51 protein-coding genes and 1 riboswitch (1 of these 52 only partly in view) are annotated in these 57,671 nt (G+C 43.3%); of the genes, 25 read left to right on the top strand and 26 right to left on the bottom strand.

Annotated elements, in window-relative coordinates:
- The 3 genes from AB4180_RS20670 to AB4180_RS20660 all read right to left on the bottom strand — a co-directional run.
- Positions 1–946 carry the 5' portion of a glycosyltransferase gene (locus AB4180_RS20670; RefSeq protein ID WP_167855742.1) on the bottom strand. The gene continues 371 nt to the left of window position 1, outside the view, so 946 of the gene's 1,317 nt are visible here — the first part of the coding sequence; the start codon lies at positions 944–946; its stop codon lies beyond the left edge, outside the window.
- The gene (locus AB4180_RS20665; protein WP_102250154.1) at positions 933–2,288 is read right to left on the bottom strand and encodes a diguanylate cyclase; all 1,356 of its coding nucleotides are present in this window, start codon (positions 2,286–2,288) and stop codon (positions 933–935) included. Before AB4180_RS20665 ends, AB4180_RS20670 begins: the two co-directional genes overlap by 14 nt.
- A 411-nt stretch (positions 2,289–2,699) precedes the next feature.
- The gene (locus tag AB4180_RS20660; protein ID WP_102250155.1) at positions 2,700–3,800 is read right to left on the bottom strand and encodes a permease; all 1,101 of its coding nucleotides are present in this window, start codon (positions 3,798–3,800) and stop codon (positions 2,700–2,702) included.
- A gap of 232 nt (positions 3,801–4,032) precedes the next feature.
- Between AB4180_RS20660 and AB4180_RS20655 the strand changes: the two genes are divergently transcribed.
- A complete protein-coding gene (locus tag AB4180_RS20655) occupies positions 4,033–4,329 on the top strand; it encodes a helix-turn-helix transcriptional regulator (protein WP_004733042.1) in 297 nt (98 codons plus the stop codon).
- The gene (gene sigZ / locus AB4180_RS20650) at positions 4,313–4,927 is read left to right on the top strand and encodes an RNA polymerase sigma factor SigZ (protein ID WP_041473163.1); all 615 of its coding nucleotides are present in this window, start codon (positions 4,313–4,315) and stop codon (positions 4,925–4,927) included. The genes AB4180_RS20655 and sigZ overlap by 17 nt, the downstream gene beginning before the upstream one ends.
- 108 nt (positions 4,928–5,035) lie before the next feature.
- On the opposite strand, the gene AB4180_RS20645 is transcribed toward sigZ, so the two are convergent.
- Positions 5,036–5,650 carry a YitT family protein gene (locus AB4180_RS20645; protein WP_017065874.1) on the bottom strand — a complete coding sequence of 205 codons (615 nt, stop codon included), beginning with the start codon at positions 5,648–5,650 and terminating at the stop codon, positions 5,036–5,038.
- 396 nt (positions 5,651–6,046) lie between these two features.
- Here AB4180_RS20645 and AB4180_RS20640 point away from each other — a divergent pair, with 396 nt between their 5' ends.
- From AB4180_RS20640 to AB4180_RS20625, 4 genes are all read left to right on the top strand, one after another.
- Positions 6,047–6,274: a hypothetical protein gene (locus AB4180_RS20640; protein WP_080518039.1), complete on the top strand. Its 228-nt coding sequence runs from the start codon at positions 6,047–6,049 to the stop codon at positions 6,272–6,274.
- Between the two features lie 15 nt (positions 6,275–6,289).
- Entirely contained in the window at positions 6,290–7,495 is a 1,206-nt protein-coding gene (locus AB4180_RS20635; RefSeq protein ID WP_102250156.1) for an MFS transporter, read from the top strand.
- Between the two features lie 223 nt (positions 7,496–7,718).
- On the top strand, positions 7,719–8,444 hold the full coding sequence (locus AB4180_RS20630) for a sulfite exporter TauE/SafE family protein (RefSeq protein ID WP_009846277.1): 726 nt from the start codon (positions 7,719–7,721) through the stop codon (positions 8,442–8,444).
- Positions 8,445–8,833: 389 nt separating this feature from the next.
- Positions 8,834–10,738, top strand: a complete 1,905-nt coding sequence (locus AB4180_RS20625) for a methyl-accepting chemotaxis protein (RefSeq protein WP_102250157.1) — start codon at positions 8,834–8,836, stop codon at positions 10,736–10,738.
- Positions 10,739–10,916: 178 nt separating this feature from the next.
- Here AB4180_RS20625 and AB4180_RS20620 read toward each other — a convergent pair whose 3' ends face one another.
- Complete coding sequence (locus tag AB4180_RS20620; RefSeq protein ID WP_102250158.1) at positions 10,917–11,663, bottom strand: phosphatase PAP2 family protein; 747 nt, start codon at positions 11,661–11,663, stop codon at positions 10,917–10,919.
- A 383-nt stretch (positions 11,664–12,046) separates the two neighbouring features.
- Positions 12,047–12,197: riboswitch (FMN riboswitch) on the top strand.
- Between the two features lie 348 nt (positions 12,198–12,545).
- Between AB4180_RS20620 and ribB the strand changes: the two genes are divergently transcribed.
- From ribB to AB4180_RS20590, 6 genes are all read left to right on the top strand, one after another.
- Positions 12,546–13,202, top strand: coding sequence for a 3,4-dihydroxy-2-butanone-4-phosphate synthase (gene ribB, locus AB4180_RS20615; protein ID WP_017097981.1), 657 nt, complete (start codon positions 12,546–12,548; stop codon positions 13,200–13,202).
- 354 nt (positions 13,203–13,556) lie between these two features.
- Complete coding sequence (locus tag AB4180_RS20610; RefSeq protein ID WP_102250159.1) at positions 13,557–15,092, top strand: ABC transporter substrate-binding protein; 1,536 nt, start codon at positions 13,557–13,559, stop codon at positions 15,090–15,092.
- Positions 15,085–16,098, top strand: coding sequence for an ABC transporter permease (locus tag AB4180_RS20605; protein WP_009846272.1), 1,014 nt, complete (start codon positions 15,085–15,087; stop codon positions 16,096–16,098). Before AB4180_RS20610 ends, AB4180_RS20605 begins: the two co-directional genes overlap by 8 nt.
- Entirely contained in the window at positions 16,095–16,970 is an 876-nt protein-coding gene (locus tag AB4180_RS20600; RefSeq protein ID WP_102250160.1) for an ABC transporter permease, read from the top strand. The genes AB4180_RS20605 and AB4180_RS20600 overlap by 4 nt, the downstream gene beginning before the upstream one ends.
- Positions 16,967–18,427 (top strand): ABC transporter ATP-binding protein, encoded by a 1,461-nt coding sequence (locus AB4180_RS20595; RefSeq protein WP_017101660.1) that lies wholly within the window; start codon positions 16,967–16,969, stop codon positions 18,425–18,427. The genes AB4180_RS20600 and AB4180_RS20595 overlap by 4 nt, the downstream gene beginning before the upstream one ends.
- A gap of 402 nt (positions 18,428–18,829) precedes the next feature.
- Positions 18,830–19,693: a hypothetical protein gene (locus AB4180_RS20590; protein WP_017101661.1), complete on the top strand. Its 864-nt coding sequence runs from the start codon at positions 18,830–18,832 to the stop codon at positions 19,691–19,693.
- A gap of 146 nt (positions 19,694–19,839) precedes the next feature.
- On the opposite strand, the gene AB4180_RS20585 is transcribed toward AB4180_RS20590, so the two are convergent.
- A complete protein-coding gene (locus tag AB4180_RS20585) occupies positions 19,840–20,736 on the bottom strand; it encodes a LysR family transcriptional regulator (protein WP_029225576.1) in 897 nt (298 codons plus the stop codon).
- 154 nt (positions 20,737–20,890) lie between these two features.
- Between AB4180_RS20585 and AB4180_RS20580 the strand changes: the two genes are divergently transcribed.
- Positions 20,891–21,529 (top strand): NAD(P)-dependent oxidoreductase, encoded by a 639-nt coding sequence (locus tag AB4180_RS20580; protein WP_017101663.1) that lies wholly within the window; start codon positions 20,891–20,893, stop codon positions 21,527–21,529.
- Positions 21,530–21,606: 77 nt separating this feature from the next.
- Here the strand turns inward: AB4180_RS20580 and AB4180_RS20575 are convergent, their stop codons facing one another.
- Together AB4180_RS20575 and AB4180_RS20570 are read right to left on the bottom strand one after the other, a co-directional pair.
- Positions 21,607–22,260 (bottom strand): cupin domain-containing protein, encoded by a 654-nt coding sequence (locus tag AB4180_RS20575; RefSeq protein ID WP_017101664.1) that lies wholly within the window; start codon positions 22,258–22,260, stop codon positions 21,607–21,609.
- A 132-nt stretch (positions 22,261–22,392) separates the two neighbouring features.
- Positions 22,393–23,160: an SDR family NAD(P)-dependent oxidoreductase gene (locus AB4180_RS20570; protein ID WP_102250161.1), complete on the bottom strand. Its 768-nt coding sequence runs from the start codon at positions 23,158–23,160 to the stop codon at positions 22,393–22,395.
- A 105-nt stretch (positions 23,161–23,265) separates the two neighbouring features.
- On the opposite strand from AB4180_RS20570, the gene AB4180_RS20565 reads away from it, so the two are divergent.
- Positions 23,266–23,604 carry a helix-turn-helix domain-containing protein gene (locus AB4180_RS20565; protein WP_017100832.1) on the top strand — a complete coding sequence of 113 codons (339 nt, stop codon included), beginning with the start codon at positions 23,266–23,268 and terminating at the stop codon, positions 23,602–23,604.
- Between the two features lie 47 nt (positions 23,605–23,651).
- On the opposite strand, the gene AB4180_RS20560 is transcribed toward AB4180_RS20565, so the two are convergent.
- Positions 23,652–24,557, bottom strand: a complete 906-nt coding sequence (locus AB4180_RS20560) for a LysR family transcriptional regulator (RefSeq protein ID WP_029225470.1) — start codon at positions 24,555–24,557, stop codon at positions 23,652–23,654.
- A gap of 210 nt (positions 24,558–24,767) precedes the next feature.
- Between AB4180_RS20560 and AB4180_RS20555 the strand changes: the two genes are divergently transcribed.
- Complete coding sequence (locus tag AB4180_RS20555; protein WP_017100834.1) at positions 24,768–25,487, top strand: SDR family oxidoreductase; 720 nt, start codon at positions 24,768–24,770, stop codon at positions 25,485–25,487.
- Between the two features lie 111 nt (positions 25,488–25,598).
- On the opposite strand, the gene AB4180_RS20550 is transcribed toward AB4180_RS20555, so the two are convergent.
- The 3 genes from AB4180_RS20550 to ompW form a co-directional block, all read right to left on the bottom strand.
- Positions 25,599–27,512, bottom strand: coding sequence for a TRAP transporter fused permease subunit (locus AB4180_RS20550; protein ID WP_102250162.1), 1,914 nt, complete (start codon positions 27,510–27,512; stop codon positions 25,599–25,601).
- Positions 27,513–27,585: 73 nt separating this feature from the next.
- The gene (locus AB4180_RS20545; RefSeq protein ID WP_017102057.1) at positions 27,586–28,518 is read right to left on the bottom strand and encodes a TAXI family TRAP transporter solute-binding subunit; all 933 of its coding nucleotides are present in this window, start codon (positions 28,516–28,518) and stop codon (positions 27,586–27,588) included.
- Between the two features lie 212 nt (positions 28,519–28,730).
- Complete coding sequence (gene ompW / locus AB4180_RS20540; RefSeq protein WP_009846262.1) at positions 28,731–29,378, bottom strand: outer membrane protein OmpW; 648 nt, start codon at positions 29,376–29,378, stop codon at positions 28,731–28,733.
- A 400-nt stretch (positions 29,379–29,778) separates the two neighbouring features.
- Between ompW and glgC the strand changes: the two genes are divergently transcribed.
- From glgC to AB4180_RS20520, 4 genes are all read left to right on the top strand, one after another.
- A complete protein-coding gene (gene glgC, locus AB4180_RS20535) occupies positions 29,779–30,999 on the top strand; it encodes a glucose-1-phosphate adenylyltransferase (RefSeq protein WP_102250185.1) in 1,221 nt (406 codons plus the stop codon).
- A 442-nt stretch (positions 31,000–31,441) separates the two neighbouring features.
- Positions 31,442–31,798 (top strand): ribosome hibernation-promoting factor, HPF/YfiA family, encoded by a 357-nt coding sequence (hpf, locus tag AB4180_RS20530; RefSeq protein ID WP_009846260.1) that lies wholly within the window; start codon positions 31,442–31,444, stop codon positions 31,796–31,798.
- A 283-nt stretch (positions 31,799–32,081) separates the two neighbouring features.
- Entirely contained in the window at positions 32,082–32,237 is a 156-nt protein-coding gene (locus AB4180_RS20525; RefSeq protein WP_102250163.1) for a DUF3012 domain-containing protein, read from the top strand.
- A gap of 96 nt (positions 32,238–32,333) precedes the next feature.
- Entirely contained in the window at positions 32,334–33,128 is a 795-nt protein-coding gene (locus tag AB4180_RS20520) for an HAD-IIB family hydrolase (protein WP_102250164.1), read from the top strand.
- Positions 33,129–33,284: 156 nt separating this feature from the next.
- Here the strand turns inward: AB4180_RS20520 and phnE (AB4180_RS20515) are convergent, their stop codons facing one another.
- The 7 genes from phnE (AB4180_RS20515) to AB4180_RS20485 form a co-directional block, all read right to left on the bottom strand.
- Entirely contained in the window at positions 33,285–34,088 is an 804-nt protein-coding gene (gene phnE / locus AB4180_RS20515) for a phosphonate ABC transporter, permease protein PhnE (RefSeq protein ID WP_076675284.1), read from the bottom strand.
- A complete protein-coding gene (phnE, locus tag AB4180_RS20510; protein WP_017102055.1) occupies positions 34,088–34,912 on the bottom strand; it encodes a phosphonate ABC transporter, permease protein PhnE in 825 nt (274 codons plus the stop codon). The genes phnE (AB4180_RS20515) and phnE (AB4180_RS20510) overlap by 1 nt, the downstream gene beginning before the upstream one ends.
- Positions 34,900–35,670 (bottom strand): phosphonate ABC transporter ATP-binding protein, encoded by a 771-nt coding sequence (phnC, locus tag AB4180_RS20505; protein WP_004732991.1) that lies wholly within the window; start codon positions 35,668–35,670, stop codon positions 34,900–34,902. The genes phnE (AB4180_RS20510) and phnC overlap by 13 nt, the downstream gene beginning before the upstream one ends.
- Before the next feature lie 127 nt (positions 35,671–35,797).
- The gene (phnD, locus tag AB4180_RS20500) at positions 35,798–36,838 is read right to left on the bottom strand and encodes a phosphate/phosphite/phosphonate ABC transporter substrate-binding protein (RefSeq protein ID WP_029225622.1); all 1,041 of its coding nucleotides are present in this window, start codon (positions 36,836–36,838) and stop codon (positions 35,798–35,800) included.
- Positions 36,839–37,138: 300 nt separating this feature from the next.
- Positions 37,139–38,359 carry a glycerophosphodiester phosphodiesterase family protein gene (locus AB4180_RS20495; protein WP_029225621.1) on the bottom strand — a complete coding sequence of 407 codons (1,221 nt, stop codon included), beginning with the start codon at positions 38,357–38,359 and terminating at the stop codon, positions 37,139–37,141.
- 275 nt (positions 38,360–38,634) lie between these two features.
- Positions 38,635–39,987 carry a sigma-54 dependent transcriptional regulator gene (locus tag AB4180_RS20490; RefSeq protein WP_102250165.1) on the bottom strand — a complete coding sequence of 451 codons (1,353 nt, stop codon included), beginning with the start codon at positions 39,985–39,987 and terminating at the stop codon, positions 38,635–38,637.
- Complete coding sequence (locus tag AB4180_RS20485; RefSeq protein WP_102250166.1) at positions 39,984–41,957, bottom strand: ATP-binding protein; 1,974 nt, start codon at positions 41,955–41,957, stop codon at positions 39,984–39,986. The genes AB4180_RS20490 and AB4180_RS20485 overlap by 4 nt, the downstream gene beginning before the upstream one ends.
- Positions 41,958–42,377: 420 nt before the next feature.
- On the opposite strand from AB4180_RS20485, the gene AB4180_RS20480 reads away from it, so the two are divergent.
- The 4 genes from AB4180_RS20480 to AB4180_RS20465 all read left to right on the top strand — a co-directional run bounded on the left by AB4180_RS20480 (position 42,378) and on the right by AB4180_RS20465 (position 45,728).
- A complete protein-coding gene (locus AB4180_RS20480) occupies positions 42,378–43,007 on the top strand; it encodes a GyrI-like domain-containing protein (protein WP_102250167.1) in 630 nt (209 codons plus the stop codon).
- 436 nt (positions 43,008–43,443) lie between these two features.
- Complete coding sequence (locus AB4180_RS20475) at positions 43,444–43,953, top strand: hypothetical protein (RefSeq protein WP_133151490.1); 510 nt, start codon at positions 43,444–43,446, stop codon at positions 43,951–43,953.
- Between the two features lie 146 nt (positions 43,954–44,099).
- Positions 44,100–44,543, top strand: a complete 444-nt coding sequence (locus AB4180_RS20470) for a hypothetical protein (RefSeq protein WP_102250169.1) — start codon at positions 44,100–44,102, stop codon at positions 44,541–44,543.
- A gap of 657 nt (positions 44,544–45,200) precedes the next feature.
- Entirely contained in the window at positions 45,201–45,728 is a 528-nt protein-coding gene (locus tag AB4180_RS20465) for a hypothetical protein (RefSeq protein ID WP_102250171.1), read from the top strand.
- A gap of 417 nt (positions 45,729–46,145) precedes the next feature.
- On the opposite strand, the gene AB4180_RS20460 is transcribed toward AB4180_RS20465, so the two are convergent.
- From AB4180_RS20460 to AB4180_RS20435, 6 genes are all read right to left on the bottom strand, one after another.
- A complete protein-coding gene (locus tag AB4180_RS20460; RefSeq protein WP_102250172.1) occupies positions 46,146–46,436 on the bottom strand; it encodes a hypothetical protein in 291 nt (96 codons plus the stop codon).
- Positions 46,417–48,447 (bottom strand): PHP domain-containing protein, encoded by a 2,031-nt coding sequence (locus AB4180_RS20455; protein ID WP_102250173.1) that lies wholly within the window; start codon positions 48,445–48,447, stop codon positions 46,417–46,419. Before AB4180_RS20455 ends, AB4180_RS20460 begins: the two co-directional genes overlap by 20 nt.
- A gap of 290 nt (positions 48,448–48,737) precedes the next feature.
- Entirely contained in the window at positions 48,738–49,724 is a 987-nt protein-coding gene (gene dgcA / locus AB4180_RS20450; protein WP_102250174.1) for an N-acetyl-D-Glu racemase DgcA, read from the bottom strand.
- A gap of 57 nt (positions 49,725–49,781) precedes the next feature.
- Positions 49,782–50,789: an N-acetyltransferase DgcN gene (dgcN, locus tag AB4180_RS20445; protein WP_102250175.1), complete on the bottom strand. Its 1,008-nt coding sequence runs from the start codon at positions 50,787–50,789 to the stop codon at positions 49,782–49,784.
- A gap of 91 nt (positions 50,790–50,880) precedes the next feature.
- The gene (locus AB4180_RS20440) at positions 50,881–51,786 is read right to left on the bottom strand and encodes a LysR family transcriptional regulator (RefSeq protein WP_102250176.1); all 906 of its coding nucleotides are present in this window, start codon (positions 51,784–51,786) and stop codon (positions 50,881–50,883) included.
- 135 nt (positions 51,787–51,921) lie between these two features.
- The gene (locus AB4180_RS20435) at positions 51,922–52,758 is read right to left on the bottom strand and encodes an SGNH/GDSL hydrolase family protein (protein ID WP_102250177.1); all 837 of its coding nucleotides are present in this window, start codon (positions 52,756–52,758) and stop codon (positions 51,922–51,924) included.
- 278 nt (positions 52,759–53,036) lie between these two features.
- On the opposite strand from AB4180_RS20435, the gene AB4180_RS20430 reads away from it, so the two are divergent.
- Entirely contained in the window at positions 53,037–55,097 is a 2,061-nt protein-coding gene (locus tag AB4180_RS20430) for an alpha-amylase family glycosyl hydrolase (protein WP_102250178.1), read from the top strand.
- Positions 55,098–55,208: 111 nt separating this feature from the next.
- Here AB4180_RS20430 and AB4180_RS20425 read toward each other — a convergent pair whose 3' ends face one another.
- Positions 55,209–55,721 (bottom strand): RNA methyltransferase, encoded by a 513-nt coding sequence (locus AB4180_RS20425; protein WP_009846247.1) that lies wholly within the window; start codon positions 55,719–55,721, stop codon positions 55,209–55,211.
- 273 nt (positions 55,722–55,994) lie between these two features.
- Between AB4180_RS20425 and AB4180_RS20420 the strand changes: the two genes are divergently transcribed.
- A complete protein-coding gene (locus AB4180_RS20420) occupies positions 55,995–57,656 on the top strand; it encodes a methyl-accepting chemotaxis protein (protein WP_102250179.1) in 1,662 nt (553 codons plus the stop codon).
- The last annotated feature ends 15 nt before the right edge of the window (positions 57,657–57,671 follow it).

Below are 57,671 nucleotides of genomic sequence, written 5' to 3'. Positions count from 1 at the left end.
CGAGTAATCTAGGGGTTAGACCTTCATTGTGTTTCCTTAAAAACAGAAACAATAAGTCTCCATCCCATCTTAGCCTTTGTTGTACCAACCCTTTCAGTGTATTGGGTACATCAGTATGGCCCACAGCTTTAGGTGTAAAAGCGAGTTTATTGTTTGGATGTCTTTTCTTGTACTGTTTGAGCCTCATCGTTAAGTCGAGATCTTCAGCAGTATGGGTATCCCACCCTCCAACTTGCTTCAGAGTGTTCTTTCGAAAAGCACCAAATGCTCCTGATATATTATTTAGAACCCCCCAGTTGGATAGCCCCGTCTTACCCGCTTGCATTGATAACATATATTCAAGAGACTGCATTCGCGTAAGCAAATTTTCTTGCCAGTTTCTAACGCGTAAAGCACCTCCAGAAGCAATCACATTCTTATCAGTAAATTGCTTCATCATTTGTAACGCCATGTCGTTATCAAAAGAAGTATCACCATCAACATTAATAACAAAATCACCAGTAGCGTTATCTAAACCAGCATTCAACGTTGATACGCGACCTCCTCTTTGCCACTTAGGAATGACACGAACATCTCTGTTTCTTACCGTTTTATGTCTTTGCTCCCCTCGCATTGCAGCTAAGTAGGTATCTTCATTTTGAGTTGCTCCATCGACTACGGCTAAAATCTCAATCTTTCCGGGATAAAGCTGTTCAACAAGCGTGTCGATCGTTATCTCAATTGCATCTCCTTCTCCATAACAAGTAATTACAAACGAGATGCTTGGGTATTCTTTTATCTCTATGTCACTGGCCGAATAAGACCAGCGAAAGATTCCACTTAACACAAGCAGAAAGAGTGGGAGCTCCACCATAATCATCATGGGGAAAAGCATCAGCCAAAGCTCAGAGTTCTCTAAAAGCATCCCCCAGAAGTACTGTTGGAGATCAAGGCTAACTGACAGCATAGATTTCACTGACTTTACTTTCTAACCAATAACCAACATCTTCTTTCATTGTTGGATCGGGTATACCCCATGCAAAGACATTCAGCGTGAAATCGTCATCTTCGATTAAAGAACAAAGTGCTTCTATTTTCCCGCGTAATACTTCTATATGTTCCATCTTAGCTTTAGGCATAAATACAAGAAGAACATCGCTTTTAAACTGACAACAAATATCAGAATCTCTAAACAATCCGTTTAAACGCTCTGTAATTTGCTCGATCAAAGCAAACATTTTTGCGTCTCCATTTTTAGACACATACTGCGCTAAATCAGGCAGGTGTAACCCCAATAATAAGTGCTCTTCTTCGTGGCGAAGTGCAATCCTATTAACCCAGCTAAGAAGATTAGAAAAATACCCGCCGTCTACTTTCCCGCTTAAGGTCAGTTCAGGCGCCGATAGCTTCACTCCATGACGGAATATATACTCTCCCTGAACTCCAAGTTTCAGCGAATAAATCTTCCTAACAACCAACTTTGAAATATCGTTTTTTGTACCACACTCGAAACAAGAAGCTAATGTCTCCGCCTCAGAAAAAGAGTGAGAGCATGAGTTACATGTATGAGTTTCTAAAGGGCGATCATAATCCACTCCAATATGTCGAAGCTGAGTCAAACATTTCGGGCATTCTAATTTTTGATTGCGTTTGAAAAGCCCTTGTTCAGCAACATGGCCACACGTGAAACAATGGAGAGAGGTACGCTCAGTAATATCAATGTCTTTGCAAGAAGGACACGCTTCGATGTAGTTTAAGTGGGCACTGGCACATTCATGACACACTCTTACTCGGTCGATTAAATCCTCAATTTCAAAAGTGTCTCGCTTAGTCTCTGATAATACAAAACGATAAGTTGAACTTAACTCCGGATAGTAAAGCTCCACTAACGGATAGGAATATATCGATTTATGAGACAAATATTTGTGAGGTGATAATCGACGTCTTTGATACAAGCCTAACCACCCAACAAGAGGGTCTAATGTATCCGATGTGTCGATAATACTTTCTAACGTTCTGCGGTGTTGAATCACCTCTTCTTCAACACTTTCTGGATTTAAAGTGCCGTCTGATAAACACTCGGATAATGCACTATCTTCTAAAATATAAATCTTCCAAGACCAAAATTTCCTGCTACGGTGGAGTTGGCTCATCACGTCGTCTTGCGAACTAAGATCGCCATTTAGAACTATGACGCCGCCCAATAATTCAGGGAGTTGATTAATGTCACTGACTGGCACGAGCTCAAATGATTCTCTGGTTTCAAGTGTAGGGGTTCCAAGGCAGTAAATTTTCAACTTATCTTTCATTCATTAACTCCAAGTCTTTTGACGTTGTCATCGTTGAATTAAAGCTAAACAAACGTTAATTTTGAACGATGCTATTTCATTATTCACCCTTACATAAATACTAGATATCGATATGAAAACCGTCCAATAATCAGCCAAAAAGATTAAATATGCTCACCAATTAATTGACACCTACGAAACATGAATATTGTTAATACTTGGCATCAAAGCGGTTACATTCACGTCTAAAAGTAGGGGTTGATGAGTGTTATTTTCGATAGCAGCACTTCCGGAATAATAGCGTTCTCAAAAAAATTAAGCCTAATGCCCATGATTTTTTGACCTCCTAAACACAAAAAGAGCTCAACTAAGTGAGCTCTTTTTTATTATCTTATCTTGCTATCAATGGAGTTATCTAGGAATCAGACCCGATTAACCAAAGATGAAGCTGTATAGGAAGCCTGCCCCCATCGCCATGCTTAGGATAACGAATAGGAATGCTGCAATCATTTGGTTCTTGAAGATTGATTTAAGCAGGATAACTTCCGTTAAACTTGCACCTGCACTACCAATAATCAATGCCATTACCGAACCCAACGCCATGCCTTTCTGAACTAGAGCAGCACTTAATGGGATTACCGCTTCAGCACGAATGTACAGTGGAATACCAATCACGGCTGCTACTGGAATTGCATACCACATACCTTCACCAGCGTACTGTGCAATTAGGTCTGTAGGAATGAAGCCGTAGATGAATGAACCAATCGCGATACCCATCATTAGGTAAGGGAAAACTTGTTTAAAGTCTTTCCAAGTTGAGAACCAAATTCTCATCCAACGGCTAGGTTCTTTCTTCTCTACGATTTCAGCTGTTGCACTTCCATCCGCTGAACAGCATGAAACGGTCACTTGTGGCTCTTCTTTTTTAGAATCGCAGCAAGATGTTTCTTTTGCCATTACTGGTGCAGGTTCGCCACATGCACTTGTAACACATGAAGATTCCGCTTTAGCCGGTGCTGCTTTCTTAGGAGCAGAGTCACCACAGCTAGCGCCACAGCTTGAAGCTGAACCTGTTGATTCATACGCTTCAGGTTTTACGTAACGCTCAAAGCCAAGCTTCTCAAGTGCGTAACCAGCCACTACAGACACCGTCATTGCTACAAGGAAGTAGAACACCGCGACTTGCCAACCGAATGTAATCACAAACAAACCAATGATCACCGGGTTCAATAGTGGGCTACCGAATAGGAACACCATCATTGGACCGAAACCCGCTCTTGCACGCAGCAGTCCTTTTAGGAAAGGAATGGTCGAACATGAACAGAAAGGTGTAATTGCACCCAATAGCGCAGCAACCACATAGCCCTTACCATTACGTGAGCTCAGGATAGATTGAATCTTTTCTGGTGTAAGGAACTCTTGAAGAATTCCAACAATGTAGCTGATCGCTAAGAAAAGGATAATTAGCTCTACTGCTAAGAAAGCGAACATATCAAGTGCGTCTTTTAGCATTGTTAACATTTCATTGCTCATAATTAACTCCAAACTGGATTGAAGGTCGGGCTCTATGAGAAAAGTAACCAACCCTTAATTTCGAATATTCTCGAATTATAGAAATAAACAGCTCCAGATCAAGCTTTATTTCGATAAAAATCGAAATGATTTTCTAAAACACATTTTTCAATGACTTACACAGCCACCGTTTTTAAATTTGAATTCGACATACATTTCGACTAACATCGAAATTAAATCTTGAGGAGTTAATATGAACTTAGAAGTCGTTGCGAAAGCACTTAAAGAGTTGGGGCACCCTATTCGCCTAACCATTTATAAGAGTGTCGTTAAAGCTGGCTATCAAGGCATTGCAGTTGGCGGCCTACAAGAAGAACTAGGCATTCCCGGTTCTACCTTGTCTCACCACATATCAAGCTTGGCGTCTGCGGGCCTAATCAGCCAAAGACGAGAAGGAAGAACCCTATTCTGCGTGGCGGAGTATGAGTGCCTAGAAGGTGTGATTGATTTCTTACAAGACGAATGTTGCGTAAATGAACAGTGCAACTAATGCACCTTTGAACAAGGCAACTTTGAATAAGGCACCTTTGAAGCTCGAGCAAGTCTGGGCCGAGTATCAGCAAGCATTAAAGTCATTCCTGCATTCAAAGGTCAACAATTCTGCGGATGTAGACGACTTGCTCCAAGATATCTTGATTAAGACTTATCAGAACTTAGATAAGGTACAAGATGCGAGCAGCGTAAAGTCGTGGCTATTCCAATTAGCCAATCACACGATCATCGACTTTTACCGTAAGCACGCTCGACAACAACGTGATAGCCAAATTGATGCTGAAGATCTTTGGTTTACCGATTTAGACCACAATTCTGAGTTCAAGCAGAAGCTTTCATTATGTATTGAACCCTTTATTCAGGCGTTACCAGAACAAAGTTCATCATTACTGCTTGCTGTCGACATCAAAGGCCAAAGCCAGAAAGAGATCGCAGAGGCTCAAAACATCAGCTACTCAACCGTTAAGTCTCGTGTTCAGAAAAGCCGTGGGGATCTTAAGAACTTGTTTGAAGAGTGCTGTAACCTGTCACTTGATCAGCAAGGCAATGTGATTGACTGCGAGCTCAAACCAGACAACGATTGCAGTAAGTGCTAATAGCCATCCCTAAAATAGAACAAAGCCAGCAATTGATGCTGGCTTTGTTGTTTTCATAATCTGTAAATTACTTTGATTAAGTGAACCTAACTACTCTGCTTCCACTTACTACGCCGCTTCCGCTTTAACAACTGGTTGATAGCGCCCCGGTTTATGGTTCATCGCCAAAATCAAGTTGGTGACGATTGCGCCCAGTACAGACAACAGAACCAGCGACACATCAACGATAAACAGTGAAAGCACAACAATCGTACAATCTAGTGCCATCTGAACCTTACCCGCTCGAATACCAAAACGTTCTTGTAAGAACAGCGCCAGAATGTTGAAGCCACCTAAGCTCATTTTATGACGGAAGATCACCAACATGCCGGTACCAATCAAGCCACCACCAAGTAAAGCTGCATACAATGCATGAATTTCGGCAATTTGAATCACGTGATACAAGTGATCCACGGCGAACGAAACAATCGAAACCGCGATAAACGTATTGATGGTGAAGCGCCAGCCCATACGAGCAACCGACAAAATATAGAAAGGTAAGTTAAGTGCGAAGAACACTTGGCCAAAGCTCAAATCTGTCACTTTGGTAATGAAGATCGCTAGACCAGCCGTGCCTCCGGTGAGCAAACCGACTTGATTGAAAAAGATAACGCCGAGTGACACTAGCGCGCTACCTAAGATCAGTGCCAGTAAGTTTTCGCGAAGGTTATGATCTTTATCCATGTGAATGACTCTCCCTGAATCTTTTAACATCGCGTTTCAGTCCCGTTGAAACGATTGAAGTACAAATTTACGATGTTTAACAGATAAGTCGAGTAATTGCGCAGTGTTACTGAGTGATTAATTTGTATACTCGTTTTTACAGGCTTTAAAATACTTCACTAAAGCAAGCAGTTATATCTAAAAAATCAAATATCCATCCTAAATTCTCCGCTTCTACCACATAATCAGCCAGCTTCGTGTTTTCCTATTTATTAGCTACGTTTCATTCCAATTCCAGCGATGCTTAAATCTATGCATAAAACGCATAGACTAAATCACAAAAGGTCATTTGATACATACCCTACTCGTCATTATGATGCGCGACTTCTTACAACATTGAGCGCATGTAAGCACCTTATGTTTTCACAATCTCTTTTTGCCCAACTCGCCAGAATGACGCTATTCCTTGTTATTAGTTTGGTCATTGTGCATCACAGTCAGCCATTGATTGATCTCTTGGCTCAGCATGCCGTTAGCAGTGGATGCCACCAGCAGTCAGCGCATGAGCATTCCGGGCACGAACACCATAATAAGATGACTGACCAACACATGTCAGCGCAAGACCACTCACATCACCACCATTAATTTAAGAGTATTAGAATGAGCATTTTCCGTTTTCCTTTACTGGTATGGCTTGGGATCGGCACACTTATTATCAGTCTAGGGATCAGACAATCATTCGGCATTTTCATGATGCCAATTTCAGAGCATTTCGGCACCGGCCGCGAGTTTTTCAGCTTCGCCATTGCTCTACAAAACCTGCTGTTCGGTGTGTTCCAGCCTTTTGTGGGCATGGCCGCTGACAAATGGGGAGCAAGACGCATCATTATTGCTGGCGCATGTGCTTACGGTTTGGGTTTACTTCTTACCTCAATGTCTACCGAATCAAGCATGCTTTACGTTTCACTAGGCGCATTAGTTGGCCTTGGATTGAGTGCGACGAGCTATGTGATCGTGTTGGGCGCGGTAGCAAAAGTAGTACCTGCAGAGCACGCAGCGAAGGCATTTGGTTTAACCACAGCAGCAGGTTCATTTGGTATGTTCGCGGTAATTCCGGGCGCGCAATACATGTTGAACGAATTTGATTGGCAAAGTGCGATGCAAGTCTTTGGCGTGCTTTGTTGTTTGATGATCTCATTTGCACTGTTTATGCGAGCACCGAAGTCAGCAACCAATAAACAAGTAGAAGACACCCAGACACTGAAAGAAGCACTGTCTGAAGCATTTTCGAACAAAAGTTATTGGTTGATTCATGCGGGCTTCTTCGTGTGTGGTTTCCACGTGATGTTCATTGCGACGCACTTACCAAGTTACTTAGCCGACAAAAACCTACCAGCAAGCAGCGCAGCAATGGCACTGGCTTATGTAGGTATCTTCAACATCTTCGGGTCTTACTTCTGGGGTGTGATGGGCGATAAGTTCAGCAAACGTCATGTAATGTCGGCACTGTACTTAGTGCGTACTGTAGTTATTGGTGCGTTTGTGACTTTGCCAGTGACTGAGTCAACCGCGGCTATCTTCGGTGCGGCGATTGGTTTCTGTTGGTTGGGTACGGTTCCGCTAACGTCTGGTTTAGTTCGTCAGATCTTCGGTGCTCGTTACCTGTCGACGTTGTACGGCTTGGTATTCTTTACTCACCAAGTGGGTAGCTTCTTAGGCGCTTGGGTTGGTGGTCGTATTTACGATTACTACGGTTCTTACGAGCCAATCTGGTGGTCAACGGTGGTACTGGCATTTGCAGCAGCACTGATCCATTTGCCTATCAATGACAAGCCGATTGAGCGACTGAAATTGGCAATGGCTTAGCGTTTAACGTTGACTCCCCCAACAGCAAAATCGATAAGCAATCCAATAAGAGAGTGGATATTGAAAGGAGCACATCCTGAGATATTCGCTCTCTTTTTTATTAGCCGTTGTAATCGAAATTATAACTAGCGAAACTTGCATAAACCTCACTGAATAATAAGACTATTCTTTTCGTTTTAATTTATAGTATTCACTTGCTCCTTTAAAACTAATCCGCAGGCTTATGGAATACCTAGATCAGACCGCCCTTATCGCAATGGCACTCATTTTTGCAGGCTCATTTGTGCAAACCGCAATCGGCTTTGGTTTGGCCATTGTGGCTGCCCCACTGCTGTTTTTGGTTTCACCAGACTATGTACCTGCGCCTATCTGTTTAGTTGGCCTGTTCATCTCGTTATTCAACGCCTTTAAACACCGTGCAAACATTTCTATTGGCGGATTAAAAATCGCATTACTAGGACGCATTCCAGGCTCACTAGCAGGCGGTGCCTTGTTGGTGATGGTTTCAACGAGCGTGTTGTCACTTTGGTTAGGTTTATTAGTGGTATTTGCAGTGATTGTCAGCTTGCTTCCGTTTAGGTTAGAGCCGACGCCTGCCAAAATGGGCATCGCGGGATTCTTCTCAGGATTCTTTGGCACCAGTTCAGGTATTGGTGGCCCGCCGATGGCACTGCTACTCCAACACCAAGATGCCAATCAGCTGCGTGGCAACTTGTCTGCCTTTTTTGTCTTTAGTTCAATCATTTCGTTGATTGTTCAGATCCCAATTGGCTTCTTCACTATGCACCATTTGATCATCACCATACCTTTGCTGCCTGCTGCTTGGTTGGGTTACAAAGTGGCGTTAATGACCACGCAAAGCATTCCTAAAGAGAAGATACGTATTGGTTCTTTACTGTTATGTTCTATCAGTGGCTTTACTGCCATTTGGCAAGGCTTAGCTGGTTAGTATAGAGATAACGTAAGTGCTGAAGGTTGCTTACGTTTTGTAACTATTTTAATGACAGCTCACTCATCTCGATAAGCAAGCTCATATGACTGACTAGTGACGTTATCCATTATGCTCAAATACTCTAATGCGGCGCCTTATTTAAGCTTTAAAGTCAGTACCACACTGTCGTAAACATCTCTATCTGGCGGTCACGATTCCCTCTCATTCACCATCAATAAACCATTACTGCATAAACCATTTTTTCATAAGCTTTTTGTATACAGAGCTGAGACTGTTCAAATCAGGCTGAATGTTCAATTGGTAGCGTAGTCCTATTCATAATACGTCTATATACTGCATATTCATTAAGCAGGAAAATGAACACATTCAGTATTAAGGACTTTCAAATGAAACAACTTGGGTTTAAGCAAGTTCTTTTAGTCGCCGTATCAGCAATAATTGCAATAAGTGTAGGCTCAGCCAACTATTTTTCATATCAGAGCAATAAGGAAGCACTGACTGAGAATATTTACCAGAGCACACAAGACCGTATTCGCATTGAAGGGAACAAGGTTGAGACTTACCTGGATGCTAAAACACAAGCAGTAGCAAAAGTAGCTGCTGATTATCGTCAACATAATTATCAAGATAGACACGCCGAGCGAATGCGCGTGGGCTCATTGGGTGCTGATGTCGCGAACTTAATGATAGGTTTTGACAATGGTGATGCTTATGCCTCATTCGATTACCCGGGCTGGGATAATCACAAAAGTCCACCAAGCTACGACCCTCGCAGTAAAGCTTGGTACAAAGAAGGTAAGCGTTCAGGAAGCCTTGTATATACAGACCCATATACAGACTCCACAACAGGTACCTTAATGGTGAGCATTGGTAAAGATGTTGGTAACGGTGTGGTATTGGCAGACATTCCACTCGATGTTCTAAGTGACACTGTCTCTGAAATCGACCTCAACGGTGCTATTTCGATGATGATGACCAATGACATGACGGTGCTGGCTAGCACATCCAGTGTGGTTAAAGTGGGCACTAAATTAACGGATTACGCTTCTTTGAAAGACGTTGCAAAAAAAGCACAAAATTCAGAAAGCACAATCGTTAATTATAGTATCAACAGCGTTGAGAAAGTGATGTTCAGCCATGCGGTTAGCTATGGTGACAAAGAGTGGTACCTACTTGTTGGATTAGACAAAAGTGTCGTATTCGCAGCGCTAGAAGTCGCTCAGCAGCAAGCAATTATGATCACGATTGTCTACCTATTGATCAGCGTAGTTGCCACGTTATTCATTCTCAATATTCTTTACAAACCCATCCTAGCGTTGAAAGAAACCATTACAGGGCTATCAAATGGTGATGGTGATTTAACTCAGAGACTCGAAGTAAAGAAACACGATGATTTAGGGCAAATCGCATCTGGTGTAAACCAATTCATCGAGCATATACAAGACTTGATGCTAAAAATTGACGCAGCATCGTCTGAACTGAAAGAAAATGTGCAGCAACTTGAACATAAATCAGATGAAAATAACCACATTTTGAATCAGCACGTGCAAGAAACTGAACAAATTGTCACTGCCATTGAAGAAATGAGTTCAACAGCTGACGCCGTTGCCCAAAATGCAGGTGAAACGGCGCAATCAACTAAAGTCGCGTCCGATATCGGGGAGCAATCACTCAATGCTGTCGGTGATGCACAAATGAAGGTTAATGCACTAGTTTCTGAGATAGAGAACACATCATCGAACCTAGAAAGCATGAGCCAAGAAACTAAAGGAATCAGTGATATTTTGACAGTGATTGGTGAAATCGCTGAACAGACCAATCTTCTTGCGTTAAATGCAGCGATTGAAGCAGCACGAGCGGGCGAGCAAGGTCGTGGGTTTGCAGTCGTAGCGGATGAAGTGAGAGCCTTAGCGAGTCGAACACAAGCGAGTACACAACAGATTGAACAAGCGCTGACTCGATTGCTTTCAGTGAACAAGAATGTTGAAGAGTCTATGAATAAGACGAAAGGGACTTGTGACGAAACATTTAATAACACCGAGAAAGTGGGCAGCAGCTTAAATGAGCTAACGTCACAAGTAACGGGGATCAATGACCTAAGTATTCAAATTGCAACGGCCGCAGAAGAGCAAAGCAGCGTCACTCAGGAAATTAGTCGTAACATGGTGGCTCTGAGTGACATTGTAAATGAACTCAACAAAAATGGAGATCAAGCTTTGGTGCAAACCAACAATATCTCCCAAGTAAACGAACGACTGGCATCAATGGTTGGTATGTTTAAACTACGTTAATTTCTACTAAAACAGTTAGTTAGAATGAAACCCGTAGTGTATGGAGGTTATAGTTTCAAATAGCATCTATAGTTTTTCAATAGCAGTCATCGTTTAAAATAGCCGCCTTCTCCGAAGGCGGTTTTTTATTCCTCTCTTTCAAAAGCCCCACTATTGCTCTTCTAGGCAAGTTTATTACTCATTTGCTATCTCTTAGAAACATCGGTAACAAAGGTTCTATTTTTTGCGTCGGAATCAGTGGCACCAATAGATAGATAAGACCAGCAAAGGCGATAGACGCCGCCAAGTCTTCAGGTCGATGCATGCCAAGCCAAACTCGGCTATAAGCAACGCCACCAGCCCAAACTAGCAAACCGCCGACTAAGTAAAAACGTTTCGCTTCTAGGAACAAGCCGCCAAAGAACGCCAGACACACGCCAACGAAAATCATGTGCCCAGATGGGAAAGAATAGTCAGTCTCACCTAGCCAATGACGTGTTCTCCACTCACTCACCTTATCTTTCACAGATGTAATCGCTGCATTCTTTTCTACCAATGGCAGTTCGTAAAACAGCTCTGGCATGTCAACGACTTCTTGGGTCACCAAATACTCAGAATAAGGACGCGGGCTTTCTGTAGAGTGCTTTAAGAAAGTTTTTGCTGCAAAGCTGAGAACCAACAACAAGCCGAGCTGCAGACAAAGGCTGACGAGCTTAACTTTGGAAAATTTCATCGTGAGCAATACCAAAGACAAAACAGCTAGCGTTACCAAGAACCCTTGATTACCCGCCGAGTAAGTCACAAACGTTATGAAGGCGCCTTGGAAAGGCGAAACCCCAGCCCCAAGGTCAAAATAAGATCCAAAGATCAAAAACGGTACGAGAGAAGACAAACTTAAAACGAGCAGTAATAAGCCTTTGGATTTGTTAGAGAACGGAGATGTCATGACTAAGATCTTTTGGATAAAGTGGATGGATGCTAGCGCAGCTTAGCACTGCCAATATCAATTTTATGTCAAAACGGTCATTAAGCCGTCATGGTCTAACAATGTTCGATTGATGAACCTCTTGAGTATTGATTCAGTGAACGGCCACGCCAGCACCAATAATGTTCGACATACACTGATGTTCATAGAGCAACAAAGACCACTCAAACCAGCTGAGACAAAGGCATTATCCCACTAAAGACTGCCGGACACGTTCTGCTGATAAAGTGAACACTTACCCGATTATAAGGCTGGAATCTGAAAAACTTTGCTGTCAGTCCTTTAAATCCACTATTGAAAGGATTACCATCTGGTCTGCTTTCAAAGCAAAACAGATTATTAATTTTTATTCTCAGGGCGGGGCGAAATTCCCCACCGGCGGTATGTTTTTAGCAAAATCTAAAGATAAGCCCGCGAGCGCTCGATTCGTCGAGGTCAGCAGATCTGGTGAGATGCCAGAGCCGACGGTCATAGTCCGGATGAGAGAGAATGAAAACACACTCGTTTAAGTTGGAAAGGTGTACCTATTTATTAGGTTCATGCCTCCAACTTAGACGGGTGCATTTCGTTTTGGATAAAACCATAATGAGCTAATACCAATCACAGTAAATAAATGATCAGAGATAGCGCAGGAAAAACGCTTGAGAACAAGGCAAAATTTTTCGATAAGTAGTTATTCTACAGTCAAAAATTTTAACGCCGTTATCAAGGGTTTTAACCAGCTAGAATGACCAGTTGTTTACTACGATTGGTACAAGTCGACTTGTAATGAGTCTGCTTTGTTGTGCTCGGTTGAGATCCCTCATACAGCCCTGATTCTGGTGATATTTTAGGAGTTTAACCATGAATCAGTCTTCACTACTTGCCGAATTTGGCGAACCAATCACTCGCGTTGAAAACGCACTGCAAGCTCTACGCGAAGGTCGTGGCGTACTTTTACTTGACGATGAAGATCGCGAGAACGAAGGCGACATCATCTACTCAGTAGAACACCTAACTAATGCGCAAATGGCGCTTATGATCCGAGAATGCAGTGGTATTGTGTGCTTATGCTTAACAGACGAGCAAGCGAACCAACTTGAACTTCCACCTATGGTTGTTGATAACAACAGCGCAAACCAAACTGCGTTTACCGTCACTATCGAAGCAAAAGTCGGCGTAACAACAGGTGTTTCTGCCGCTGACCGTGTAACAACGATCAAGACAGCTGCAAACCCAACGGCTAAGCCTAGTGACCTAGCTCGCCCTGGCCACGTATTCCCACTGCGTGCGCGTAAAGGTGGTGTACTAGCTCGCCGCGGTCACACAGAAGGTACTGTGGATCTAATGCAAATGGCAGGTCTTCAATCGGCAGGTGTACTGTGTGAAGTTACCAACCCAGACGGCACGATGGCAAAAGCGCCAGAGATCGTTGCTTTCGGTAAAATGCACAACATGCCTGTACTGACCATTGAAGATATGGTGATGTACCGCACTGAGTTCGACCTAAAACTGGCTTAATGTTTAATATTTAATGCTTAATGCTTAATGCTTAATGCTTAGTGCTTAGTATCCCGATATTAACTCAAGCGCATTCACCTAAACAGATCTAGGCTCACCAATGGAGCCAAGCTTATTTTAAACAGGGCATAGTGACTGTCACTCAAACAGCTTTTACAGCTGACTGATACCGTCCAATAAAGCCTGTTAGAATCAGAACCGCATACAAAAATTAGAGCCTCACTGATTTAAGTGGGGCTTTTTTCATACTCACGTCCGATAAAAAACCGAGCCAATTAGCAACTATTATCATTAACAATACATAATTGTTATGTTATAACATCGCAAATAATTACTCATAACTAGGACAAAAGCATGAAAAAGCTTGCCGCACTGGCGTTACTTTCCATCAGTGCACTACTCATATGGATATTTTTACCATCAAAAGAAACACAACCAACAACGCTAAACATTTCTGGCCCCTTTGAATTTACCGACCAAGATTTATCTAAAAACGGCTATTTATTTACACGGTTACAAGTCGTTGAAGCGCTTACTGCTATCGATAAGTCAGGCAACGTCACCCCTTTATTAGCGAAAGAATGGACAACTAACGCAAACAATTTACGCTGGGAATTCACATTGCGCCCAGACGTTGTGTTCCACGATGGCTCCCCGCTTACCGCGCAAGCTGTTCAAACTTCTCTTTCTCACGCTTTAAAAAAACCTGGCGTATTAAAGCGTGTACCTATCAAAGAGGTATCAGCTTCAGACAACCTTCTAGTGATAGAACTATCTCAACCTTATCGACCATTGCTGGCAGTGTTAGCTCATTACACAGCAGCGATTGCAGCACCAAGTTCGTTTGATCAACAAGGAAATGTTGCACAACTGAGTGGTACAGGTCCTTATAAAATCCAAGAGTTACAGGCTCCTCATAAAGCGCATGTTGTCAAAAATGCTGACTACTGGGGCACAAAAGCCTCGATTGAACATGTTCACTACCTTGCAGGTCATCGCTCTGAAAGCCGTGCTTTGTTAGCACAAACCGGTCAAGCCGATCTGGTTTACACACTCGACCCAGCCAGTATCGACCTGCTTGAGTCAGCAAAGAATGTTGAATTGGTGATGGAGTCCATCCCAAGAACGATCCTAATTAAGTTGAATAATGAACACCCACTTTTGAATCATTCAGATGTGCGTCAAGCTATCAGTCTAGCTTTGGACCGAACGGGTATTTCAAAACAAATTGTCCGCGTTCCAGGCTCTGAAGCCTATCAACTGTTTGCCCCTTCTCTTGGCGCATGGCACATCAATAACCTTGAGCAAACTCAGCGCAATATCGACCAAGCGAAAACATTACTTGCAGGGCAAGGTTGGCAGGAAAATGAGGAAGGTCTCCTTTCGCGAGAAGGCAAAACATTCGATATTACTTTAACTACCTACTCAGACAGACCAGAGCTGCCTATCGTAGCTACCGCGATTCAAGCTCAGCTTAAAGAAGTCGGCATTCAAGTGAATGTTTCTATCGATAACTCAAGTGCAATTCCATCAAAGCACAAAGACGGCACATTAGAAATGGCGCTCGTGGCGCGTAATTTTGGCACTACGGCGGATCCCCTAGCCTTACTGATGCGAGATTTTTCTAGCCATAAAGGCAGTGACTGGGGACCAATGAACTGGTCTTCTGATGAGTTCAGCAGCTTACTTCAACGTCTATCGGTTGAACCAAACCAAGAGCAATATAATCTAATGACTCAAGAGGCTTCATCCATATTAGCGGAAGAAATGCCGCTGATTCCTGTGACTTTCTACACTCAATTAGTCGCGGTGAATGAACGTGTTAACCACTTCTCATTTGACCCATTTGAAATCAACTATCGCATCTCAGAGATGACGATTAATGATTAATATCTTAATCCGAAGAGTACTCCAAGCCGGCTTTGTGGCTTGGAGTATCGGAACACTCACTTTCATTTTAATGCGCTTGTTACCCGGCGACTTTGCTTTTCGAATTGCAGCGGGTCGCTATGGGTATGATTATGTGGATGCGGATGCGGCACAAGCGGTTTATCAAGAGCTAGGGCTTGATCGTTCGGGCTTGCAGCTATACCTCGAATGGCTATGGGATCTTCTCCATTTTGATTTGGGAACATCATTGATTAGTGGCACCCCCGTCATTGATGAAATCAGCCACCAGCTCGGGCATTCCATTTTATTGGCAGTCGTCGCGACCGTCATTTCTCTTCTCATTGCCATCCCAATCGGTATTTATTGTGGAAAACGGACCGACTCTTTTGCAGACCATTTCTCGCTATTAGGTTCCATCATCTTAAGAGCTCAGCCTGTATTTTTAATAGGTTTGGCCTTGGTGATTATATTTGCGTTACAGCTGAATTGGCTTCCTGTGGCAGGCTTTGGTCGAGTCGAGTTTATCATTTTGCCCGCCCTCGCCTTGGCACTATCGCTGGCTGCAATGTCTAGTCGTCTTATAAGAAACGCCACTCACGATGCCATCACAGCACCGCACTTTTTATTCGCTCGTTTAAAAGGACTCAGTGAGGCGCAAGCTTTTCAGCATCACGCTCATAAACACATCGCTTTACCTGTTATTACTTTTGTTGGTGTTCAAGCAACCGGGTTAATTGAAGGGATCATTATGATCGAGTCATTATTCTCTTGGCCGGGTATTGGTCACGCGTTAGCGCATGCGATTTTCCGTAGAGATATACCAATGATTCAAGGTTCTGCTCTGCTGATGGGGCTTCTATTTGTGGTCATCAATACCTTAGTCGATCTTGTTAACTACCAATTGGATCCAAGGCAACGCGCGAATAAACCCTCTGCTTTATTTTCAAAATTTGCACCTAATAAACAACAAGCAGAACCCGAAAAAAAGAAGGTTAAGATCGTATGAATTTAACAAAGCCGCAATGGTTAGGTCTGATTATCTTAGCCGCCTTATTATGCCTAGTCATGCTAGAACGGACTGTCTATCAAGGTGATATTGCCAAGCAAAATTTAGACCTTGCATTCACAACGCCTTCTGTCGAAGAACCTTTAGGCAGAGACCATTTTGGACGCAGTAATTTGGCAAGATTAAGCCACGCCATCAGCACCTCACTTTCCATGGCATTAATAAGTATTACTACCGCTGCGTTGTTAGGGACGTCAATGGGAGTAATCGCTGGTTGGAAACAAGGATGGTGGGATAAAATCTTTTCATTCAACGTGAACATGATACTCGCCATGCCCGGCTTAATTCTTGTTTTACTTTTTGCGGCAATGGTTCCTGGATCATTCCTCATTCTATATATCGCCATATCGCTCATGCTGTGGGTGGATTTTTTCCGCGTGTCACGCAACCGAACGTTGTCACTCATTCAGTCACCTGCAGTAGAAGCCCCTCGGCTTTATGGGTTCAACCACTGGTATATATTCAAGCGTCACTTATGGCCAGATTGCCGAAATGATTTATTCACCCTGTTCTGTTTTGGTACGGGTAATTCAATACTGGCACTCGCGTCTTTAGGCTTTCTGCATGTTGGGCTTAAGCCGCCAGAAGCTGAGCTAGGCTTGATGATGGTTGAACTATTCCGTTACTACCACCAAGCCCCTTGGGTTTTGATTCAACCAGTACTGACCGTTTTTCTTCTGGTATTAAGTTTTCATTTATTAGCTCAAGGAAAACGCCTAACTCAACAAAAAAACCATGCGCATAATGAACCAAGATCTAAACAAGAAAAACTGCAACTAGGTAAACAAGCGGATAAGGGAGTAACAGCATGAACGCAATGTTAAAAATTGAAAACCTGTCGATTCATACTGATACTCAAACCTTAGTCCAGAGCTTAAGTTTAGATTTATATCCTCAGCGTCCGCTCACCATTTTGGGAGAAACAGGCGCGGGGAAAAGCCTAATCGCGGCAGCTATCGCCGGCACATTACCTGATGCCTTAAAACCAGAGGGCGACATTACTTTGTTTGATGAGCTTAACCCTTTAAATCGAGAACGGTTTTGGGGCAAAGAAATAGCTTTGCTACCTCAAGAACCTTGGTTAGCACTCAATCCGCTTCGGACTATAGGATCGCAGATAAGCGAAGTTCATAAGCTGGTTTTAAACGAAGGTCGTTCCCAGAGTGACACACTCACCCATCATGCACTTCAACAAATGGATCTGGGCAAAGATGGAGATAAACACCCATTTGAACTCTCGGGCGGAATGGCGCAACGTGCTGCGTACTTATGTGCGACACAAGCTGGAGGCAAACTGTTAATTGCCGATGAACCCACAAAAGGCTTAGACGAAAGCCGACGTGATCACGTTGGGCAACTTCTCCTTTCTCACTGCCAACAACTTGAAAATGGCAAACCCGGTGGCCTGCTCACCATCACTCACGACATTAAGCTGGCTAAAATGTTAGGTGGTGACATCATTGTAATGAAAGAAGGGGCAATTGTTGAAAGGGGAGACGCTAAAGCCATTTTAGATCAGCCACAAGCGGCCTACACAAAAGCGCTAATACAAGCGCAACCTGAGTATTGGTCTCTTGATCAGCCAACTTCCTCGCAACCTTCAAATAAATCAAATAGTCACGCTAGTCCCTCAGAGGTTGGTATACAAAGCGGGCAGAAGCCATTGCTTGAAGTTGAAAGTTTAGCTATTTACCGCGATCAAAGAACACTCTTTTCAGATCTCACGTTCTCATTATCACAAGGTGAAATACTGGGAGTTTATGGTGACAGCGGATGCGGGAAATCTTCTCTCGCCGATACTTTACTAGGGTTGCATCACGACTTTTCCGGCAATATCGACTGGCTTCAAAAAATCGAAAAAGGACAACGCCTTAAGCTTTACCAAGATCCACCCAGTGCGCATTCTCCTCACACAACACTAAAAACGTTACTTAATGACTTATGTGCGCTTCACAAGCTAAATCGCTCCAAGATACCCGTACTTCTAGATAGATTGAGCCTTGATTCTGCATTGCTTGAGCGTCCTTCAAGCCAAGTATCCGGAGGAGAATTACAGAGGTTCGCCATTTTACGAGCGCTAATGATGAGCCCAAAACTGTTAATTGCAGATGAACCCTCATCACGATTAGACCCTATCACTGCAGCACAAACGCTAAGGTTAATTGTTGAAGTATCGAAAGAAGCTAATTGCGGCCTAATTTTGATCAGCCATGATCAACTGGCTCTGAGTAAGCTATGCAATAAAGTGATCGACTTATCGCGCTATTGATTTATCTAGCTATTGATTTCTGGATCGATCGACTTATTGGGCTATCGACCTAAACGAGCTTCGCGGTTATCTGTCTTCTCAGTGGTACATTCGCCGTAAATCTTTAGTCATACCTTCACTATCTACTCACTGAATGTACATCTCTGTGTAACCCAATCTGACTAACCTTGCATAAGAGGTTAGCCAGATTGTAGCTATTTGTGCTTCAGCCATAGCAAAGTCTAGAAACTATAAAAACCTCTAACCTCTTCTATCGCACTCACTCGAATGGTGAGGTGATGCACCAGTATTGGTCATCCACAAGCGGGCTTAAAACATAAGTCGTTGAAATATAATGTTTATCAATTTTGGCACAAATCGTGAACTACCACTAAGTAGGTATTCAGATATTAGGAGTTGAATATGTTGGTCGTTATTTCAGTGGGTTTATCCCTATTAGTACTTGCAGCGCTGTTTCATTTCTCAAAGAAGAGACAAACAGCGCTATCACACCGGTTTGAAACCTTAGTTCTACTCAGACAGTTATTGTTGCTATCACGCAAACATCGCGCGGCAACGCATTATGCTCTGGCGTATCAATTGACGAGCGACTCAATTCGAAAAGTGAATAAGATTTACGACAACATACTTGAGGTGTCTGAATTGCTTCAATCTCATGTGTCGTTTGACAGCCGTCCGATGTATCGCATTTATCATCTCAAACTCATCGCTATGCACAATGACTGGCAAAACCGTAGCTTAGTACGTAATCAATCGATTCATGGAAAAACGATTCGTCACAGCATGTTCTTGATGGATGAAGTGATGATCATTTGGTTGATTCAGTCTGAACGAGAAGACATGAGCCGTGAGTACCACATGAACTGGCAACAGATCTTGGATTGCATGGAGATCCTTACCAAGTTGAGAATGGCCATCCCTGGGATAGAAAAGGCGGATATGGAGAAGCCTGAGGAGTATGCGAGATTCAAATTCTACGCATCTCAGACACACCGCAAACTCAACCAATTATCGATTATCTGCCCTATCAGCAGTGGGTCACCCATTTGTACACGTGCGATGCATGCACTTACCGAGATCGCATCAAGCACTGAAGCGACCCAACCAGCAGATAGCATGTACGAGTTAACCAGTGATATCTCTACTGTGGTATCGCAAGTCTACGACCAAGTATTATCAGACATTACCAAAAGCTTGTATCAGCCTTTACCTAGCATCAACGATAAGGCGATAAACACCCGATTATCCGTACATCATTACATGTAAAGACTTCGTGAGAGGAGAGCGTGCTGGAACTCTGAATTATTGAGTTCAAATCCGATATCACCTTTGATATCGGATTTTTGTATTTATGGGCTTATATATTTATTTGGTTCTATTTTAGGACGAGACAAGTTATGAGCGATGTAAGCTTAAACGTCTCCAGATTTGATATCGCTAGACCAAGCTTCTGCTGCAAAATCAATGAACTGACGAACAACAGGCAGCTGATAACTGCGAGACAAGTACACCGCCCAAAGCACGCTACTCGGTGAAACAAAATCATCCAAAATTCGTTTCAACTTCCCTTCTGCAATCAACGGATTCGCTAAATCACAAGGTAATCGAACAACCCCTTTGCCATGCTGTGCGGCGCGAGCTAACACCCCAACATCATTGGCCTTAATAGTCCCCGACACCTCAACCGAATAATGTTGGTTATCCTTAACAAAATCCCACTTAGAGACACTCAAATGACGAAAACAATTGTGTTGTCTAAGCGCTTCAACCGTTTCAGGTTCACCGTGTTTGTCTAGGTAGTCTTGTGAGGCACACACCACCGAATCAATTTCCATTAGCTTTCGAGCAATCAAACTATCGTCAGGTTGATCGGTATAGCGCAGCGCAATATCGATTCTATCATCCACCAGCTGAGCAAAATGGTCAGAAGCAAATAGCTCTACCGTGATACTGGGATGAAGCTCTGTGAACTGTTCAACCACACTCAACAGCATATGTTGAGTCAAGCCAATTGGGGCTGCTATTCGAATGGTTCCGGAAAGAGCATCGGTTTGATTAAGTGCAGTGACTTCTAGCTCCGCCGTTTCATGGAGTATTTTTTCGCAACGTTGTAGCGCAATCTCCCCTGCTGTCGTCAAACTGACCTTACGAGTCGTTCTGTGCAGAAGCCTTTGTTTTAACCACCCTTCGATCTCTTGAACATGCCGTGAAACCTGTAAACGGCTCATGTCCAAATGCTCTGCTGCTTGAGTAAAACTGGCGCAATTTGCGACTTCAACAAAGCTACGCATCGCCGTCAACCTGTCCATCACACTCTCCCTTACCGACTTAACCAAGCCTATTAGATAACTGTATAGATACAATCTACATCATTTCACGATATTTATCGCAATCTAGTGAGCTATTAGACTGCAATGGCTGTCGAGAAACAGACTCAATAAATTAGATAATTGGAGAGACATTATGAAAATTGCAGTATTAGGCACATCAGGTTGGATTGGTAGTCACATCGCTCAAGAAGCTCAATCTCGTGGTCACGACGTGGTTGCTGTCGTAAGAGATGCAAGCCGTGTAGAAATCAGCGATGTTGAAGTTCGTTCATTTGATTTACAAGATGAAGCAGCAAGCCTTGCAATCGCACTATCCGGCGTTGATGCAGTAATCACTTCGATTGGCGGACGTGCTTTGGGTAATCACGACATCGTAAAAAGCACAGCGACTAAGCTGCTTGAGACACTGCCAAGCATTGGTATCGAGCGCCTGCTTTGGGTTGGCGGTGCAGGTTCATTAGAAGTGGCGCCAAACGTACCGTTAGTGACCGTTCCTGACTTCCCAGCAGATTACAAAAACGAAGCACTAGCACAGGGTGAAGCTCTTGAAGTGTTCAAGCAATCGAACAGCGAGGTTAACTGGACGTTTGTTAGCCCTGCAGCAGAAATTTTCCCGGGCGATAAGCTATCAACCTACCGCACAGGTGGTGATCAGCTGCTCACCGACGAAGATGGCAACAGCAAAATTTCAGTCAGCGACTACGCGATTGCGATGATTGATGAGCTCGAAGCTGGCAAGTTCCCACGTCAACGTATTGGTGTCGCTTACTAGTCAATTCATATATAAAAACTAAAAAAGCCGCTTGTTCACAACAATGCGGCTTTCTCATCTTTATATTGAGCATTCCTTTAATCCAATGGCAAGTGACCCGTTTTCACTAGGATAACCGTCTCTTCTTCCACATAAGGGAAATGCTCGCTCATATGAGGGCTACGCATCCAAGTGTGTTTTGGATACACGCCATGTTCATCTTTAAAAGTGCCTGACAACACAAAGATCTCTTCACCACCAAAATGACGGTGTGGCTGAAAGCGCTCACCAACGGGCCATTTCACCAAGGCCACATTTTCGTGCTCAAAAACATGTAGCGGCATCACTTGTAAGCCACCGATGCCCGGAAGCCATTCCGTTTCTAGGGTATTGATACGAACTTGAGTTAAGTCTCTCGCATCAAACTGATTAAGCTTCACCAAGATCGTGCAGCCATCTTTGCTTGATGGAGAATGCGCACTGCCCGGGGGATTACGGATATAAGTGCCCGCTGGGAAGTCTCCAGTTTCATCTGAGAACACACCCTCTAATACGAATATCTCTTCGCCTTGCGGATGCGGGTGCTCAGAAAACGAAGATTCAGGATCGTACTTCACAACACTGGTCGTGTGACCTGATTCTTTCTCTTCTCTTTCAAGCGGCTTACGCCATACCCCTTTGGCAGGGCTCGCGATCCAATCTAATGTCTCGGTTTCTATAACCAGTCTCTTTGAAAAGTCCATGTTGAACATAATGGCGACCTTACTCTTGTTATCGTTTTAATTATTCTTGTTATCTTTCTAGCTTTTATTCTACGCGAATACTCATCAAGGAGGCCATCTCGCCGCTATTTCCTGCGCGACAGCCACCTAAAAGAATCCTAATTAATTGCGGCCAGCAATCACACCGCCATCAACATCCCAGATTGCACCCGTTACCCAATCAGCACTGTCTGACAGTAAGAAAGAGATGCTATTGGCGATATCTTTCGGCAAACCGACTCGACCAATCGGGTGGAACACATTGAAACCCTCTAGCGCTTGATCCACTTCTTCCGGTTTAATGAAAGATTCGTAAATCGGCGTTTTAACCACAGCCGGAGACACCGCATTTACACGAATGTTATGTTCAGCCAGTTCCATTGCCATGTGCTGTGTTAATGCGTGCAAGCCAGCTTTAGCCATTGAATAGGCAGAAGATGGCGTCGCTTTGATTGCCTGCTTACCCCACATAGAGCCAACGTTAACCACACTGCCACCGCCGTTCTTGATCATCAATTTACTTATCGCTTGAGTGATGAAGAAGGTTGCTTCATTGAGCTGCATGTATTGCTCGTAATCAGATTCTTGATGCTCGATAAACGCTTTAGGGTTGAAGTAGCCCGCCGCATTAACAAGGTAACCAATACCCTCTTCAAGCGACTCTAGATGCGCAATGAGATTAGCTACACTCGCATCATCATAAAGGTTAGCTTGCCAACCTGAAGCGTGACCTAACGATTGCAATTCTGACACCGCTTTATCTAACTTAGTTGGGTTATTGCCGACAACCAACACATGGATGCTCTGAGCGACTAACTGCTTCGCTGTTTCAAAGCCCATACCACTTGTGCCACCGATTACGACTGCAATACCATTTTTAGTGAAGTTCATTTTGTTATCTCCTAAGTCATGTGAACGTGGTAATCTTAGGCTTTGAACTAACACCATGAATAGTAAGTACAAATCGGTTAGGTAGGTACTTATTGGTACATCTTTATGAAAAATCAGGAAAACTTTTTTTCAAGAAAATCAACACCAGAGCGCTCAGCTCGCATGGTCGAAACCATCTACGGCTGTAAATGGTCGCTAACGGTTTACCAATTACTGGCAAATGGTATTAATCGCCCCGGTGAAATGGTGCGGTCAGTAGAAGGATTATCGACCAAGGTATTGAATGAATGTTTGAAGCGAAATGTAGAATTCGGGATTTTAGATAAGCAAATGTTCAACGAACTGCCACCAAGAGTTGAGTACCAAGTGACACCGTTCGGTGAGAAGTTCTTGTTGATTCTAGACCAGCTGGAAAACCTACAAAACGAAATCGACGAGATGTAAGCCCACGCGAATCTGCTCTATTCCAAATAATGGTCAGCACGCACTATTTAGCTGACTGGCATTTGATCAAAACGGCCTTTCACAAAATCAATGAAGGTTCGAATTCGACTTGGTTGATAGCGGTCTCGATGGTAGATCGCTGAAAAGTCCACTTTAGGTACTATCCACTCATCAAACACTTGCAGCAGTTGCCCGTCGTTGAGTTCTTGCAAGCAATAGATGGTTGGAACACGAATAATCCCATTGCCCGACTTGGCGCCCTGTACCAACACTCGTCCATTCTTACATTGCAGCCTGCCCGTCACATGCACATCGACCATTTTCTTGGTGTCATCCAAAGCTTGAAAACTCCACTTGCGCACTGAGCCAGTTAAGCAATCATGATGGATCAGATCTTTAGGGTGATTTGGCTTCCCTTTGCGAGCGAAATACTCAGGGCTTGCGAGCGTTCCCATCTCTATGTCCAAAAGCTTTCTTGCGATAAAGCCCGCGTCTTCTAGGCTCCCCATACGAAAAGCGATATCAAAGGCGTCTTCAATCAAATCGACTCGGTTACTGCTGAAATCAAGGCTGATGCTGATGTCTGGGTAGAGCTGCATAAACTCATTCACCAAATCCGCGATGATCACTTCACCAAGATAACCACCGACACAGTTTACTTTTATGTCGCCACGTACTTCTTCGACATCGTCCACAGCAGCAATCAGAGCTTGGTCTATGTTATCGAGGGCTTGCTCACATCTCGCGTACAGATCTTGCCCTGCGTGCGTCAGCCTCAAGGTTCGAGTGGTGCGGATAAACAGTGTTACACCCATCTGCTTTTCTAGGCTACTCACTTGGCGTGATACGTGGGAACGAGACACATCCAACTCCTCTGCCGCTTTGGTGAAATTACCTAAACGAGCGATAAGCACGAAGGAGCGAATATCAGACAGGTTAATTTGATTGAGCATAGTCACCAGCTTACTAATGAAGTTATGAGATAGACGCCTTTATTGTTGCACCACAGCAACAGTGTTTCAAGTAAAGCGCTATATATCAACAATGCTATTTTCCTTAATATACTTCCATCGCAACGAAGCAAGGCAACAAGCACTTGATTCGAATGCACTTAAACAACACGTCGTAGCCAACCGACGCAATTAAAGTACAGAGGAAATAAAATGAAAAAACTAATCGTAATTACAGGTGCAAGCTCTGGTATTGGTGAAGCAATCGCTCGTCGTCTAAGCGATGAAGGTCACCCTCTGCTACTTTTAGCTCGTCGTGTTGACCGCCTTGAAGCGCTGAACCTACCAAACTCACTGTCAGTAAAAGTAGACGTAACAGACAAAGCGTCTTTTGATGCAGCAATCGCACAAGGTGAAGCGAAATTTGGCCCTGTAGACGCGCTTGTCAACAACGCTGGTGCAATGCTTCTTGGTCAAATCGATACTCAAGACGCTCAAGAGTGGAAGACAATGTTCGACGTGAACGTGATTGGCCTTCTAAACGGCATGCAATCTGTACTTGCTCCTATGATGGAACGCAATACAGGTACTATCATCAACATCAGCTCAATCGCGGGTAAGAAAACATTCCCAAGCCACGCAGCTTACTGTGGTACTAAGTTCGCTGTTCACGCGATTTCTGAGAACGTTCGTGAAGAAGTTGCGGCTTCAAATGTTCGTGTTACCACTATCGCACCGGGTGCTGTAGAAACTGAGCTTCTGTCTCACACAACATCTCAAGAGATCAAAGACGGTTACGATTCTTGGAAAGAAGACATGGGCGGCGTATTGGCTGCTGACGATATTGCTCGCGCGGTATCGTACGCTTACCAACAACCACAGAATGTATGTATCCGTGAGATTGCTCTAGCACCAACTAAGCAACAACCGTAAGTTTCAGTGATTAACTTACGTAACGTCTTTGTTTAATTGATGTATAGAGAAAGGGACTTTTACTATACATAGTAAAGGTCCCTTTTTTCTTTTGTCCGAACTCGATAAACACTAGGTTTGTTTTGCGATCTCTCGACCACGCCATTGAATCACAATCAGTGCGACAATAATTACAATCCCCAAAGGTCCTAGCCCGAATGGATTGAGTAGCAATAGTGGAATGGCAAGTAATGCTGCTAAGCGCTCAACCATGCTCAGTGAACGAATCAAATACCCTTCAATTGCGATCGCTATCGCGACAATAATAGTCAGCGTCTGGACGATTGACAAAAGCAACGCTGGCATTCCGTCGTCAGGATTCACAAGGCTTGTGTATGCCATCATAATTGGGATGATGAACAGACCACCCGCCAACTTGAACGCTTCTACCGAAGATTTCATTGGGTTAGCATTCGCTACACCAGCCCCAGCAAAAGCAGCCAAGGCTATAGGTGGCGTTACGTTCGAGGTTTGAGACAGCCAAAATACGATAAGGTGAGCAGTTAACAATGGTAAGCCAAAATCGCTTAGCATTGGTACAGCCATAACCGCCAACACAATATACGCCGCTGTTACAGGTAAGCCCATACCCAAAATTAAAGCCACTAAACTGATTAAGCCCAATGCAATAAGCATGTAGCCACCAGAGAAGTCCATCACAAACTGAGTAAACTGCAAACCGATTCCTGTTTGCCCTACCACACCAACAATAATGCCCGCCGCACCACACGCTGCAGAAATCGGCAACGCCATCAGTGCACCATTTTTCATCCCTTCAATGAATTTCTTCAATCCGATTCGACTGTGTTTACGCAGCGCCGCGGTTAGTAGAATTGCACTGCAACCCGCAACACCAACTAGCAACGGTGAGTAAGCCATCATTAAGAGTGCCGTTATCAAGATCAACGGAATCAGGTGGTGAGCGCCATCTTTCATCACCGAAACCACGGCTTCTGTTCTGCTTACAGCTTTGAGGTTCAACTTGCACGCCATTAGATGAACGTAAAGCAAAGTACAGAAAAAGTATAAAATAGCAGGAGCAATCGATGCGATCATGATTTCGCTGTAAGGCACACCAGTAAACTGCGCCATCACGAACGCACCAGCCCCCATAATTGGTGGCATAATTTGCCCACCCGTAGAGGCGGCAGCTTCAATACCTGCGGCTTGCTCTGGTTTATAACCGAGCTTCTTCATCATAGGGATCGTAATTGAGCCTGTGGTCACCGTATTCGCTATCGCAGAACCAGAAATAGAACCCAAACCTGCCGATGCCAATACCGCGGCTTTCGCAGGGCCGCCACGGTATTTACCGGCGATTGAGAATGCGAGATCAATAAAGAATTTACCGGCTCCGGTCACCTCTAGAAATGCACCAAACAACACAAAGATGAATACCGTTGTCGCGGCGATCCCTAACGCAGAACCAAATACACCATTAGCGGAGTAAATCTGGAACTGAATCAGCTCTTGTAGCGTGTAAGCCTTAATAGAAAAACCACTTGGCAGCATGTCACCGAACGCGCTATACGCAAGGAACAACACTGCGATTAACACCATCACCCAACCAACAGTACGTCGGCATCCTTCTAGCAGCAGTACCAACAAAGCACTACCAGCAAACATGTCAGCAAATTGAAGGCCATAAAACAGATGATTGATGTCGTTATAATCGAATATCCATAAACGGTAGCCAGCAAACACCACCACGGCACACAAGATCACATCGATCAGCTTGCCCACAATAAAGAGCTTGTTCTTTCGGTTAGAGAGCAATGGAAAGTGAAGGAAGATCAATACCAATACCCAACACAAGTGGATGGGTCTAAAATAGGTTGCCGAGATCGTTGAACTCACGCCTTGCCATATCTGAAAAGCCGACAGTGCTACTGCAACAACTAAAGTCAAATAACCCATTGTTTTCACGAGTTTTTCATAGGGTAATAGTTGGGGTGACGCATTTTGATTATCAGGGGTAATATCCATATTAATGCCTGCTGGATAAGAACGAATTGATAAAAAGGGCAAGTGAGATTTCACTTGCCCTGAGGTAGAGATGTTACTTGCTTACCGAATCTAGGTACTTCTGAGCACCAGCATGAATCGGTACGCCTTGCAGTCGAGAAGCATTCTCTGGTGTGGTCATTTCAGCCATTTTCACGACTTTACGAATATCACCGATGTTCTCAAAAGCGGCTTTAGTCAGATTGTAAGCCATGTCATCACTCATGTTGGCATTAACCACCAATACGTTCCACACACTAAGTGTCGATACTGGATCAACCTTATTGTAAACACCTGCTGGAATGTCGTAAGCACTGTAGGCTGGATATTGTCTCATGAAGTTAGCACTCTCTTCTTCAGAGATAGAAATCACCTTAACGTCGTGAGTTAACGCAATCTGTGTTACCGCGCCAACACCTTGACCACCAACAATGAAACCCACATCGATTTGACCATTCGCCAAAGCATTAGTGGTTTCTGAGTAATTAAGGTAAACCGCATCAATATCTTTTTTCACATCAATACCCATCGACTCAAGTAGTGCTGCAGATGTTACTGCCGTACCACTAGCAGGGGCCCCAAGGGAAACACGTTTACCTTTGAGTTGCGATAATGAATCAATACCAGAGTTTTTAAGAGTGATGGTATGAACTAGATTTGGATATAGAGCAAACAGCGTTTTCACTGGCATTTTCTTAGGAAATTTACCTTCGCCATTGTAGGCATCCAGAACCACGTTACCCATTGCAATCCCGGCGATCATATCGCCACGTACAACCTTGATGGTGTTCTCGACTGACGCTGCTGTCACTTCTGCTTTTGCATTCACATCCGGTACGTTTTCAGACCAGACTTTAGCTAATGCGCCACCAAATGGGTAATAGATACCACTTTGACCGCCTGTACCGATTGAATAGTTTTCTGCACTTGCCATCGTAGGCAGAATCGCGAGTAAAGCTACTAATAAGTTACGTTTAAGCACAATCATCTCCTTGATTATTAACCGTAATTAGATATACACCTAACTACAGGCTTTATTTTCTGTTCGTTTTTTGAGCCGTTCAAACATTACATGCGATCGAATATTGTGCAATTAAATACTATGCAATTGTGAAGCAAGTGTTAAATTGATCACTTATCAATAAAAAAGCGCCCAAGCTGGCTGGAGCTTGAGCGCTTTTAACAAACTAAAGATGTTGATTAGAAGTTGTAACCACCACCGATCATGAATACCCATGGATCAATATCAACGTCTGTTGAGTACTGTTTCCCACCAGCCTTGTACTTGGCTGTAGTATCGATGTCTGCGTACCAGACGGATGCGTTTAAAAACCAGTCGTCGTTGATCATGTAATCCATACCAACATTCGCAGCCAGTCCCCACGAATCATCAAGAGACAAGTCACTTAAACCAGCATCTTTAGCTGCACCATTAAGCTCTTCGTCAAAGAATACGGTGTAGTTAATACCAGCACCTACGTAAGGACGGAACTTGCTGTTTGCTTCGCCGAAGTAGTACTGAACCATCAACGTTGGTGGTAAATGTTTTGTCTCGGCGATATCACCTAAACCACCATGGTTTGTAGAAATTGTATGGGAGAACGGCGTCGCTGCAAGAATCTCGAGACTGATGTTGTCTGTAAACATGTAGCCAAATGTCAATCCAAGTTGGGTATTTGAATCCACACCAAATTTTGAACCCGATGTCTCCAAAACATCTCCACTGCTATCGTTAGGAGACACTATTGCGGCACCAGCACGGATGATGAAATCACCCTCTTTATGAGCAAAAGCACTAGTTGACATAAGAGCCGCAATAACCGCAATACCACATACTGTTTTTTTCATTATAATTTCCTTTTGAGGGCTTAATCGTTATTGGTGAATGAGTAATCATTTCTTATTTTGCGTGCAAGGTAGCATATAATAACCCTACTTTATTGATGGAAATCAATTTGTGAAAACTTGTGAGAACTTATGTAAATTTGCATCTACTTGATCACTTTATTGCTTCATTTTATTGACAGTTTTGTAATGCAACTTTCCCGTGCGTCATTTCGTTAATTTAACCCATTCACCTTGCCCGGATCTATTTGGATCAAAATAGAGCAAGCCAACACCTCGTACGCATCAACTTGGTGCAATCTCGCAGAATTCATTCTCATCTCGTTTAATATTCAATGAGTTACATTTGGCTCAGCGCTTGCAAGTCTATGTTCATAATCATAAATACATTGAGGTTCTGACCATGCAAGACACTCTTACAATCGTTCTGGCCGGCGGTGTTGGCTCTCGGCTTTCTCCCCTTACCGATAACCGTGCAAAACCTGCGGTACCTTTTGGCGGTAAATATCGGATCATCGATTTCACGCTCGCGAACTGCTTACACTCTGGGCTGCGCCAAATTTTGGTGCTGACTCAGTACAAGTCTCACTCTTTACAAAAACATTTAAGAGATGGTTGGTCGGTGCTTAACCCCGAGCTCGGCGAATACATCACCAATGTCCCCCCACAAATGCGTACAGGTGATAGTTGGTATAGCGGTACTGCCGATGCGATTTATCAAAACTTGTATCTGCTTTCTCGTAGCGAAGCTAAGCATGTAGTGGTGTTATCAGGCGACCATATCTATCGCATGGATTACGCGCCAATGCTCAAGCAACATAAAAAGAACGAGGCCGATCTAACCGTAGCGTGCATGGAGGTTTCGATTGATGAAGCCAAAGAATTTGGTGTGATGGAGATAGATGAATCTCTAGAGATCAATAACTTTACCGAAAAGCCACGCTACCCTGCATGTGTCCCCGGTAGGCCGACTCGAAGCATGGCTTCAATGGGTATTTACGTCTTTGATAAAGAGGTATTAACACAAGCGCTACTGACGGATGCCGAAGATCCGAATTCAAGCCATGATTTCGGTAAAGACATTATTCCTAAATTGGTCGGCAACAACAGTGTTTACGCGTATAAGTTTGGCGACGAAGAAGGCCGAGTGACCCAAGATGCGTACTGGAGAGATGTGGGTACCATCGACTCTTACTACCAGTCTAATATGGATCTGTTAAAGCCAGCCTCACCTATCGATTTATACCAACCAGATTGGGCAATTCGCACCTACGAGCCGCAACTGCCACCTGCACGCACCATTGCTTCTGTAGAAGGAAACCAAGGAATATTCATCAACTCAATGATAGCGAATGGCGTAGTGATCGAAGGCGGCTCTGCGCAAAACTCTATCTTCTTCCCGAAAGTGAAAGTCAGTAATGCCGCGATTGTGATTGATAGTATTCTGTTTGAAGATGTTGAGATTGGGAAAAATTGCCACATACAAAACTGCATCATAGATAAGAACGTCAAAGTGCCAGATGGCACCCAAATCGGTATTGATAACCTTGCCGACGCTAAACGCTTTCACATATCGAAACAAGGCGTCATTGTGGTGCCCTCTTCTTACCAATTTGAAGAATAGCTATTGCTAAAACCAGATGGCGCTATAAAGGCAACCAAGAGTTGCCTTATTCAATAGTCGCATTCACGGAGCTTTGCTTTTTTATATAAACCATACTTTTTATATCAACTGCAGTGATTTAATAAGAAAGCAATATCGGCATCAAACTAGCAATGATTTATAAAACTTAAACTAGAATAAGTATTTGAGCTGACGTTTGGTTAAGGCGATAAAACCTAGGCTGGCAAGGTAGATTAGAGGAATGCTTCGCGAGTGAGGTATTTTTGAACATGTATTGAAAACACGAAACATAATATGCGATCAGTTCTTCGGACTTTCAAGGGAGTAAAGGGAGATTATTTGATAACACTGAAGTGAATCACACATGTGCTATTTCGCAGTTGGTTAAACTAACCGATGTTTGCTACGTTTAAATGACACAGTCATTGGAAAGGTATGATTTATGAAAATAAATGTTCAAACACATCATGTATCAATTAACGACGAGTCACGCAAAGACATCGAAGGTAAATTCGAGAAGATATCTAACCATTTCCCATCACTGATCAGCTGCGACATCATCATCACAAAAGAACATGGTCAACACCAGGTTGAAGTGTTCACCAACTACGAAGGTGTACGTGTAAACGCAAAAGCTACAGATGACGTTATGTATCCAGCTATCGCTTCAGCACTCAAGAAACTTGAAGCAGGCCTAAGTAACCGTAAGGGACAATTGAAATCAGACTTACACGAGAAACCAACGAGCACGAAGCCAGAAATTGCTTCAGACATCATCCAAGAGATGAAACTGGTATAACTCGACTAATAGTTAAAGCGCACTGACGAATAGAAGCGCACAAGAATTCCAAAGCCAGCATGCGTTGCTGGCTTTTTCGATCTACACCTCAATCAATTTATCAATCAACCTATTGCTTTGATTTGACTGTCACGACTGTCTAACACGCGTTCCCTTCCAACCTTAAAACACAGCCCAATCCTAGATCGTTTTGACCAACTTATGTCACTGACTGCTATAACAATCCTTAGTAGTATTTGATACAGTTATAAGCAAGAATTTAAACAACAAAGGAATGTTTATTATGAAAAAAATTGCATTAATTCTATTTCTCGCGACTCAACTTATGGCCTGTACAGAAGTGGGCAGTGAAGCTTGGTGTACTGATATGAAAGAGAAACCGAAAGGCGACTGGACTGCCAATGAAGCCGGTGACTTTGGTAAGCATTGTGTCTTCTAAACACAGCTCAGCATTAATTAGCAAAACTGAGTGTAGACGTTTAACGACGAACTGCTCACTCTAAGCAACACAGTCAATGGAATAGTGAGTTTTTAGATGGAACACCAACTAGGCAATAACTGGAAGCACATCGAATGGGTATTAACCGACGTCGATGACACGCTCACTTGGCAAGGTTCACTCCCTCCTGAAACCTTGATTGCGTTACAAAAGCTAAGAGACAATGGAATCAAAGTGGTCGCGGTGACTGGCGCTTGTGCGGGTTGGTGTGATCATATTGCACAACTATGGCCTGTCGATGCTGTACTTGGAGAGAACGGCGCCTTCTTATTAGAGAAACAAGATGGTGCATTACAGCTTTCATCGGAAACACCTTTAGAACAAGTGCGTCAGAACCAAGCAAAGCTAAAACAAGAAGTTGAAGCGATCTTGTTGAGTTACCCCGACCTCTCGCTAACTTTGGATCAATCTTACCGCTTGTGTGAGGTCGCGATTGATATCGGCCAAAACCGTAAGCCTGTTGATCCTGAAACTGTTCAAGCGGTACTCGAAAGAATACACGCTTTAGGCGCACACGCGACGGCAAGTTCGATTCATATCAATGCTTGGTATGGCGAACACTCAAAGAAAAACGCCGTGCACCGTTTCCTGGCTGATAAAGGCTTATCGCTTGAGAAAATCCACAATCAGGCCTGCTATGTCGGCGATTCAATGAACGATCAACAGATGTTCGAGTCACTGCCACTCACCGTTGGCGTGGCAAACATTAAGCATTATTGGGATAAGTTAGATCATCATCCAAGTAAGGTGATGTCGCAGCCGGGTGGCTATGGGTTTGCAGAATTTGTGGATGCACTTCTGACGCTTAAAAGTGAGACAGCGAAAAGCTAACCATCCTTGTCTAAACAAGCTTTCTGCCCATTCAAACAACATAAAAAAACGACCGCTAGGTAGACCGAAGTACCTAGGGTCGTTTGAGCTTCAAAATGCTAGATAAGCTCTTAACTTTGACACATCACACAAAACACGCTGCATTGCACCATATGTTTATATGAGTTTGTTACGGATGTGGATCACCACTGCTTCTGCAACGATAACCACTGCGAAGATACTCACTAATACCATCGAAACTTTTTGCCACTCAAAAAGGTTCTGCGCATCGTTTAGCACCACGCCAATACCACCAGCGCCTACTAACCCCAATACCGCAGATTCACGCACATTGATGTCCCAACGGAACAATACGATGGAATAGAATGCGGGCATCACTTGTGGCCAATACCCTTTAAGCAAGATACTCATCCAAGAAGCGCCGGTTGCACGCAGAGCTTCGATAGGCCCCATGTTCACTTCAGCAATCGCTTCCGCTAACAGCTTCCCTACAAAGCCGATACTGCGAATAGCAATTGCCATAATGCCTGCGAGAACACCGGGGCCAAATAGTGCGATGAACAGCAATGCCCAAACCAATGAGTTCACAGAACGTGAAGACACGAGAAAGAATTGAGCAATCCAATTCAAAGCTTTATTCGGAGTGATATTTGGCGCGTTCATCAGCGCCAAAGGGATAGCAAATACCAAGGTAAACAAGGTACCTAACGTCGCGATGTGCAGTGTCTCAATCATCGCTGCGTGAATCGACTCAGGATAGAACGCGTAATCCATTGGCACCATACGCTCGAACATGTCGGCAAACTGGGCTGGCGCGTCGTATAGGAACTCAGGAATTACTTCAACGGTTTGCCAAGACCAAACAATCGCACACACTAAGCTAAGGTAAACGGCAAATCGAGCCACGCGTTCGTTTGGTGTAAAGCGCTGCCACTCTTTATCGATAGATGCAGTTGTCATTAGAAGATTCTCCTAACAATGTTGGAAAGAAATTCACCCACAAGAATCAATGCGATAATGGTGATCAAAATAGCGGCGACAAAGTCGTAATCAAAACGTTGGAATGCTGAGAAAAGCGTACCGCCAAGACCACCCGCACCCACAATGCCAACCATGGTTGAGTTACGTAAGTTTGAGTCCAATTGGTAGCTAGCAAAGCCAATGAAACGAGTAAATACCTGTGGCATAACCGCGTACAGAATGACGCTGACAAAGCTCGCCCCCGTTGCTTTAATCGCTTCAACCGGTTTAAAAGAGATCTCTTCAATGGCTTCAGCGAAAAGCTTGGCAATAAAACCAATCGATGCGAATACCAAAGTCAGGATCCCCGCAAGGGCACCAAAGCCGACCGCTTTCACGAATAGAATTGCGATGATCACTGGGTGGAAAGAACGACACAGTGCGATGAAGCCACGAATAGGTGTCGATACAATCGAAGGCATCATGTTTCTTGCGGCAAGTAAGCCAAGGAACAGTGAAATGATGATGCCGAAGAAACTCGAAATGATCGCTATCTGTAAGCTTTCCGCTAATCCACTCAGCAGTAAGCTAGTACGCGAAAAATCAGGCGGAAACATTCTTGATAGTAACCGCTCACTTTCACCAAAGCCGATGATCAAACGATCAAAGGTCAGCCCTAACGTCGAGAAACTGTAAAACAGATAAGCAACTATCGCAGCGATAATGGCTCGGTTAGTCCATGAAGTTTTGAACGGGTTTTCATGCTTCGCTGGCGATGCGCTTGATGGAATACTTGGCGACGAGCTTGGGTTTAATCCAGCCATGACTCACCCCCATAAATGATTTTTAGATCTTCTTCTGAGATCCCTTCAGGGCTACCGTCATAATGAACTTTACCGTTACACATGCCGATGATGCGCTTGGCATAACGCTTGGCTAAGTTCACATCGTGGATGTTAACCAACACGGGAATGTTTTTCTGCTCTGCGAATGTCTCCATCAACTCCATGATCTCAACCGCTGTTTTCGGGTCGAGTGATGACGTCGGTTCATCCGCCAATAAGATATATGGGTCTTGCATAACGGCGCGAGCGATACCGACACGCTGTCTTTGGCCGCCCGATAAACTGTCGGCACGTTGGTTAGCAAAGTCTTGCAGGCCAACAAATTCAAGTAACTCGAACGCTTTGGCGAGGTCTTGCGCAGAGTAGTTACGACGCCATGCATTCCAAGCGGTCATGTAACCCAAACGGCCACTCAACACGTTCTCGATAACCGTTAAACGTTCCACGAGGTTATATTCTTGAAACACCATACCGATATGTCGACGCTGTTTACGTAGCGCTTGGCCTTTTAGTTGAGTCAGGTCTGCGCCATCAAATATGATCTCACCTTGGCTTGGATCGTTGAGTCGGTTGATACAGCGCAGAAGCGTACTTTTACCGGTACCAGATGGACCAATGATCGCGATGATACCTGGCTCATCGATATCAATATTAATGCCTTTAAGGATTGGCTTGCCCGCCACGTATTCGTGGAAAAGGTTGTTTATCTTTATTCCTTCATAGCTTGCTACGGCCATACTGCATTTCCTTGTGCGAATTTTAGAATGATCTATGCCCTACCCGCGAGGGCATAGATATTTAGTTGAAGTAGGTGTTTTTAAAGAACTAAGTCTTTCTAAAACTTAGTCTTCTAATAAAAAAGAACTAGCCGTTGTTTGCTTGTTTTGCTAGCTCAGCGGCTTTTTTCTTTGCTCGTTTAGCCGCATCTTTTTCAGCCAATTTCTTCAAGCCAGTTTTGGTGTAAGCCGTACCTGTCGCATGAGCGATATCACGAATCACATCCCACTCTTCTTTGTAGCTGATTGGCGAGAAACGGTCGGCACCTTTAAACGATGCGCTCATTTCTGGTGTAAAGCGGTAGCTAAAGAAAGCTTCGTTGATCTTCTCAACCAGTTCTGGTTTTAGGTTGTAAGCATAGCCAAACGCAGACGTTGGGAAGCGTGGGCTACGGTAGATGATCTTCAGTTCAGAATCGTCAACACGACCTGCTGCTACCATACGATCGTACACGTCCGATGCCACAGGTGCTGCGTCATAATCTCCATTGAAGACGCCTAGAATCGATTGGTCATGCTTACCTGAGTAAAGCACTTTGTAATCTTCATCTGGCACTAGGCCTTTCGCTGGAAATAACGCACGTGGAGCTAGGTTGCCAGAGTTGGAAGATGCAGAAGTGTGTGCAACCTTTTTGCCTTTCAGATCAGCCATTTTGTTAATGCCGCTGTCTTTACGAACAATCGTGATTAGGTTGTAGCCTTGGAAGCCAGACTCATCGCCCTTCACCGCAATTGGAACGTAACCTGCTAAGTTAACTGCGTAGCCTGTTGGACCCGTAGAGAAACCAGCAACGTGCAGTCGACCAGAACGCATCGCTTCTACTTGCGCAGAGTTCGAGTGAACTGTGTAGTAAATCACTCGCTTACCCGTGATTTTACTTAGGTGAGCTTGGAAATCCGCAAACGCATCTTTGTACAACGCAGGGTCTTCTACTGGCGTATAAGTAAACACAAGCGTACTTGGGTCGTTCCACTCATCTGGGTTCTTTGGTGAATCGGCCACCAAATCTTGGTTTTCATCACAGTATCGATCGTCTAACACACCACGGCTAGAGCAGTCGCTTGCCATAGCCATTGAAGGAAGTAGTAATGAGCTAGCGATTAACAGTCCTTTAACACTGATTTTCATATTCAAACCTTACTTTTACTTATTGTTGAAAGTCACCTTCACTATTGCAGCCTTTGTGCCACCTTTTAATTTATTTTATTTCAATCACTTAAAGAAAAATCTAAATTGGCAAATTACTTTTGTGTCATTACTGTCCAACCGAGAAGTCTCTATTTGGGTCATTTATGTCCCACCAATTTCGGTGGTAAAAAAGAGCCCGAAGGCCCTTTGGTTCACTGCTTTTTCTCTTATTATTCTTTGGCTAAGCGCTCTCTATACAAACGCTATAATTAGCAGGCGTAACAGCGCTCTCAGAATCGCCTATGCGTCGCTGTCCATGCAGTTAGCGTAATAAGTTACCGTTGCAGGCCAATCGCTGAATACGCCCATCACACCAACATCTTGTGCCAACACATCAAGCATTTTCATCATATCGCCATCATTGTTGATGCCATCTTTCACGCTCTTGTAATACCAACCACCGCCTTGCGCTAGCGGGCCAGAACGTTCCAGTGTCCATGCGATAATGTCGAGGTCTGCATCCTTAGCCAGTTTCGCGTAGTTAGACGCCACTAATTCGTTGTTCTTATCAAGTTCAACCAAAGCAAACAGAGGTGGTGCGATGATATTCACGCCCGCATCGTGTAGCTCCTTCATGTTTTCAACAGACGCGACAAAGTCCGCTTGCTCATAGACACGGTCGTCAAGATAAACGGCTTGCTTACCGAACTTAGGCGTCTCATTAACCCAGTACTTAACATCATCTAAGTTGAATGACTGTAGGTAAGTCTCTGAAGGCTCAAAACCCGCCTCTTTCAGCTCATCCACCAGCTTCTGCGCGTACATCTCTTGGCTAAAGCCATTGAAAGGCATTTCTACCGCCGCCGATTTTAGCTCAGGAGTCACCTTCACGCCGTGCTCTTTAAACAATGCCGCACTTTCTGCGTGTGTCATCAGTGTGCCACTTTGGCTGTAAAGATCGGTTCTCCAACCAGGTGTGCCATTCATGTACTCTTCGACCGTGGTGGCTTTTGGATTCGCACCATCCATTTTCCCTTTCAGAGTCTTAAACTCCGCCAACGTGAAATCAGAGGTACGACACTCAACCTGCGCATCTTCGCCTGTCGCAGGGTTTGCTGGCGTAAACGGTGTCGAACACTTCTTAGCAAGATCGGGATGTGCCAAAACATCGGTTGTGGTGTGTAGATCACTTTGCGAGTGACGACATACCAACGCCTTATCTTTAGTGAAAGTCACATCACATTCCACGACACCCGCGCCCATTTGAATCGCGGCTAAGTAGGATTCCTTGGTGTGCTCAGGAAACTGCATCGCAGCTCCGCGATGTCCAATAGAAAAATCACTACGGTGAAAAGGTCCTTCACTGCAACTCAACAGCTTGGTTTTCAAAGGGCTCTCATCCATATTGTTCACTAAAAAGAGGGGACGAGGACCTAAGTCGGCTGATTCTGCTGCGGCCCATGCCGTCATCGAGCTCACGCCTAGTATCAGAGCAATCGAACCTTTCAGTATTTGCTTCATGTTTGTATCTCCTTGCAACAAGCAATTATTTTTCTAACTTCCTTTATTCGATCATTCGGTGTTGGATAGCTGTCATATATAGATAGCTGTCATATATATTTTGACTCAGCACCGAATAACCTCATGTGAACGTATGCCACAACGTAGTGATTGCACGCATTGTGCCAAATGTTAAAGCCCTTTTATTACAATCACTTGAAACGGTTAACCATTCGACTAAAAGTTAATTGGGTCATTGTTGTCTTGTGCTTTTATTAAGCGAATGGATGAACCAGCTAGGCCTTGAAGCTCTCTTTATCCAATTGGTGTTTCTTCATTTTTCGATAAAGGGTTTTACGCGGTAAATTCAGCTTGCTTGATACCTCGTTAATGTTGCCAGCGCTTTCAATAAGCGCCTCAGTCAGAACATTTCGTTCGTACTGCTCCATCTGTCTTTCAAAGGCAAAATCTTCTCCGGACGTTTCACAAATTGGTGATTGAAGATCGAAGCCATCACCAACAATACCAAGTACAAATCGGTCGGCGACATTGCGTAATTCACGCACGTTACCCGGCCATTCGTGTCGACATAGCTGCTGTATTTGTTCAGGGTAAATCGTTGACGGACGCGTCTTGTATTTATGACTCGCTTGAATCACAAAATGGCGGAATAACACCTGAATGTCTTCTTTGCGTTGACGCAATGCGGGAAGGTTTAAGCTAGCAATATTAAGACGATAGAAGAGATCGGCTCTGAACTCCCCCGTTTCACTCAGGCTCGCGAGATCAGCTTTGCTGGCGGCTACCACCACAATATCGACCGGGATTAACTCGTTACCACCAACGCGCTCAATCATTCTTTCTTGAATGACGCGCAACAGTTTAATTTGCACCGCAATTGGCATGCTTTCGATTTCATCAAGGAACAGAGTTCCGCCATTGGCTTGTTCTATTTTTCCAATGCGCTTCTTGTTGGCACTGGTAAACGAACCCGCTTCATGACCAAACAACTCACTTTCGATAATGCTTTCAGTCATGCCGCCACAGTTGATCGCGACAAAGGGCTTCGCCTTACGACGGCTAAATTGATGCAAGGCGCGAGCAATCACCTCTTTGCCCGTTCCTGTTTCGCCGTTGATGATGGTATCAACACCAGTATGAGACAGTGCGAGCACTTGCTTGCGTATCGTATCCATCGCTTTTGATTGGCCAATAACCACCGTTTCAATCGGTAACTCAGCTTCCTCATCACCGTCTGTAGCTGCTGGGCAATTGTGCTGAGACTGTGCCAACGCTAAATCGAGCTTCTCTACCAACTCACTCGCATTCAGTGGCTTTTCTAAAAAGTCGAACGCCCCTAGCTTCATTGCCTCTATCGCCATGGGAATATCGCCATGGCCACTCATCAACAATACAGGAACGTTGGCGGCTCTATGTTGAATTGAACTCAGTAACGTAAGCCCATCCACCTGTGGCATTCGTACATCACACAATACAACCGACTGGCTGTTTGCTTTGAGCGATTTAAGGCCAAGGTTAGGGTCGGTAAAAGTGGTAACGCTAAACCCTTCTAGCTCTAACATTTCGCTCACGGCTTCGACGACATCTATTTCATCGTCGATAAGAACTATGTGTTTTTCTGAAATCATGAACCTGTGCCTTTTGGTAGAGTGACGATAAAGGTGGTGCCTTGGTGTTCAACCGATTCCACGTGAATCGAGCCGCCAAAATCTTTTATTATGTTGTATGCGATAGACAAGCCGAGCCCGAGCCCCTTACCTGTTGTTTTGCTAGAATAAAATGGGTCAAACAAATACGGGATATCTTCTTCAGGTATACCTAGCCCGTTGTCCTTGACCAAAATCTGCATGGTGTTCGAAAGCTCTTGCGTAGCAATACTAAGTTGAGGCTGCTCTTTATGCTCAATGGCATCCAGAGCATTACTGATGAGGTTCACCAGTACTTGTTCCAAGCGTATGCTGTTGGCTCGAACCATCTGGTAGCTTTGGGGCGAATACTGAATCGATACTGGGCTCTGTCTGGTTTCAAACAGATCAATCGCATCACCAATCACCTTCTCCAGTTCTACGTTATCAATCTTGCCATCGCTCTTACGTGAGAAGGCTTTTAAGTGACGAGTTATCGCAGCCACCTTTTCTAGCAGGGCTTCGATCTTTTTAAGATTCTCTTGTGCTCTGTCTGGTCTATTTTTACCGAGCCAGAGCTGAGCGCTTCGAACGTGACTATTCACAGCCGTCAGAGGTTGATTGATTTCGTGAGTGATCCCAACACTGAGTTGCCCCAATGCAGCCAGTTTTCCGGCTTGGATCAACTCATCTTGAGTCACTCGAAGTTTAGCTTCGGCTAGGGTTCGCTCTTCCACTTCAGCTTCTAATTTTCGGTTGGTTTGCTTAACGGCTTTGGCCGTAGTTTGGAATACCTTTAGGTACTTGGCCATTTGCGTCACTTCGTCTTTGCCACGAATGGACACTTCGGTATCTAAATGGCCGGTAGAAATCGCAAACATGTTGTCTTTAAGCTGTAAAAGTCTTTCCAAAATACTCTTACGCACGTAGAACCATGAAATAGCAGCGGCAGCCAACACGCTAAATAGAGAAAGAAAAAGAGAGAGACGCTGGTTAGATTGCAAAGATTGCTGCGCCTGCTGAATCGATTGGTCAATATTGCTATTCACCTTGCTGGTGTTGCTTTCGATCTGCACGGTTAATTGGTTCAAATGCTCGCGGCTGTTTTGCAGGAAATATTGCTCTTGATAGAGATGATCGAGCGCTTTGTTTTTCATCCTATACAAGCTGCTATCACTTGAGGCAAGGTTATAAATCACCGTGAGTTGATGATCTAATTCAAGAAAATCACTTCTTAAATCACCACTGACCCAGAGCTTCCACCACTCTTCCCCGACTTGCTCTAGACGGTAACTAGTGTAATCCAACTCATTAAAGCTTGAGTCGTTATACAGCTTCTCTACCAAGCCTAATTGGTAATAAAGCAGAGATTTCAACTGAGTATATTGGATTTGATCTTTAGCTGACTCAGGTAAACTATCGAGTAAATCACTGGCTTGTTGCAATAGAGGATAAAAGCCTTCAAGCAAATTACGAAGTTCTTGATTGAGTTGTTCTGACTCAATCTCACTTTGATACAACAGGCTCAGACTATTATTAACTTGGGCGATAAGATCTTTAAAATAGGCGTGATAATCAGGGAACTGAACCATAACGCTATTCATCACTGAAATGGCCTCTTCAATTTTAAGCATCGCCTGCTTACGCTCTAAATTAGATTCAGCGTCACTGAGCTGAGATGAGGTCGTGATAATCACACGCACCATGTCATTGAGGCGTGCAGCGTTATCTAAGGCGGGGATTTCACTCTCTTTTAATTCGACAAGGCGTTGGTTTAAATCGTCAAAGGTGAAGCTCGATACAACTGACAGGAAGATGGTGGTCATCGATAACATAGCCAATGCCAACACCAAGCGCAGTTCAATACCTTTCCAACCAAACCACTTGCGACGCGGGATTTTGATCGTAAACGGACGTTCAAAACTGTCTTTGTTTTCTATCACCTCGGAGACATGACTACTCACTCGCCCCACCTTCTTCTCATCATAAAATCAACAGGATCCGTCAATGATTCAATCAGTTAGGTGGTTTACCTATTTAATCTTACCTCTAATAGCTTTAGTGAAACTATTAAACGAAGAGTAATCATTAACATTTCACATAAGATATCATAACAATTATTTTATAAAGCTTGAGCTGTCTGTTTTGCGATAATAGAAAGTGACCTCGCCGACAGAAACGTGATTACTTTATCAATCCCTGTCGGAGGACATTTTAGTTTGAGCACTTCCAATAACGTCTGATCATTTATCATAGAGATTGATCGTATTGGGCTCATCATTTGCAAAACGGTCTTGAATCTAAACTTTCAGACAAATTAGCAATAATGGAAAATCATTGAGTCTCGCAGTGTAGGACACTACCTATGTCGAAATAGGATGGATGTATAAATAATGCAGAACAACCATGTCAGGTTAGAGAAGGTAGTGAGGTATTTAGAATCTCACCTTGATCAGCCTGTGGTAATAGAAGAGCTATTATCAAAATTTTACTTCTCTAAATACCATTTTCATCACTTGTTCCGAGCCTATTATGGCGAGGGGGTATATGCGATGCGTAAGCGCCTGCTTTTAGAGAGGACTGCTCAAAGTATAGTTTATGGGGTTGAGAACATGACTGAGATTGCTTTTTCTTGTGGCTATGAAAACCAAGCTTCTTTTAATAAGGCGATACGAAAGCAGTTCTCTTGTACACCATCATATATTCGTCATCAAAAAACAGTTCCTGCCTTAAAAAGGCAACAACTCACTAGTTTTGAGGACATAAAGATGAATATAAACGTTGTCGATTGCAAGTCTACGGAAGTCCTGTATTCCAGAGGTAGTGGCAAATATGCCAAGGCCTTGCACAAAGGTACTTACGAGAAACTCTCTGAAGCTTACAGCTATTTACTCTTGAAATGGCTACCAGACAGTGGGTTTGAACTGCGAGACCAACCATGCTTTGAGGTGTACCTGAATCGAGACCCAAGACGAACTAAACCTGAGAATTTGAAAACCGAAATCTATATTCCGATCAAGTAACTAAGAGAGCTTCCCTTGAGCCAGTCAATCACGGCTGGCTCATTTTTTGCCCCATTGTGAGCCAGAGAGGGATTGAACTCAGTTTCAAACCCTACAACTTGCCTTACTTTTCCTCATGCCTAGAGATCCAACAATGTAGCTAAATTTTCTAATCCACAACAGACTGATCTTCAATCACAATTACGCACGAATATGTTATTCAACTATTTCTAGGCTATTGAATAGTAGAGAACTAAAGAGAAGTTCTTGATTGATAACGTGCCTTGAATCGGAAGTAATGTGTGCTTACACGCTTTCAACTAGAAATTAGATCCAAACTGATTCATATGTGTATTTTCCAGTTGGTTAGGTAAGGTTCTTGAGATATGCTGAATACATCAATTCGTGCTGGCACGTTATTAAAATGTTAAACCAAAAATGAAAAATGGTCACATTGATGAAATATTATGTTTTGGCTTCTTTAGCTGAAGATATCAACTCAGGTTGGTGTTGGATCAAAGGTTCTGACGTTTCAAATAGAAGCCTTATCCAAATTAAAAATAATACTAACGGTAAATCTGTTGTATGCGAGGCATTGTCTGTAGACGGTAACTTTACAGAAAAGTATACAAATAATAATGCGTATTCAACAAATAAAAAGTTATTGGATACACAGAATGTTATTTTGATGAATGCATGGTATCGAGAAAAACTTGGAATAAATCAGACCCAAAGTAAATATGATATTCAAGTTAGCTTTGTCACTAAATGGTGCGTAGGTAAACGAATCAAAGCATGTACTATGCATCCTCAGGTAGCCGTAAGGTTGAGTACTTGGTTGGGGTTGATTGGTATATTTGTTGGTGCAGTTAGTCTAATTCCGAGTCAACCACATAAGTTAATGGCTGCCACTGCGATTGGTTTTTTTGTTGGAAAGTTAAATTTAACGTGCGCTTGGAGTAAGTAATTTAGCAAAGTATTTATGACGGATTCTCAACGCTTGGCTATTTCAGTTTAGGTTGGCTTCAGTGCTAAATGTGGCAAGGTTTAGGCTTGGGTCGTCGCGTTGTTCACCACTTAATGCTGTGTTAAATGTTTTTGTGGGAATAAAAGATGAAAATAGTAAAATTGATTTTTTTTAGTTTTTTAATACTGACTTATATGATTCCGTTGCAAGCAAAAGAACGATTATCATTTGATGAATGGAAAGAAAATAAAAACTTATATCAAACTAAAGCTGTTGGTGCTTGGAACTGCGAACAATTATCAAATAAACAAAATCAACTCGTGATTAATTTACAGGAAAAGCAAGCTGTTGTGTTTTTTCCTAATAAAAGAATAACGTATAAAAATGAAGATATTTCACATCAGAAAGGTTCTTTTTCCGCAAAAAAAACGAAAGTAATTGGGTTTGATAAGGTAGACGGTAAAATTGTTAAAACAAAAATGAGCTTTGATTATATTGATTTTGATTATTCATTGCATATTCTAAGCTATCAAATGCTTGAAAATAGTTCTGATAATAAATTTTTAAACTTTAAATGTATACGTAGATAAACATTTAACAAAGCAATCAACACGATTTGCTTCATTCGGCATTCTAGATTTCGTTGAGTTTACCGTGTTAAGTGACAAATTTGAGCTTAATCTGCATGGTAGCAGGCGTTAGGTTTCAAATGAAAATTAGGAGTATTACTTGTTGGATTGGCTAGCAAAAAATATGAGCGAGATCGGGGTAATGTTTACAGTACTTGCTCTTGTGTTGTCATTGATAGTTTTGGCTTTTAGTTCATATCGATATGTTTCAATAAAGCGTAAAGATCAAATGCAACTAGAGTTTGACCATTATCATAAGTTAATCGCTCAACTTGTAGGTTCAGAAAAAAACACGGCGCCAATGAAACTAGACTCACAGGTCGCAATAGTGTTTGAGTTGCAACTACCAAGGTTTAAGCGTTACCGACCTGTGACAGTTCGTATTTTAAAGGGGCTAAGTAAAGAGTGGAAGTCAAAAACTCATCAGCGCTTATTGACTGAAATCGAATTAACTATCAAAGCGATAAAAAAATGAAACCTAACGAGGCGCTAGCTATATAAAATCTATTGCACTTTCTGTTAAATCAGAGTAATTTCGATTTTGGAAATACCGGCTCGAAAGGTTGGTTGTTAAGTGATTGAATTCACGTCTTTTATCGAAATTAAAGGAATACCCTTATGAACATACCTATTCAATACTCATCTCTCTTTTCTACTATCTACGATGAACAGCAGCCAGTTGGTAACTTAGGTCGTGGAACTCATTATTCTATTTTAAGAGCAACTACTTCAGTTGACGAACTAACAAGGCCAACCCGAGAAGTGAAAATCCACGATTTTGCATTAGTTTGGGATGAAGACCACGATACTAGAATTATTGAAGTGATTGAAAAGCTCTGTATACAAAACGCTCTTTCGCCAGTCCGTTTTATTGGAGAGCGAAAAGGTGGTGTTACTATTTTGGTCGATAAATCTTTATATGCAGATAAAGAAAACCTTCGAGTATTTACCATAATTGCTAGGTCTATTTGCGACACATTTCGTGATTCTTGGGCTTGCGAAATTGGTTACTTCGACGCTGAGAATGCTGCGGTTACTAACCAAGCAGGTATGCTAATTAATGCTGCTGCCACAAAGGTTGATACATACCTTGAAAACATAAATAACCTATGGGATTTAGGTATCAAACCTTATACGTTCAGCTAAGCAAATATATAGCTAACAAGCATTTAAGGTTTCAAGATACTTTTTCTAATCTTGTGTAAACGATTTAGATCTATAGTTCTAAATCGTTTTTGCCCCATTATAATTATCATTTTCAGCTATAATATGCGTGTTCGAAGACAACCGGAATTTACCCAACTTCTGCTCATGTGACGGTAACAAGAATCATGCAGTAAAAATGATTTTTTATGTTGGTAAGGTCGCTTCGGGACAAGAGCGCCTTAGTGCTACTACTCTAAAGCACTTCTGCCCCCAAAATTTGTTAACCCGAACTACGCCTCATTCTTCAACTTCAGTATTTGCAATAATTTAACTAATGGAAGCAAAAAGCAAGACGCGACCCCACTAACTCGTTAATATACCTTTTAATTGATACAGTCGATTAAATGCATTTGAAAACTATGAACTATATTTTTCAAATGCATGTTTATATCTCAATTTACTTTCCTCTAAGAAGTCGCTGCGCTCACTTATTAAAGAGCTGAATTTTTCATAGATACTGGAATAAATTATTTTATGAGCGCCATTTGCTATAGTCCCTTCCTCAGGAGAGTCCATCTCAAAGCCTTCCGACGTTGCTTTGTCGATTAGAGCCAAAACATCTTCTTTACTTATTAGGTCAATATTTTTCCAAATAGAACCATCAAGTGAGTATTGTGCTAAGTTATTTTCAATCTTGAAGTGCTTCATATTTCTCCCTTCTTTTATCATATGGTGTAAAGCCCGCTTCTAAGCAGTTAAGGGTAACGCTATGGTTTGGAATAGTGTCTCCATCTACACTGACCAGCTCGGTATCCGTTGGATAACCGGAATATAACTTGTATTCGAGATTCCCATCTACTAAGTTTTTGCAGGTATAAACAATGTAATTTGGTTCAATGGAGGCACCAACAGTATTATTATGGGTGACCACAACGACGGGCATAGTTTTGGATATGTCTCTTAGCAATGCGTTAACTTTTGTTAGAAGGAACACGTTGTCGAAAGAGGATTCAGGCTCATCAATAAGTAATATGTCGAACTTTTGTGCTTCCTTAATCGATTCTAATAACCTAAATTCTGAACGCTCTCCACCGGAGACTCGACTTCCATAGGAGTTTTGTACTTCATAAGATATTTTGGCGAAAAAATTGTAATAATCGGATTGTGAAAGAGCATCTATTTCTTTTAATTCACATAGGTACTGGAAAGGAGAATAGTACTTTGAAAAAGCCCGCTGAAAAGAGCCTTGCCTTTGGTTACTTTCATTCTTAACTTCAGAAGTAGTCTTAAATACACCAACTTTAGCAACGACATTGTAACCATGCAGCGAGTCTAGATCTTTTTCTTTTGGAGTACGAACGAGTTCAACTAGGTCGTTAAATTTTTGAATACAATCTTTTTCTTTAGCTATGTCTTTAAAGTTTATATCTTCTATCTGGTTTGTGGCAGTCTGGACACCTAGCTTAGATTTAATGTCATTGACGATAGAGTTTGCTTTCTGCTTTTTTCTATTGTGAGCTTCGTCATCACAATGGCGATTAATTAATTCCATGTACATATTAATCAAGTTTTGATGGCTAATATGTTTACTTATGATCGGCTCATACTTACTACTATCCATAAGCTCTTTGGTTGCCTCAATGAGCTTACTTAGAGCTGATAAATTCTGTACCTCAAATTCTGTTTCTGAGAACATAGCTGAGGAAGAATAAACGTCCTCACGATCTCTGTTAAAGGCAAACTGTTTTAGGCTATCTAAATACTTTTCTACTTTCTTTTCGGTGAAAGTGAAGTCGTAGTGGATTACCTCATCAACTACCTCTTTAAATTCTTTAAGGTAGCTCTGTTTATAAAGATCTCTTTTCTTCTTTATATGTTCTTCAAACTTATTTTCATCCTCGCCAGAGCGCTCTAGTAACTCGAACTGTCGGATATATTTGATATCGTCAAACTCTGCTGTGGAGCAGATTTTATCAAGAGTATATGACTTACCAGTTGATCGTTGACCTAATATTACGTTCAGACCTGTTGATAGCTTGAGACCATCATCGAGCACTTGGAAAAATTCGTTACCTTCTTCCTTAGTTAACGATAGTCGACCTCTTGTATTGAGAGCATCCTTAAGAGACCCAAAATTAAGTTCCTGTACATCTACAAAAGTAGCTTTAGTAGGTATATTCTTGAGCCCGGATTTTGCTCTCATGTCGCTAAAGAGCACTGGAGGCAGTTTTTCTGGATTTTTATATGCATAAAGGAATTTTTTTATACTACCCACTTCTCCAGCATCAATGAATGGCCAGAGTTTCTCTAAAATAGAATGATGTAAAGAAGGATTTTTGTCGCTATGAGGGATTAAAATATACTTTGATAAATCGCCAAAAATCTCTTTAAATCGGTCTAAATCAATAGAAGAATCCTTATCGGGGATATCAGATTGTACTAGGCGGCATTTCCCTTCAAATGTATTAAGATCTTCACCGTTGGATATAACTAGAATGTGACCAATACCTAGGTCAACTTCTATTCCAGGCAATACTAGGATATCCAGACTACTCTTAATAGTCTCAAACTGCGATTTAATAAAAGTGTTGTGGTTAGTTATTGCTATACAATCCAATTCTGCCCGTTCGACATAATCTTTGAGTACATCAAAGGAATAGGTAAAAGGAGAATCACTTGGCGTCTGATGGGTATGTATGTGAAGGTCTATTTTTTTCATAGGTGGCTATACTCACTCCCTCATTCTGAGTTTGCTATTAGATATATACGACAGTAATAGTCAATTACATTTGTTATGAAATGAGAGGTATTTGATATAAATCTAATTTATATGCAAATGTGCAGATTTAACGAACCGATAGGGTCAAGTCTTGCGTTTTGCCTACCCAACTTTTCAATACCTGAATTAATCCGCTTTTAGCTAATTTAGGAAAGTCGCTAACACGTTTCTGTCCAAAAGTGCGCGTGCCTTCCTATAATCGGTATCACCATACTGAACACTCAGCCACCTTAAAGAATGATCATCCCATCTTGATAAGTCAGTGCTGGCGAAACATCTTGCCCAAGTAATACAGGGCCATCAAGGTCGACAATCTCAGACTGAACCGCAATAGGCAGCGCCGCTCGCATCGCCAATGAGGTGCCTAGCATACAACCAGACATCAGAGTAAAGCCGAGCCTTTGAGCTTCATCTGCAAGAACTAATGCTTCAGTCAAACCGCCCGTTTTATCGAGCTTGATGTTGACCGTTTCATACTTACCTAACAAAGATGAAAGTTGCGAAGTGGTATGACAGCTTTCATCAGCACACAGTGGGATCGGGTGATTGATGTGTGCCAGTGACGCATCATGTTGTTGCGGCAAAGGTTGCTCGATCATCGCGATATCAAACTCAGTAAGTTGATTGAACAACTCTTCGAGATTCAACCCTGTCCACGCTTCATTGGCATCCAGTACAATCTGAACATCTGCCGCAGCTTCTCGTACCGCGCGAACACGCTCTATCACTTGCTCTCCATCAAGCTTCACTTTTAAGAGTTTCGCTCCATTTTCGACATAGTCTCGAGCCTGAGTCGCCATCGCTTCTGGAGTGCCAATCGAGACTGTCATTGCAGTCACTATTTGAGCAGGTAACTCAAACAAGCTATTTGGAAACACCTGTTCTTTCTGCTTAGCTTCGAAATCCCAAAGCGCACAATCGACCGCATTTCGCGCTGCCCCTCCGGTCAATAAAGACTGAAGATGATCTCTTAGCTCTGCGGGATCGGTAACGCCTCGCTCAAACATACCTTCAAGGGCACTAGACGCTTGTTGGATTTGCGCTAACACAGACTCCGATGACTCGCCGTATCGTGGGTAAGGCGTGCATTCGCCCTGAGCTTGTTTGCCATCATGTTCAATATAAACACGAACAACGTGACACTCAGTTCGGCTGCCACGAGAGATGCGAAAAGGTGTTTGCATCGCGATAGTAATAGGTTCTGCTGTAATCTTCATAATTTCACTCGATTGATGTTCGCTTTAACAAATGGAAACGTAGAAATGATGAAATCGTTAAAGTGAATGTCGCAAATGATCAGTAATATTTTGTACACCAAAACGAACCGGGTCCGTCACGGGTACTTGATAGAGTGTGGTCCATTCTTGGCATAATGTCTCAGCGTCTTCAGTGCTAATCGCCGACGTGTTCAAACAAATGCCAACCAGTTTCACGTCTGGATTCGTCAATCGCGCGGCTTGCAAGTTAGCTTCGATCGTCTGTTCAATCGTTGGCAATTGCGCATGAGGAAGGTTGCGAATATGTGGTCGCCCGACTTCATGGCACAACACCAAAGCATCGGCTTGTGCGCCGTGTAATAACCCCAAACTCACGCCTGCAAACGAAGGGTTGAACAACGAACCTTGGCCTTCAATGATGTCCCACTCGTAGTCAGTAAAATCGGGGCTAATCGCTTCAACCGCGCCAGAAATGAAATCCGCCACCACAGCATCAATCGAAATACCGCTGCCTTCAATCAAGATACCCGTCTGCCCTGTCGCTTTGAACTGAGCGGATGTACCTGACTCTTTAAGGGACTTTTCAATCGCCAACGCCGAGAACATTTTTCCTACTGAGCAATCGGTTCCGACTGTGAGAAGGCGTTTACCTTGTCGTGGTTTGCCGTTACCAACCTTTAGATCACCATCAAAGTGTCGTACATCATGAAGCTTAGTCAATCCGTGTTGCTGCATGTCAGCAAGCGGTGAAAATTCACTCAGTCGTTGGTGCATGCCAGATGCAATCTCAAATCCCATTTCTGCAGCTTCCATTATGGTTGGCTGCCAAGAGTCAGGAATAACACCACCAGGGTTTGCTGTGCCAATCACTAGCGTTTTCGCGCCCTGTGCTTGCGCCTCTTGCAAGGTCATGTCCGTTAAGCCAAGAGAAACCGTATCGCCTGTTAAGCGCAGTTGGCCTAGGCAGATTTCTGGTCGCCATTGGTGAATACCACGGGCTGTTTTTGCGGCAAGTGGGTCGGTAACATCCCCAAGAAAAAGAAGGTAAGGTTGAGCGATAGACATGAGTATTCCTAATTAATAAATCCTTGTATGGGTTTACTTTAATTAAGAACTTAGAAACTGCCGAATACCAATTTATGGCGAGCCTATAACCTTAAGTTATAGGCTGAGTATGGCTCTTCAATGAAGCGATAAATTGCTTAACGGAAATCGACTGAGGGGTGTGCTCTGCGCAAAGCATCGAGACCGAAAATTGGATGTCTGGTTGAAGTGGTAACACACAGACCGCATCGTCATTTTGATACTGCTCTGCAGTCCACGGATCCACAATCGCCCCCCCCGCTTGGTGCTTCACCAGTTCCGCCGCCGCGCTATATCCACGCACAGATATCGGATGGTGATAATGCTCATCTCGCGCAATAAGGCTTTGATGTAACAGTAGGCCTAATGGATCGCGGCTATCAAGCCCGATGATTGGCAAGGGATAATTGATCAGATCATCAAGGGTTAATTCCGTCGGTAACTGTTCAACTGTGTGGGAAGGAACCAGAACCTTGAGGGATTCAGTTAAGAGTGTTTCACTTAATATGGCAGGCGGTGTTTCGTCCCCAAACGCGATAGCAATATCAAGCTCATGCTTTAACAGCCCAGCACACAGTTCATCACGGTTTGCAGTCAGCAACTCAAAAGAGAGCTCTTGTTTACTGGAATATTGTTCACGAGACATTTGGGCTATTACCGGAGTCAGCAATTTGGTCGCCAGTATCGGTGGTGCACCAATACGTAAATGCTGATGTCCTTGCTTCACTTTGTTGGTCAGAGATCGAAATTGACCCAGCTGTTGATAGACTTTTTCCGCTTCTGGTAGCAAGGTTCTCGCTTCGACCGTTGGCACCAACCGACCTTTCACTCGCTCAAACAATCCAAAACCAAGTTGTTGCTCTGTGTGTGCCAGAATACGAGTCACATTAGGTTGTGACACATGCAGATTACGTGCGGCTCCAGATACGGTTCCGGTTTGCATGATAGCGTAAAAGACTTCCAACTGTCTTAAGTTCACATTGATGTCCTTATGGTTCGCGAAACAAATCTAGGGGTTGGCTTTTCTTGTATTAGCTAAGCTGTTTATCGGTCTAGCTGTTTAATTAGCTGTCTGTCTATTTATCTACTTGGCTATTTGGCTATTTGCGTGAGTTTATTTTAGTAACTCAGCTATCGTAGGTTGAAGAACCTCAGCCCAAGCTTGGTAAGCCTTCGCATTCAAATGCAAGTCATCACATGAGTATTCATTCGATAAAAGCTTGTTAGGTGACAATACAGAATTCACATCTAAGAACGCAATGCCTTGCTGAGAACAGTACTCGCTTATTTTGCTATTAAGCAGCTCCACCGATGGGTTCAAACCTTGCAGTTTAGAGCCAACATAAAGCGTTGATTGCACCAATATACGAATATCGTTTTCTTGCCACACTTCAAGCATATCAATGTAGTTCCGGTAGATATGTTCGACATCATAACCCTGAGCCAAATCGTTTATCCCAGCCATAAAGCACACCAGCTTTGGCTTCACATTCAACGTGGTATCAATACGGCGCAACATGCCAGTTGTGGTGTCACCCGCCAAGCCACGATTGACCATTGAGACATCGCGGAAAATATCCGCCCAAGGTGCCCATTCGGTGATCGAATCACCAAACATCACTAGGTCTGCATTCGGGGAAAAATGGCGGTGATTGTCCGATGTCATGATGTAACGACTCATACTGTGGCCTCGTTGCTGAATCTCAGACTGAACAGCAACCGCTTTGAGAATATCACTGTCCGGTGTAGTGCTATCAAATTGAGCCAGCAACCCTTCGATGTGAGGCTTAAAAGGGCTAAGACGAGTGCTCAGTTGGTGGTGTTCTTTAAGGGAAGATAACCTCTCTAGTAATGCATACAGAGAGCTATTTTGACCAACTTCTTGGAATAACTGATACAGATCGAGGACAGGGTGTTGTTGCAGCGCGGCAAGTAATTGCTTGTCTTCCATGGTGTTATCTAACCCTTCAATTATCTAATGATGAACCCAAGATAATATCCGATTGCTTACGGGATAGATAACATTAGAAACAGAGAATGACTTAATCTCTACAAGGCAGGTTACATACCGCATAAAAATATCTTCCCGTACAAATCTCGTTCCGACTCAAAAATCAGCACTTCATCATAATATGTATAAGAAATTAGCCACATATTGTGACCTCAGTCTCTCAGCCTACCGTCTACTCCTATTGCCACTATTTAACGGAGGATTTATAGAATATCAGGATGGTGAATAATAGGTTAAATCATAATAATAAGGACCTTTACGTGAAACTTTCTCTATCCAATACCGCGTTGGCCGTTACCGCCATCCTACTTGCAGGTTGCCAATCTGCACCTGAATCAGTTCAAGAACCAACAGCATACCAATGCCAAACGAATACGAATGCCGACGTGAATGACTTGAGGATCTATCAAGTAATGGTCGAAAGCTTTGTCAGTGGTGATGACTCAATTGGTCATGGGACAGGCTACGGAACCAGTCACCATAACGGAGACATCCAAGGTATTATCGACTCACTTGATTACATTGAATCTCTTGGCATGAACGGCATTTGGCTAACCCCAATCTTTAATTCAGAGCCTATCGAAAAACAAGACCATTGGACCGATAGACTGGATGCAACCGGTTATTTTGCCACCGATTATTTCAATATCGATCCGAGATTAGGCACGATGGAAGAAGCTAAAACCTTAGTTGAAGAAGCGCATGCTCGTGGGCTTTATGTCTTCTTTGATGGCGTATTTGGCCACCACAAAAAAAACGTAGTGCCGTCACCAACAGGTAAGCTGCCCCAAGGAGAGGATAATCCAGTCTCATACCCTGAGAGCCTAGCCTTCTATCAAGAAGTCGCCGAGTATTGGATCAAAGAACTCAAAATTGATGGTTGGCGCTTAGATCAAGCTTATCAAGTGCCAAAAGAAGCTTGGAGTCAAATCAGAGAAACGGTAGACACCGCATCTTCTCAAGTCGAATACGTAAACAGCGAAGGTAAAACCGTGAACCCTCTGGGTTATATGGTCGCGGAAATTTGGGCAGGTGAGAACCGCATCATAGAAACAGGCTACGGTTCAAATGAAGCACCAGCCTTATGTTCTGCGTTTGATTTCCCGATGCGCTACCGCCTGACGGAAACCTTTGCTGTAAACGAAGCTGGCGTGGGGAACAAAGGTGGAGAGTGGCTTGCAGAAGGCATGTCTTTACATTCGTTATACCCAGACCACGCAAAGCCAAATTTAATGATCGGTAACCATGACCTTGTGCGCTTTGGTGACTTATTACAGCGCGGTGATATCGCTTCTCCACAAGACAAAGAGTATTGGCAGCGCTATAAAGCGGCATTTTCATTCCAAGCAGCTTATACCGGCCCAATTACGACCTACTATGGGGACGAGATTGGCGATCAGCTAGAAGGTTTTGCAGACAAAGTATGGACTGATGACTGTGCTATTAATGGTCTGTGTGATGATCACGTAGCCCGTACCAGCGGTAAAGTAGAAGGTGTCACGGCCCAACTCAATGCGCACGAAAAAGACTTAAAGCAATACGTGACAAACTTGATGAAACTGAGAGAAACGCACCCCGCTCTATCACAGGGTAAACGTACAAACCTGATGGCCAATGAGGTCGCCTATGTCGATCACAAAGCCTATGAAGGCGATGCTGTTGTCTACGCAGTGAACGTTACCAACAAAGAACAAACCATAAAACTAACCAAAGAAAAAGCAGGCTCCATAGCTGATCTGAAGGATATTGAATCCAAGCAATCGATCTCAGCTATTGATGGTCACTACTCTATCGTTCTAAGCCCATTTGAAGCTCGTTTCTTGTCGATAACACAGCCAAGTGAAAAAGGGCCAATTGCGGCGATACTAGCGACAGGAAATGAAGTTGGACAAGGCTTCATGGCTCAATGTGACAATCCAACAATAAAAGCTGAAGGCCCTATTTCGAGCCCGCTTTATGTGGTTGGCAATTTTGCTGATTCAGGTTGGAAACATGTCGATCTACGAGAGTTTGAATATAAAGGTGACAACACTTACCAAGTCGTCACCACTGAAAAACCGGGCAGTTATCGCATGCAATATGCATCCAAGGCTTGGTCACCTCAGTTCACAGCGGATGGGCTTAACCTAAAGTTAGGACAGCTTAACTCGTTAATTAAAGGTGGTTACGGTCAAGATACCGCTATCACTATTCGTAATGCTGGGCAGTATGTATGGAGCTTACAATTCGATGATGCGGGGCAACCATTAAAAATTATGGCTTCCAAATGTGCTGAATAGCCAAACCTAAGATCCGAGATCAACCAAGTAAAAACCCCTGATTCCTACGAATAAGGGGTTTTCTTTAATCTGCATTGGATATTAAGAGACCAGACACGATTAGAACGATATCTACCCCTGCTTCACTTGCAGGTGATTACGGTTATCGCGGCTTTTCTTGATCAGCTCGTTGCTCTCGTCCATTTCATCTGACTTAGCAAGGCGATCATAAAGTAGCACATTCACTGTTGCTGCTAGATTCATGCAACCAACAGTTGGTACATAAACAACATGGTCAGCTCGGTCAGCGACATCTTGAGAAATAGAACCATCTTCAGGGCCAAAGATATAGATAGCGTTCTCTGGGTGTTTAAAACGTGGCAGTGGTGTTGCACCTTCAGCCAACTCCACACATACGATCTTAGTTTCTGAATTAAGGTTATCTAAAAACGACTCGACACCAGTAAGCGGGATAGTGCGCGTTGCACTCTTGGTATCGGTGTGAAATTTTGCAGCCTTGTCGTAGCGTTGCCCTGTGTATTTAACTTCGTCGACTTGGTAGCAACCCGCCGCACGCATAACCGCGCCAACGTTTGTCGGGCTCTTTGGGTTAGTTAAACCAATAGTCACATGGCTTTTGTTCATGAATCTTTCTCACTTAACGAATAGACATAGCAGGGTGCTACAAAGCGTCGCATTCTACCAAAGCAGCGCCAAATTCAAAAGCATCGAAACGAACGGCTCTTTTTACAGATAAGTACTTAGTTGCACCACCTATCACTTCAAAACCTAACCGCCATCATATTTATCAAACAAAAAGGTTTTAGGATAACAATTCAACAACAAGTCCGTTTACATTTCGAAACCACATTAATAATGTGTTGAAAATTGCCTGAGACAATCACATAGGAAGTGCTAATGACCCTCACCATCAAAAACCGCCTTTATATTCTCTCTTTTATCCCTTTGCTACTAATGGCAATTGGGATGATGAGCGTGACGTATATGAAGAGCACTGAGCTAACCGCACAACAAGTAGAATCGACGCGTAGCAATATGATGGCGATGAAAGAAAAGGAACTCAAAGCGTACCTGCAAATGGCTCAGTCTTCGATAACTCCTTTCTTAGAAAAAGGTGCTACGCTTGAAGAAGCATTACCCACATTAAAAACTCTAGAATATGGTGAATCTGGTTATATTTTTGGCTACAGCTCTAAGGGTGTAAGAATCGTCATCGGACAAGGTACCGATGGCATTGGTAAAAATTACTACGACCTTCAAGACAAGCAAGGCAATTACCTAATCCAAGACCTGATTAAGAACTCAAAAATTGGGGAATTCACCACTTACTACTTTCCTAAGCCAGGTCAATCCATTGCGTTACCAAAACTCAGCTATTCAATCTTTATTCCACAATGGGATTTAATGCTTGGAACTGGGTTTTATACTGACGATATTGACGCCGTGATCAGTGACATGAAAGAGAGCTCGAATGCTGCGCTACAAAGCTCACTGACTGCCATTGCAATTTTCTGTGGCTTGATTGCCTTAGTGGTAGTGGTTTTCGCTGTTGCAGTGAACCGTACAATCATGCAACCACTCGAGCAATTTGACCGTTCAATCAGTGCCTTTGCAAGTGGTGAGGCCGACCTAACGGCTCGAATGGAAACCTTCAAAGCGCCTGAGTTCGCCAAACTTAGTGAGAACTTTAATGCCTTTGTTGCCAGCCTACAGACCATCATTCGTAGCGTGAGCGATGTTGGTCAGCAAGTTGTATCAGAAACGAGCAGCATGTCTTCTCGCGCAGCTCAGGTCGACGAGATAGCGACAGGTCAACGTGAAGAGACAGAACAAGTAGCAACGGCGATGACCGAGATGACGACAACAGCGCAAGAGATCTCAAGCAACGCAAGCCAAGCGGCTGACTCAGCTAAACTTGCAGAGAACAATGCAAAAGAAGCTCAGCAAATTGTCAACGCTGCTGCTGGGTCCGTAGCAGACCTTGCAAGTGAAGTATCAGAAGCAAACACTGTGGTATCTCGCCTTGAAGGAGATGTACAGAACATTTCATCTTCACTGACTGTCATTCAAGACATCGCGGAACAGACCAACCTATTAGCACTAAATGCCGCGATTGAAGCCGCGCGAGCTGGTGATCAAGGCCGAGGTTTTGCGGTAGTTGCGGATGAAGTTCGTAAGCTTGCAAGCCGCACACAAGAGAGCACGGGCGACATTCACAAAATGATCCAACAGCTAAAATCCGCTTCAGATGCCGCGGTGAAAGCAATGGATTCGAGCCAAAGCAGAAGTGCTCAAACGGTAGAAGAAGCGAACGCAGCAGCTGCAGCACTTGCTAAAATTCAAGATTCGATTGATACCATTATGGACATGAACTCACTGATTGCGACGGCGACTGAACAGCAGAATATTGTTGGCCAAGAGATATCTCAACGCATTGTTGTGATTTCAGACCAAAGTTCTCAATCGGCATCGCTAGCAAACCAAAACCGTACAGGTAGCCAAAACTTAAACAGCCGAGCAAACGAGTTGTACCACTTGGTTGATCGCTTCACGGTTTAATGCTTAATGCTTAAT

The organism is Vibrio sp. 10N.286.49.C3, assembly GCF_041469545.1.
GTDB classification, from domain to species: Bacteria; Pseudomonadota; Gammaproteobacteria; order Enterobacterales; family Vibrionaceae; genus Vibrio; species Vibrio tasmaniensis_A.
Note: the sequence above shows the minus strand (reverse complement) of the source record. Positions and strands in the feature narration are given on the sequence as shown.

What these genes read in the sequence shown, in the direction of transcription:
- AB4180_RS20665 (WP_102250154.1), bottom strand. Translation starts at nt 2,288, where the DNA reads ATGAAAGATAAGTTGAAAATTTACTGCCTTGGAACCCCTACACTTGAA.
- AB4180_RS20660 (WP_102250155.1), bottom strand. Translation starts at nt 3,800, where the DNA reads ATGAGCAATGAAATGTTAACAATGCTAAAAGACGCACTTGATATGTTC.
- AB4180_RS20655 (WP_004733042.1), top strand. Translation starts at nt 4,033, where the DNA reads ATGAACTTAGAAGTCGTTGCGAAAGCACTTAAAGAGTTGGGGCACCCT.
- sigZ (WP_041473163.1), top strand. Translation starts at nt 4,313, where the DNA reads ATGAACAGTGCAACTAATGCACCTTTGAACAAGGCAACTTTGAATAAG.
- AB4180_RS20645 (WP_017065874.1), bottom strand. Translation starts at nt 5,650, where the DNA reads ATGGATAAAGATCATAACCTTCGCGAAAACTTACTGGCACTGATCTTA.
- AB4180_RS20640 (WP_080518039.1), top strand. Translation starts at nt 6,047, where the DNA reads ATGTTTTCACAATCTCTTTTTGCCCAACTCGCCAGAATGACGCTATTC.
- AB4180_RS20635 (WP_102250156.1), top strand. Translation starts at nt 6,290, where the DNA reads ATGAGCATTTTCCGTTTTCCTTTACTGGTATGGCTTGGGATCGGCACA.
- AB4180_RS20630 (WP_009846277.1), top strand. Translation starts at nt 7,719, where the DNA reads ATGGAATACCTAGATCAGACCGCCCTTATCGCAATGGCACTCATTTTT.
- AB4180_RS20625 (WP_102250157.1), top strand. Translation starts at nt 8,834, where the DNA reads ATGAAACAACTTGGGTTTAAGCAAGTTCTTTTAGTCGCCGTATCAGCA.
- AB4180_RS20620 (WP_102250158.1), bottom strand. Translation starts at nt 11,663, where the DNA reads ATGACATCTCCGTTCTCTAACAAATCCAAAGGCTTATTACTGCTCGTT.
- ribB (WP_017097981.1), top strand. Translation starts at nt 12,546, where the DNA reads ATGAATCAGTCTTCACTACTTGCCGAATTTGGCGAACCAATCACTCGC.
- AB4180_RS20610 (WP_102250159.1), top strand. Translation starts at nt 13,557, where the DNA reads ATGAAAAAGCTTGCCGCACTGGCGTTACTTTCCATCAGTGCACTACTC.
- AB4180_RS20605 (WP_009846272.1), top strand. Translation starts at nt 15,085, where the DNA reads ATGATTAATATCTTAATCCGAAGAGTACTCCAAGCCGGCTTTGTGGCT.
- AB4180_RS20600 (WP_102250160.1), top strand. Translation starts at nt 16,095, where the DNA reads ATGAATTTAACAAAGCCGCAATGGTTAGGTCTGATTATCTTAGCCGCC.
- AB4180_RS20595 (WP_017101660.1), top strand. Translation starts at nt 16,967, where the DNA reads ATGAACGCAATGTTAAAAATTGAAAACCTGTCGATTCATACTGATACT.
- AB4180_RS20590 (WP_017101661.1), top strand. Translation starts at nt 18,830, where the DNA reads ATGTTGGTCGTTATTTCAGTGGGTTTATCCCTATTAGTACTTGCAGCG.
- AB4180_RS20585 (WP_029225576.1), bottom strand. Translation starts at nt 20,736, where the DNA reads ATGGACAGGTTGACGGCGATGCGTAGCTTTGTTGAAGTCGCAAATTGC.
- AB4180_RS20580 (WP_017101663.1), top strand. Translation starts at nt 20,891, where the DNA reads ATGAAAATTGCAGTATTAGGCACATCAGGTTGGATTGGTAGTCACATC.
- AB4180_RS20575 (WP_017101664.1), bottom strand. Translation starts at nt 22,260, where the DNA reads ATGTTCAACATGGACTTTTCAAAGAGACTGGTTATAGAAACCGAGACA.
- AB4180_RS20570 (WP_102250161.1), bottom strand. Translation starts at nt 23,160, where the DNA reads ATGAACTTCACTAAAAATGGTATTGCAGTCGTAATCGGTGGCACAAGT.
- AB4180_RS20565 (WP_017100832.1), top strand. Translation starts at nt 23,266, where the DNA reads ATGAAAAATCAGGAAAACTTTTTTTCAAGAAAATCAACACCAGAGCGC.
- AB4180_RS20560 (WP_029225470.1), bottom strand. Translation starts at nt 24,557, where the DNA reads ATGCTCAATCAAATTAACCTGTCTGATATTCGCTCCTTCGTGCTTATC.
- AB4180_RS20555 (WP_017100834.1), top strand. Translation starts at nt 24,768, where the DNA reads ATGAAAAAACTAATCGTAATTACAGGTGCAAGCTCTGGTATTGGTGAA.
- AB4180_RS20550 (WP_102250162.1), bottom strand. Translation starts at nt 27,512, where the DNA reads ATGGATATTACCCCTGATAATCAAAATGCGTCACCCCAACTATTACCC.
- AB4180_RS20545 (WP_017102057.1), bottom strand. Translation starts at nt 28,518, where the DNA reads ATGATTGTGCTTAAACGTAACTTATTAGTAGCTTTACTCGCGATTCTG.
- ompW (WP_009846262.1), bottom strand. Translation starts at nt 29,378, where the DNA reads ATGAAAAAAACAGTATGTGGTATTGCGGTTATTGCGGCTCTTATGTCA.
- glgC (WP_102250185.1), top strand. Translation starts at nt 29,779, where the DNA reads ATGCAAGACACTCTTACAATCGTTCTGGCCGGCGGTGTTGGCTCTCGG.
- hpf (WP_009846260.1), top strand. Translation starts at nt 31,442, where the DNA reads ATGAAAATAAATGTTCAAACACATCATGTATCAATTAACGACGAGTCA.
- AB4180_RS20525 (WP_102250163.1), top strand. Translation starts at nt 32,082, where the DNA reads ATGAAAAAAATTGCATTAATTCTATTTCTCGCGACTCAACTTATGGCC.
- AB4180_RS20520 (WP_102250164.1), top strand. Translation starts at nt 32,334, where the DNA reads ATGGAACACCAACTAGGCAATAACTGGAAGCACATCGAATGGGTATTA.
- phnE (WP_076675284.1), bottom strand. Translation starts at nt 34,088, where the DNA reads ATGACAACTGCATCTATCGATAAAGAGTGGCAGCGCTTTACACCAAAC.
- phnE (WP_017102055.1), bottom strand. Translation starts at nt 34,912, where the DNA reads ATGGCTGGATTAAACCCAAGCTCGTCGCCAAGTATTCCATCAAGCGCA.
- phnC (WP_004732991.1), bottom strand. Translation starts at nt 35,670, where the DNA reads ATGGCCGTAGCAAGCTATGAAGGAATAAAGATAAACAACCTTTTCCAC.
- phnD (WP_029225622.1), bottom strand. Translation starts at nt 36,838, where the DNA reads ATGAAAATCAGTGTTAAAGGACTGTTAATCGCTAGCTCATTACTACTT.
- AB4180_RS20495 (WP_029225621.1), bottom strand. Translation starts at nt 38,359, where the DNA reads ATGAAGCAAATACTGAAAGGTTCGATTGCTCTGATACTAGGCGTGAGC.
- AB4180_RS20490 (WP_102250165.1), bottom strand. Translation starts at nt 39,987, where the DNA reads ATGATTTCAGAAAAACACATAGTTCTTATCGACGATGAAATAGATGTC.
- AB4180_RS20480 (WP_102250167.1), top strand. Translation starts at nt 42,378, where the DNA reads ATGCAGAACAACCATGTCAGGTTAGAGAAGGTAGTGAGGTATTTAGAA.
- AB4180_RS20475 (WP_133151490.1), top strand. Translation starts at nt 43,444, where the DNA reads ATGAAATATTATGTTTTGGCTTCTTTAGCTGAAGATATCAACTCAGGT.
- AB4180_RS20470 (WP_102250169.1), top strand. Translation starts at nt 44,100, where the DNA reads ATGAAAATAGTAAAATTGATTTTTTTTAGTTTTTTAATACTGACTTAT.
- AB4180_RS20465 (WP_102250171.1), top strand. Translation starts at nt 45,201, where the DNA reads ATGAACATACCTATTCAATACTCATCTCTCTTTTCTACTATCTACGAT.
- AB4180_RS20460 (WP_102250172.1), bottom strand. Translation starts at nt 46,436, where the DNA reads ATGAAGCACTTCAAGATTGAAAATAACTTAGCACAATACTCACTTGAT.
- AB4180_RS20455 (WP_102250173.1), bottom strand. Translation starts at nt 48,447, where the DNA reads ATGAAAAAAATAGACCTTCACATACATACCCATCAGACGCCAAGTGAT.
- dgcA (WP_102250174.1), bottom strand. Translation starts at nt 49,724, where the DNA reads ATGAAGATTACAGCAGAACCTATTACTATCGCGATGCAAACACCTTTT.
- dgcN (WP_102250175.1), bottom strand. Translation starts at nt 50,789, where the DNA reads ATGTCTATCGCTCAACCTTACCTTCTTTTTCTTGGGGATGTTACCGAC.
- AB4180_RS20435 (WP_102250177.1), bottom strand. Translation starts at nt 52,758, where the DNA reads ATGGAAGACAAGCAATTACTTGCCGCGCTGCAACAACACCCTGTCCTC.
- AB4180_RS20430 (WP_102250178.1), top strand. Translation starts at nt 53,037, where the DNA reads ATGGTGAATAATAGGTTAAATCATAATAATAAGGACCTTTACGTGAAA.
- AB4180_RS20425 (WP_009846247.1), bottom strand. Translation starts at nt 55,721, where the DNA reads ATGAACAAAAGCCATGTGACTATTGGTTTAACTAACCCAAAGAGCCCG.
- AB4180_RS20420 (WP_102250179.1), top strand. Translation starts at nt 55,995, where the DNA reads ATGACCCTCACCATCAAAAACCGCCTTTATATTCTCTCTTTTATCCCT.